At 73.3% G+C, this 56,296-nt stretch carries 56 protein-coding genes (1 of these 56 cut by a window edge); 29 read left to right on the top strand and 27 right to left on the bottom strand.

From position 1 onward, the window contains the following. Window positions 1–66: 66 nt before the first annotated feature. Window positions 67–567, top strand: a complete 501-nt coding sequence (locus V2S66_RS27440) for a GNAT family N-acetyltransferase (protein ID WP_330799396.1) — start codon at window positions 67–69, stop codon at window positions 565–567. On the opposite strand, the gene V2S66_RS27445 is transcribed toward V2S66_RS27440, so the two are convergent. Further along, entirely contained in the window at window positions 527–1,975 is a 1,449-nt protein-coding gene (locus V2S66_RS27445) for an MFS transporter (protein WP_330799397.1), read from the bottom strand. The genes V2S66_RS27440 and V2S66_RS27445 overlap by 41 nt on opposite strands. 211 nt (window positions 1,976–2,186) lie before the next feature. On the opposite strand from V2S66_RS27445, the gene V2S66_RS27450 reads away from it, so the two are divergent. Continuing rightward, a complete protein-coding gene (locus tag V2S66_RS27450) occupies window positions 2,187–3,248 on the top strand; it encodes a sigma-70 family RNA polymerase sigma factor (RefSeq protein ID WP_330799398.1) in 1,062 nt (353 codons plus the stop codon). A 6-nt stretch (window positions 3,249–3,254) separates the two neighbouring features. On the opposite strand, the gene V2S66_RS27455 is transcribed toward V2S66_RS27450, so the two are convergent. After that, window positions 3,255–4,160, bottom strand: coding sequence for a hypothetical protein (locus V2S66_RS27455; RefSeq protein ID WP_330799399.1), 906 nt, complete (start codon window positions 4,158–4,160; stop codon window positions 3,255–3,257). A 58-nt stretch (window positions 4,161–4,218) separates the two neighbouring features. Then, on the bottom strand, window positions 4,219–5,211 hold the full coding sequence (locus V2S66_RS27460) for a hydroxyacid dehydrogenase (RefSeq protein WP_330799400.1): 993 nt from the start codon (window positions 5,209–5,211) through the stop codon (window positions 4,219–4,221). Between the two features lie 261 nt (window positions 5,212–5,472). Between V2S66_RS27460 and V2S66_RS27465 the strand changes: the two genes are divergently transcribed. The 4 genes from V2S66_RS27465 (at window position 5,473) to V2S66_RS27480 (ending at window position 10,243) form a co-directional block, all read left to right on the top strand. Then, window positions 5,473–6,462, top strand: coding sequence for an ABC transporter permease (locus tag V2S66_RS27465; RefSeq protein ID WP_413966495.1), 990 nt, complete (start codon window positions 5,473–5,475; stop codon window positions 6,460–6,462). After that, window positions 6,459–7,352, top strand: coding sequence for a carbohydrate ABC transporter permease (locus tag V2S66_RS27470; RefSeq protein ID WP_330799401.1), 894 nt, complete (start codon window positions 6,459–6,461; stop codon window positions 7,350–7,352). Before V2S66_RS27465 ends, V2S66_RS27470 begins: the two co-directional genes overlap by 4 nt. 48 nt (window positions 7,353–7,400) lie before the next feature. Next, window positions 7,401–9,047, top strand: a complete 1,647-nt coding sequence (locus V2S66_RS27475) for an extracellular solute-binding protein (protein ID WP_330799402.1) — start codon at window positions 7,401–7,403, stop codon at window positions 9,045–9,047. An 83-nt stretch (window positions 9,048–9,130) separates the two neighbouring features. Further along, a complete protein-coding gene (locus V2S66_RS27480; protein WP_330799403.1) occupies window positions 9,131–10,243 on the top strand; it encodes a LacI family DNA-binding transcriptional regulator in 1,113 nt (370 codons plus the stop codon). A 62-nt stretch (window positions 10,244–10,305) separates the two neighbouring features. Here the strand turns inward: V2S66_RS27480 and V2S66_RS27485 are convergent, their stop codons facing one another. The 6 genes from V2S66_RS27485 to V2S66_RS27510 all read right to left on the bottom strand — a co-directional run bounded on the left by V2S66_RS27485 (window position 10,306) and on the right by V2S66_RS27510 (window position 17,768). Next, complete coding sequence (locus V2S66_RS27485) at window positions 10,306–12,027, bottom strand: type VI secretion protein (protein WP_330799404.1); 1,722 nt, start codon at window positions 12,025–12,027, stop codon at window positions 10,306–10,308. A gap of 4 nt (window positions 12,028–12,031) precedes the next feature. Further along, window positions 12,032–13,447, bottom strand: coding sequence for an ATP-binding protein (locus tag V2S66_RS27490; protein WP_330799459.1), 1,416 nt, complete (start codon window positions 13,445–13,447; stop codon window positions 12,032–12,034). Window positions 13,448–13,513: 66 nt separating this feature from the next. Then, window positions 13,514–15,058: an SCO6880 family protein gene (locus V2S66_RS27495; protein ID WP_330799405.1), complete on the bottom strand. Its 1,545-nt coding sequence runs from the start codon at window positions 15,056–15,058 to the stop codon at window positions 13,514–13,516. Beyond that, complete coding sequence (locus V2S66_RS27500) at window positions 15,055–16,410, bottom strand: hypothetical protein (protein WP_330799406.1); 1,356 nt, start codon at window positions 16,408–16,410, stop codon at window positions 15,055–15,057. The genes V2S66_RS27495 and V2S66_RS27500 overlap by 4 nt, the downstream gene beginning before the upstream one ends. Beyond that, on the bottom strand, window positions 16,400–17,239 hold the full coding sequence (locus tag V2S66_RS27505) for a hypothetical protein (RefSeq protein WP_330799407.1): 840 nt from the start codon (window positions 17,237–17,239) through the stop codon (window positions 16,400–16,402). Before V2S66_RS27505 ends, V2S66_RS27500 begins: the two co-directional genes overlap by 11 nt. A gap of 220 nt (window positions 17,240–17,459) precedes the next feature. Next, window positions 17,460–17,768, bottom strand: coding sequence for a hypothetical protein (locus tag V2S66_RS27510; RefSeq protein ID WP_069465016.1), 309 nt, complete (start codon window positions 17,766–17,768; stop codon window positions 17,460–17,462). Between the two features lie 255 nt (window positions 17,769–18,023). Here V2S66_RS27510 and V2S66_RS27515 point away from each other — a divergent pair, with 255 nt between their 5' ends. From V2S66_RS27515 to V2S66_RS27530, 4 genes are all read left to right on the top strand, one after another. Next, window positions 18,024–19,025 (top strand): C40 family peptidase, encoded by a 1,002-nt coding sequence (locus V2S66_RS27515; RefSeq protein ID WP_330799408.1) that lies wholly within the window; start codon window positions 18,024–18,026, stop codon window positions 19,023–19,025. A 327-nt stretch (window positions 19,026–19,352) separates the two neighbouring features. Continuing rightward, window positions 19,353–20,060, top strand: coding sequence for a phosphatase PAP2 family protein (locus tag V2S66_RS27520; RefSeq protein WP_330799409.1), 708 nt, complete (start codon window positions 19,353–19,355; stop codon window positions 20,058–20,060). Between the two features lie 214 nt (window positions 20,061–20,274). Next, complete coding sequence (locus V2S66_RS27525; protein ID WP_330799410.1) at window positions 20,275–20,937, top strand: hypothetical protein; 663 nt, start codon at window positions 20,275–20,277, stop codon at window positions 20,935–20,937. Then, on the top strand, window positions 20,922–21,920 hold the full coding sequence (locus V2S66_RS27530; protein ID WP_330799411.1) for a hypothetical protein: 999 nt from the start codon (window positions 20,922–20,924) through the stop codon (window positions 21,918–21,920). The genes V2S66_RS27525 and V2S66_RS27530 overlap by 16 nt, the downstream gene beginning before the upstream one ends. A gap of 81 nt (window positions 21,921–22,001) precedes the next feature. Here V2S66_RS27530 and V2S66_RS27535 read toward each other — a convergent pair whose 3' ends face one another. Both V2S66_RS27535 and V2S66_RS27540 read right to left on the bottom strand, forming a co-directional pair. After that, window positions 22,002–23,573, bottom strand: coding sequence for an FAD-binding oxidoreductase (locus V2S66_RS27535; RefSeq protein WP_413966499.1), 1,572 nt, complete (start codon window positions 23,571–23,573; stop codon window positions 22,002–22,004). 209 nt (window positions 23,574–23,782) lie between these two features. After that, complete coding sequence (locus V2S66_RS27540) at window positions 23,783–23,989, bottom strand: hypothetical protein (protein WP_413966496.1); 207 nt, start codon at window positions 23,987–23,989, stop codon at window positions 23,783–23,785. A gap of 252 nt (window positions 23,990–24,241) precedes the next feature. Here V2S66_RS27540 and V2S66_RS27545 point away from each other — a divergent pair, with 252 nt between their 5' ends. After that, a complete protein-coding gene (locus V2S66_RS27545) occupies window positions 24,242–25,147 on the top strand; it encodes an SCO4651 family lipoprotein (protein WP_330799412.1) in 906 nt (301 codons plus the stop codon). 121 nt (window positions 25,148–25,268) lie between these two features. Further along, window positions 25,269–25,442, top strand: coding sequence for a hypothetical protein (locus tag V2S66_RS27550; protein WP_330799413.1), 174 nt, complete (start codon window positions 25,269–25,271; stop codon window positions 25,440–25,442). Between the two features lie 53 nt (window positions 25,443–25,495). On the opposite strand, the gene V2S66_RS27555 is transcribed toward V2S66_RS27550, so the two are convergent. Further along, a complete protein-coding gene (locus tag V2S66_RS27555; RefSeq protein ID WP_330799414.1) occupies window positions 25,496–25,822 on the bottom strand; it encodes a metal-sensitive transcriptional regulator in 327 nt (108 codons plus the stop codon). A 189-nt stretch (window positions 25,823–26,011) separates the two neighbouring features. On the opposite strand from V2S66_RS27555, the gene V2S66_RS27560 reads away from it, so the two are divergent. Continuing rightward, complete coding sequence (locus V2S66_RS27560; RefSeq protein ID WP_330799415.1) at window positions 26,012–26,632, top strand: DUF47 domain-containing protein; 621 nt, start codon at window positions 26,012–26,014, stop codon at window positions 26,630–26,632. Window positions 26,633–26,637: 5 nt separating this feature from the next. Then, window positions 26,638–27,633, top strand: a complete 996-nt coding sequence (locus tag V2S66_RS27565; RefSeq protein ID WP_330799416.1) for an inorganic phosphate transporter — start codon at window positions 26,638–26,640, stop codon at window positions 27,631–27,633. A gap of 113 nt (window positions 27,634–27,746) precedes the next feature. On the opposite strand, the gene pstB is transcribed toward V2S66_RS27565, so the two are convergent. From pstB to V2S66_RS27635, 14 genes are all read right to left on the bottom strand, one after another. Further along, on the bottom strand, window positions 27,747–28,523 hold the full coding sequence (gene pstB, locus V2S66_RS27570; protein WP_330799417.1) for a phosphate ABC transporter ATP-binding protein PstB: 777 nt from the start codon (window positions 28,521–28,523) through the stop codon (window positions 27,747–27,749). 47 nt (window positions 28,524–28,570) lie between these two features. After that, window positions 28,571–29,644, bottom strand: coding sequence for a phosphate ABC transporter permease PstA (gene pstA, locus V2S66_RS27575; protein ID WP_330799418.1), 1,074 nt, complete (start codon window positions 29,642–29,644; stop codon window positions 28,571–28,573). Then, window positions 29,641–30,627, bottom strand: a complete 987-nt coding sequence (gene pstC, locus V2S66_RS27580; RefSeq protein ID WP_330799419.1) for a phosphate ABC transporter permease subunit PstC — start codon at window positions 30,625–30,627, stop codon at window positions 29,641–29,643. The genes pstA and pstC overlap by 4 nt, the downstream gene beginning before the upstream one ends. Before the next feature lie 106 nt (window positions 30,628–30,733). Next, window positions 30,734–31,885, bottom strand: coding sequence for a phosphate ABC transporter substrate-binding protein PstS (pstS, locus tag V2S66_RS27585; protein WP_330799420.1), 1,152 nt, complete (start codon window positions 31,883–31,885; stop codon window positions 30,734–30,736). 218 nt (window positions 31,886–32,103) lie between these two features. Next, window positions 32,104–32,595, bottom strand: coding sequence for an NUDIX hydrolase (locus V2S66_RS27590; protein WP_330799421.1), 492 nt, complete (start codon window positions 32,593–32,595; stop codon window positions 32,104–32,106). Beyond that, the gene (locus V2S66_RS27595; protein ID WP_413966497.1) at window positions 32,592–33,833 is read right to left on the bottom strand and encodes a CHAD domain-containing protein; all 1,242 of its coding nucleotides are present in this window, start codon (window positions 33,831–33,833) and stop codon (window positions 32,592–32,594) included. The genes V2S66_RS27590 and V2S66_RS27595 overlap by 4 nt, the downstream gene beginning before the upstream one ends. Beyond that, a complete protein-coding gene (locus V2S66_RS27600) occupies window positions 33,811–36,045 on the bottom strand; it encodes an RNA degradosome polyphosphate kinase (protein ID WP_330799422.1) in 2,235 nt (744 codons plus the stop codon). The genes V2S66_RS27595 and V2S66_RS27600 overlap by 23 nt, the downstream gene beginning before the upstream one ends. Before the next feature lie 1,051 nt (window positions 36,046–37,096). After that, entirely contained in the window at window positions 37,097–38,005 is a 909-nt protein-coding gene (gene mshD / locus V2S66_RS27605; protein ID WP_330799423.1) for a mycothiol synthase, read from the bottom strand. Continuing rightward, the gene (locus tag V2S66_RS27610; RefSeq protein WP_330799463.1) at window positions 38,002–39,186 is read right to left on the bottom strand and encodes an MFS transporter; all 1,185 of its coding nucleotides are present in this window, start codon (window positions 39,184–39,186) and stop codon (window positions 38,002–38,004) included. Before V2S66_RS27610 ends, mshD begins: the two co-directional genes overlap by 4 nt. Before the next feature lie 147 nt (window positions 39,187–39,333). Further along, a complete protein-coding gene (locus V2S66_RS27615; protein WP_330799424.1) occupies window positions 39,334–40,743 on the bottom strand; it encodes a sensor histidine kinase in 1,410 nt (469 codons plus the stop codon). Beyond that, complete coding sequence (locus V2S66_RS27620) at window positions 40,740–41,483, bottom strand: response regulator transcription factor (protein ID WP_330799464.1); 744 nt, start codon at window positions 41,481–41,483, stop codon at window positions 40,740–40,742. Before V2S66_RS27620 ends, V2S66_RS27615 begins: the two co-directional genes overlap by 4 nt. Window positions 41,484–41,654: 171 nt before the next feature. Next, window positions 41,655–42,851 carry a S1C family serine protease gene (locus V2S66_RS27625; protein ID WP_330799425.1) on the bottom strand — a complete coding sequence of 399 codons (1,197 nt, stop codon included), beginning with the start codon at window positions 42,849–42,851 and terminating at the stop codon, window positions 41,655–41,657. 212 nt (window positions 42,852–43,063) lie between these two features. After that, window positions 43,064–44,086, bottom strand: coding sequence for a LacI family DNA-binding transcriptional regulator (locus V2S66_RS27630; RefSeq protein WP_330799426.1), 1,023 nt, complete (start codon window positions 44,084–44,086; stop codon window positions 43,064–43,066). Window positions 44,087–44,129: 43 nt separating this feature from the next. After that, a complete protein-coding gene (locus tag V2S66_RS27635) occupies window positions 44,130–44,912 on the bottom strand; it encodes a response regulator transcription factor (RefSeq protein WP_330799427.1) in 783 nt (260 codons plus the stop codon). A 187-nt stretch (window positions 44,913–45,099) separates the two neighbouring features. Between V2S66_RS27635 and V2S66_RS27640 the strand changes: the two genes are divergently transcribed. The 8 genes from V2S66_RS27640 (at window position 45,100) to V2S66_RS27670 (ending at window position 51,313) form a co-directional block, all read left to right on the top strand. Continuing rightward, entirely contained in the window at window positions 45,100–45,960 is an 861-nt protein-coding gene (locus tag V2S66_RS27640) for an alpha/beta hydrolase (protein WP_413966498.1), read from the top strand. A gap of 35 nt (window positions 45,961–45,995) precedes the next feature. After that, a complete protein-coding gene (locus V2S66_RS27645) occupies window positions 45,996–46,277 on the top strand; it encodes a MoaD/ThiS family protein (protein ID WP_330799428.1) in 282 nt (93 codons plus the stop codon). After that, window positions 46,274–48,379, top strand: a complete 2,106-nt coding sequence (locus V2S66_RS27650) for a hypothetical protein (protein WP_330799429.1) — start codon at window positions 46,274–46,276, stop codon at window positions 48,377–48,379. Before V2S66_RS27645 ends, V2S66_RS27650 begins: the two co-directional genes overlap by 4 nt. 141 nt (window positions 48,380–48,520) lie before the next feature. After that, window positions 48,521–49,222 carry an LmeA family phospholipid-binding protein gene (locus V2S66_RS27655; RefSeq protein WP_330799430.1) on the top strand — a complete coding sequence of 234 codons (702 nt, stop codon included), beginning with the start codon at window positions 48,521–48,523 and terminating at the stop codon, window positions 49,220–49,222. 214 nt (window positions 49,223–49,436) lie between these two features. Beyond that, complete coding sequence (locus tag V2S66_RS34640; RefSeq protein ID WP_355342331.1) at window positions 49,437–49,517, top strand: putative leader peptide; 81 nt, start codon at window positions 49,437–49,439, stop codon at window positions 49,515–49,517. 167 nt (window positions 49,518–49,684) lie between these two features. After that, window positions 49,685–50,521: a sulfurtransferase gene (locus tag V2S66_RS27660; protein ID WP_330799431.1), complete on the top strand. Its 837-nt coding sequence runs from the start codon at window positions 49,685–49,687 to the stop codon at window positions 50,519–50,521. Window positions 50,522–50,553: 32 nt separating this feature from the next. Beyond that, the gene (locus tag V2S66_RS27665) at window positions 50,554–50,844 is read left to right on the top strand and encodes a DUF1416 domain-containing protein (protein WP_330799432.1); all 291 of its coding nucleotides are present in this window, start codon (window positions 50,554–50,556) and stop codon (window positions 50,842–50,844) included. Between the two features lie 184 nt (window positions 50,845–51,028). Continuing rightward, the gene (locus V2S66_RS27670) at window positions 51,029–51,313 is read left to right on the top strand and encodes a DUF3099 domain-containing protein (protein ID WP_413966500.1); all 285 of its coding nucleotides are present in this window, start codon (window positions 51,029–51,031) and stop codon (window positions 51,311–51,313) included. Window positions 51,314–51,336: 23 nt separating this feature from the next. Here V2S66_RS27670 and V2S66_RS27675 read toward each other — a convergent pair whose 3' ends face one another. Next, complete coding sequence (locus V2S66_RS27675; RefSeq protein ID WP_330799434.1) at window positions 51,337–51,699, bottom strand: DsrE family protein; 363 nt, start codon at window positions 51,697–51,699, stop codon at window positions 51,337–51,339. An 85-nt stretch (window positions 51,700–51,784) separates the two neighbouring features. Here V2S66_RS27675 and V2S66_RS27680 point away from each other — a divergent pair, with 85 nt between their 5' ends. From V2S66_RS27680 to ygfZ, 7 genes are all read left to right on the top strand, one after another. Continuing rightward, on the top strand, window positions 51,785–51,988 hold the full coding sequence (locus V2S66_RS27680) for a hypothetical protein (protein ID WP_330799435.1): 204 nt from the start codon (window positions 51,785–51,787) through the stop codon (window positions 51,986–51,988). Between the two features lie 46 nt (window positions 51,989–52,034). Continuing rightward, window positions 52,035–52,880, top strand: coding sequence for a hypothetical protein (locus V2S66_RS27685; protein ID WP_330799436.1), 846 nt, complete (start codon window positions 52,035–52,037; stop codon window positions 52,878–52,880). Then, window positions 52,877–53,686 carry a hypothetical protein gene (locus V2S66_RS27690; RefSeq protein ID WP_330799437.1) on the top strand — a complete coding sequence of 270 codons (810 nt, stop codon included), beginning with the start codon at window positions 52,877–52,879 and terminating at the stop codon, window positions 53,684–53,686. The genes V2S66_RS27685 and V2S66_RS27690 overlap by 4 nt, the downstream gene beginning before the upstream one ends. Then, window positions 53,686–54,585 carry a hypothetical protein gene (locus V2S66_RS27695; protein WP_330799438.1) on the top strand — a complete coding sequence of 300 codons (900 nt, stop codon included), beginning with the start codon at window positions 53,686–53,688 and terminating at the stop codon, window positions 54,583–54,585. The genes V2S66_RS27690 and V2S66_RS27695 overlap by 1 nt, the downstream gene beginning before the upstream one ends. A 215-nt stretch (window positions 54,586–54,800) precedes the next feature. Continuing rightward, window positions 54,801–55,364 (top strand): heme-binding beta-barrel domain-containing protein, encoded by a 564-nt coding sequence (locus V2S66_RS27700; RefSeq protein WP_330799439.1) that lies wholly within the window; start codon window positions 54,801–54,803, stop codon window positions 55,362–55,364. Between the two features lie 19 nt (window positions 55,365–55,383). After that, complete coding sequence (locus V2S66_RS27705) at window positions 55,384–55,824, top strand: Fur family transcriptional regulator (RefSeq protein WP_330799440.1); 441 nt, start codon at window positions 55,384–55,386, stop codon at window positions 55,822–55,824. A gap of 122 nt (window positions 55,825–55,946) precedes the next feature. Beyond that, a protein-coding gene (gene ygfZ / locus V2S66_RS27710; protein ID WP_330799441.1) for a CAF17-like 4Fe-4S cluster assembly/insertion protein YgfZ crosses the window boundary here: on the top strand, window positions 55,947–56,296 show its beginning. Its footprint extends 619 nt past the window's final position; only the first 350 of its 969 coding nucleotides appear in the window; the start codon lies at window positions 55,947–55,949; its stop codon lies beyond the right edge, outside the window.

Raw genomic sequence — 56,296 nt, forward strand, 5'->3', positions numbered from 1 at the left:
TTTAGAGGCCCGGGTCCCCCGATTAATTCGGGGGACCCGGGCCTTTCTGCGTTGTACGGTCGGGTCATGCGGTACGAGATACGGCCGGTGGCGCCGGCGGAGTGGGAGAGGAGCCGGGAGCTGCGGCTCAGCGCGCTCCAGGACCCGGTGGCGCCGGTGGCGTTCGCCCGGACCTACGCCGAGGAGTCGGCGATGAGCGACGACCAGTGGCGGCAGCGCTCCTCGGGGGTGGGCGCCCAGCAGTTCGTGGCGGTCGCCACCGACGTCCAGGAGTGGGTCGGCATGGTCGTGGTGGTGGTCGAGCGGCCTGACTACTACAGCGTCAACGCGGTGTATCTGCGGCCCCAGGTCCGCGGTTCCGGCGTTGCCGAGAAGCTGTTCGCGGCTGCCATCGCGTGGACCTGGGACCGTGCGGATCACCTGCATCTGTGGGTTCACGAGAAGAACCCGCGAGCGCAGTCCTTCTATCGCCGGCTGGGGTTCCTGCCGACCGGGAAGAGCATGGCGTCTCCGCTGGATGCGGGTCTCACCGAGTTCGAGTGGGCTCTGGCGCGCCGGCAGGGGTGACGGTGGGCGCGGGGGCGGGGCGGCGGCCCGGGAGGGCCCAGGCGGTCGCCGCACCGGCGAGGGCCATACCGCCGGCCACCGCGAAGGCGACGCGGACGCCCTTGCTGAAGTCGTCCGGGGAGAGGTACGAGCCCCGGGCGCTGAACGACGCGGACAGCACCGCGACGCCGAAGGCCCCGCCGAGCTGGCGCATGGTGCTGTAGGCGCCGGACGCCTTGCCGATGTCCTCGCGGGCGCCCGAGCTGATGACGGCCTTGGTGACCGCGGGGATGGCGAAGGTGAAGCCCACGCCGCCCAGCGCCATGGGCACCAGGAACTGCCAGTACGGGGCGTCGCCGGTGGCGATGATGGCGATCCAGCCCATGCCGACGGCCTGCAGCAGCATGCCGCCGAGGACCAGGGGCTTCTCGCCGAGCTTGTCGGCCAGCGCGCCGGAGCGCGTGGCCAGGAGCAGCGGAGGCAGGCCCCAGGGCAGCAGCCGCAGTCCGGCGGCGAGCGGGCCGTGGCCCAGGGCGACCTGCTGGTACTGGGTCATGAAGAAGATGGCGCCGGTCATGGTCGCGTTGAGCAGGAAGATGATCGTGTTGCCGGCGGAGAAGGCGCGGGAGCGGAACAGCCGCAGCGGGAGCATCGGGGCGCGGGCCACGGCCTCGCGCCGTAGGAACGCGGCGGTGAGGACGACGCCCGCACCGAGGGCGCCGAGCACCTCGGCGCTGCCCCAGCCGGCCGCGTCGGAGCGGACCAGCGCCCAGACCAGGCCGACGGCCGCGGGGGTGAAGAGCAGCAGACCGGGGATGTCGAGGGACGCGGCGGGGCCGCGGCTCTCCGGGATGTGCTTGAACACCAGGGGAATGGCGACGATACCCACCGGCACGTTGAGCCAGAAGATCCACTGCCAGGCCAGGCCCTGGGTGAGGGAGCCGCCGATGATCGGGCCGAGCGCGGCGGCGAGGCCGGTGACGCTGCCGAAGATGCCGAGGGCCCAGCCGCGGCGCTCCGGCGGGAAGGCGGCGTTGAGCAGGCCGAGAGCGAGCGGCATGACGGCGGCGGCGCCGATGCCCTGGACGGCGCGGGCGGCGACGAGCGCCCCGACGTTCGGAGCCAGGGCGCATGCCACGGAGGCGAGGGAGAAGAGGGCGAGCCCGATGGTGAACATCTGCCGGCGGCCGTAGCGGTCGCCGAGCCCGGCGGCCGTCATCAGCAGGACGGCGAAGCTGAGTGTGTAAGCGTTGACCGTCCATTCGAGGTCGGCCATGGAAGCGTGCAGATCGCGCTGGATCGCGGTGAGGGCCGTGGCCACGACGAGCATGTCGAGGATCACCATGAACGATCCGACGGCCGTCAGTGCCAGGACCCATCGCTGGGCGGTGGTCGCCTGCCCCGTGGGGGCCGGCTCGGTACTGGTCACGCTGGTTCCTCCTGAGCTCTGTTCGTGCTGACGGTGGTACGGACACCGCGAGTGGGGGAAACTGGGCGGAGGAAAAGACCGGCCGAGCGCCCAGTTCCTGGCTCGGCCGGTGTCTGTACAGACGCGGGAGCCGACGCTCCCACGGGACGGCGGGTCCCCGCGGGAAGCGCACGCCGCGGCCCCGGGGACGGACCGAACAACGGGGGCCGGTATGGAAGCGACACGGACCGAGGCACAGGACCCGGCGCGCACGGAGGAGACGCTGGTACGCGCCCGCGCGGGTGACGGTGAGGCATTCCGGCGGCTCACCGACCCGTACCGCACCGAGCTGCAAGTGCACTGCTACCGCATGGTGGGGTCCGTGCAGGACGCCGAGGACCTGTTGCAGGAGACGCTGCTCGCGGCGTGGCGGGGGCTGGGCGGGTACGAGGGGCGGGCCTCGGTGCGGACGTGGCTGTACCGGATCGCGACGAACCGCTGCCTGAACGCGCTGCGCGACGGTGCGCGGCGGCCGGCGGCCGTTCCGGGCCGCAACGGCAAGCCGCCGCTGCCGGAGGCGACGCGGGAGCGGGCCGAGCCGCTGTGGCTGGAGCCGTACCCGGACGCGCTGCTGGACGGGGTGCCGGACGGCGCGCCGGGGCCCGAGGCGCGGTACGAGATGCGGGAGTCGGTGTCGCTGGCGTTCATGGTGGCTCTGCAGCAGCTGCCGGCGACGCAGCGGGCGGTCCTGGTGCTGCGGGAGGTGCTGGGGTTCCGGGCGGCCGAGGTCGCGGAGATGCTGGCGACCAGCGAGAGCGCGGTGACCAGCGCGTTGAAGCGGGCGCGGGCCGCGGTGGCGGGGGAGCTGCCCGGGGCGGACCTGGAGGAGGCGCCGCTGCCGGGGTCCTCGCGGGAGCGGCGGATCGTGGACGGTTTCGCGCGCGCTTTCGAGCGCGGCGACGTCGACGCGGTGGTGGCGCTGCTCACCGACGACGCGTGGCTGACGATGCCGCCGGTGCCGCTGGAGTACCAGGGGATCGCGGCGGCCAGGAACTTCCTGTCGGCGGTGGCGATGCAGGAGGGACGCACCTTCGTGCTGCTGCCGACGCGGGCCAACGGCCAGCCGGCGTTCGCCACGTACGTCTGCGACCCGGAGGGGGCGCCGTACGCGCACGGGCTGCTGGTGCTGACGTTGCGCGGGGACCAGGTGTCGGCGGTGACGCGGTTCCCCGACACGAGGCTGCTGCCGGTGTTCGGCATGCCCCAGTCGCTGCACGGCGGGCGGGAGAGCTGAGCGGGTTCAGCCGGAGGCCAGGTCGGCCATGACGGTGCGGGCGGCGGCGATCAGCCGGGGCCCGTACTGGTCGAGGTTCGGCTGGGCGCCCATGCCGACGAGCGATCCGCCGGTGTCGCCCAGGCCGGGTGTGGCGGTGACGGTGCCCGACACGGCGAGGCCGATCTCGATGACGGCGCCGCCGTGCACCACTTTCAGCTGGAGTCTGGCCGGTTCCACCAGCAGCAGGTAGGCGTCGTCGCCGAGGCCGGGGACGTGGGTGACCTTGTCGGCGTGCAGGTGCGTGCCCAGGCCGATCGCGCGCTGGTCCTCGAACTCGGGGCGGGGGTCGGTCCTCTTGTGGAGTTCGACGTCGACCGTGACGAGCGAGGTGGCGGAGGCGCCCTGGGTGTCGGTGGCGTCGAGGGTGCCCGCGGTGCACTCGGCCCGGTCGAGCGCCGGGCCGTGGGAGAAGGTGGCCGGTTCGGTGTAGGTGCTGGACGGGGAGGCGCCGATGAGCGGGGCGAGCGCGCCGCGCGCGCACGGGCTGTAGGACAGCGTGTAGCCGTGCAGGTCGGGGGTGTCGCGGTGGGTGGGGTTCCAGACGGCGAGGGCGGCGGCCCACAGGGCGCAGCTGGCGGCGGTGGCGGTGAGCGCCCAGACCCAGTGCCGTGGCAGGTGGCGCGCCGGCGGCCCGTCGGCGCCGATCACCTCGCGGCCGGGGTCCTCCGCGCCGGGGTCGGCTGCGCCGTGCTTGTCCTCGCCGCGCTCGTCCGGGGCGGAACCGTCCGGGGCGGGGCCTCGCGCGCCGGTTCCCGCGGCGCGTCCGCCGCGTCGTCCGCCGCGGCTGCCGGCTCCGGGCGCGGTGCGCTGCGCCGGGATCGGCGCCGGCTCGATCTGCGATCCGCCGGTCATCTCGGGTTCGGATATCACGGCTGCGTCCCCCCGCCCCGCGCGGCATGGGGCCGCGTCCTCCGCTCAGTATGCGGATTCAGGCGATGCGCGCCAGATCGTCGGCGTGGACGGCGCCGCGCAGCGGCTCGCCCTGGATCCAGCGTGCGACCTCGTCGACGGCGTACGCGCCCAGGCGGCGTACTTCCGTGCCCTGGCAGCCGGCGATGTGCGGGGTGAGCAGGACGTTGCGCAGCCCGTAGAGGGGGTGGCCGGCGGGCAGCGGTTCGGGCTCGGTGACGTCGAGGTAGGCGTCGACGCGGCCGGCGGCGCACTCCAGGGTGAGGGCGTCGGTGTCGACGAGGCGGCCGCGGGCGGTGTTGATCACGGCGGCGCCGTCGGGCAGCAGCGCGAGCCGGCGGGCGTCGAGCAGGTGGTGGGTCTCGGGCAGGTCGGGGGCGTGCACGGTGACGATGTCGCTGCGGCGGCACAGGTCGTCGAGGTCGGTGGCCTCGACGCCGAGGGCGGCGGCCTCGTCCGCGCCGACGTAGGGGTCGGCGAGCAGCACCCGGAAGCCGGCGGGTGCGGCGAGCAGCCGGGCGATGACACCGCGGCCGATCCGGGAGGCGCCGATGACGCCGACGACCGCGCCGTCGGCGCCGCGCCGGTCGCCGTAGGTGGGCAGCACGCCGCGGCGGTAGGCGGCGCTGACGCCGAGGGTGCGGCGTGCGGCGAGCCAGACGGTGGCGAGGGTGAACTCGATGACGGGGGCCGCGTTGGCGTCCGCGGCGGAGGAGACGGCGATGCCGCGCTGCCAGACCTCGGGTCCGACGTGTCCCTTGACGGTGCCGGCGGCGTGGACGACGGCGGCGAGCCGGGGCGCGCGGTCGAGGGCGGCGGCGTCCAGTGGCGGGCAGCCCCAGCCGGTGAGCAGCAGGTCGGCGGTGGCGAGCCGGTCGCAGCCGTCCCAGTCGGTGACGGGCTCGGGGTGGACGTCCACGAGGGCGTCGAGCCGGGCGCGCAGCGGGGCGGGCAGGACGAGGTCCAGGATGTCCGGGCGCATCGCCAGCACCAGCTTCTGCCGCTCCGCCATGTCTGCCCCTCACTGCCGTCACCGCCGGCTGCCCTCGGTGGCTGTCACCAGGGGCTGCCGCCGGTGGCTGTAATCGGTTACTTCTCTCTGCACGGAGATTAGGTGGGCGTCTGCCCGGCGTCAACGCTCCCGCGCCCGTGTCCTGCGGCTCGCCGGGGGATTCGGGGGCTGAACGGATGGGGCTGTCGCCGCGCGAGGGGTTGACCTGTCGTAGTAACCGGTTTAGGTTCCGAGCCACCTTGGAGCGTCGAGGAGGACGCGATGGCGATTGCCCAACGGGACGCCACCCGCCGGACAGGTGCGGCGGGCGCGTCCGGAGATCCGACCGGGAAGGGCCGCGGCGGCCCCGGTTCGCGCAGCAAACGGTTTCGCCGGGACGCCGCTCTGCTGGCGATGATGCTGCCCGGCGTGGCGTACTTCCTGCTCTTCCACTACGGCGCGCTGGCCGGCAACGTCATCGCGTTCAAGGACTACGTGCCCTTCGACGGGCTGTGGGCCAGCCAGTGGGTGGGGCCGGCGAACTTCCAGGCGGTCCTGCGGGACTCCGCGTTCTGGCACGCGGTCGTCAACACCCTGTGGATAGCCCTGCTCCAGCTGGTCTTCTACTTCCCGGTGCCGATCGCGCTGGCGATGCTGCTGCACAGCCTGACCAGGGACTCGGTGCGGCGGTTCGTGCAGTCGGTGGCGTACCTGCCGCACTTCCTGTCCTGGGTGATCGTGGTCGCGGTCTTCCAGCAGGTGCTGGGCGAGACCGGACTGCTCAACCACGCGCTGGGCGACGCGCACCTGCACACCCTGGACGTCATCGGCAACCCGGCGGCGTTCAAGCCGCTGGTGGTCGCGCAGGTGATCTGGAAGGACTGCGGCTGGGGCACGATCATCTTCCTCGCCGCGCTCGCCCAGGTCGACGAGCAGAGCTACGAGGCCGCGGCGATCGACGGCGCGGGCCCCTGGCGGCGCTTCTGGCACGTGACGCTGCCCGCCATCCGCCCGATCGTCGTGCTGCTGCTGATCATGCGGCTCGGCGACATCCTCTCGGTCGGCTTCGAGCAGATGCTGCTGCAGCGCGACTCGGTGGGACCCGAGGCGGCGGAGATCATCGACACCCTGGTGTGGCAGCGCGGCCTGGTCCAGGGCGACTACGGGTACGCGGCGGCCGCCGGGCTGTTCAAGGGCGTGGTGGGCGCGCTGCTGGTGTTCGCCGCGAACAAGGTCGCGCACCGGCTCGGCGAGCAGGGGGTGTACCGGTGAGCGCGGCGGCCGGGCGCCCGGCCTGGCGGGAGAAGCCGCGGCCGGCCACGCAGGCGGCGAAGGCGGTCGCGCTGACCGTGGTGGTGCTGCTGGTGCTGGTGCCGTTCCTGATCATCGTCTCCACGTCGTTCGCGTCCAACCGCGAGGTGGTGGCGGGCGGCGGCTGGGTGCTGTGGCCGCAGCACCCGACGCTGCGCGCCTACCAGGAGATCCTCGACGGCGGAATCGTCGGGCACGCGCTGTGGGTGAGCGCGGGCGTGACGGTGGTCGGCACCGCGGCGAGCCTGGCCTGCACGATCGGGCTGGCGTACGCGCTCAGCCGGCGGGACCTGTTCGGCGGCAGGCCGATGCTGCTGCTGATCCTGTTCACCTTCCTCTTCCCGCCCGGCATGATCCCGAGCTTCCTGCTCGTCAAGAGCATGCACCTGCTGAACAGCTACTCCTCGCTGGTCGCGCCGTTCCTGGTCAACGTCTTCAACCTGGTGGTGCTGCGCGGCTTCTTCCAGTCGGTGCCGGAGGAGCTGCACGAGGCGGCCCGGCTGGACGGCGCGAGCGAGTGGCTGATCCTGCGCCGCATCGTGCTGCCGCTGTCCAAGGCGGCGCTGGCGGTGGTCGGCCTGTTCTACGCCGTCTCGTACTGGAACGCCTGGTTCTACGCGTCGATCTACCTCGACTCCGGCCACTGGCCGCTCCAGCAGGTGCTCCGCACGTACGTCATCAACGGCGCGCAGCTGGCGGACACCAGCACCGGGGACGCGAGCGCGGTGGCCGCTCCGCAGACGATCCAGATGGCGGTGCTGGTGGTGGCCACCGTGCCGATCCTGCTCGTCTACCCCTTCCTGCAGAAGTACTTCACCAAGGGCGTGCTCACCGGCGCCATCAAGAGCTGAGCCGGACCACCCGCCCAGCCGAACCACCCGACCCCGGAAAGGACCCCCGTGAGCACCTCGTCGTTCTCGCGGCGTACCCTCCTGCGCTCGATCGCCGCAGGTGGCGCCGCCGTCGCCGCACCGTCGCTGCTGACCGCCTGCTCCTCCGCGCCCCAGCACGACGTCAGCAACATCGGCAAGTCGCTGGCGCCGTGGCCCGCGTACGTGCCGTTCTCCGGTCCCGCGGCCGACCTGCCGGGCACCGCGGACGGCATCCAGCCGGGCTATCTGACGTACCCGGAGAAGCTGGTCGGCGCGGTCGCCGGCAAGCCCGGCAACGGCGAGACGATCAGGGTGATGACGATCACCTACGGCACGCCGCCCAAGCCCGCGTCGTCCAACCGGTTCTGGGCCGCGGTCAACGAGGCGCTGGGCGTGGACATCGAGTTCACGGTGGTCCCGGACTCCGACTACATGACCAAGATGGCCACCATGATGGCCGGCGACGACCTGCCGGACGTCATCAACCTCGGCGGCGGCCACACGCTGCCCCGCGAGGCCGAGTTCGTCGCGGCCAAGTGCACCGACCTGTCGGAGCACCTCGCGGGCGACGCGATCAAGCAGTACCCGAACCTGGCGAACCTGCCGCCGTACGTGTGGAAGGACATGGGCCACATCGGCGGCCGCTTCTACGGGGTCCCCGTGCAGCGTTCCGCGCCGGGCAACTGCCTGTGGATCAACAGCGACGTGTTCACCGCCGCCGGCATGGAGGACGGCTGGACCGCCGACGACTTCACCGCCGTCGCCAAGGCCGCCACCCACGGCAGGAAGTACGGCCTGGGCTCCTCCAACGCGCTGCTGTTCGGCGTGGACGTCCACACCCTGGCCTTCGGCGCGCCGCAGGAGTGGAAGCTCGACGGCGGCTCCTTCGTGCACGCCTGCACCACCGACGAGTACAAGGCGGCCCTGGAGTTCATGGCCAGGCTCCGGCAGGCGAACCTCTACCAGCCGAACGTGCTGGGCACCTCGACCGTCGACTGCAAGACCTCCTTCTACAACGGCACGGTCGCCTCGATGCCGGACGGCTTCGGCGCGCTGTCCACCAGCATCCCCAACATCAAGGGCGCGTTCACCCTGGACGCCGCCGTCCCCTACACCCCGTCCGGCGGCGCCAGGCCGGGCATGCAGCGGGCCAAGGGCGCCTGGGGCTACACCGTGCTGAAGAAGACCACGCCCGAGCGGGTCAAGCTGATCCTGCGGGTGCTGGACTACCTGGCCTCGCCGTTCGGCACCAAGGAGTACGAGCTCACCCACTTCGGCGTGGAGGGCGCCCACTTCACCCGCAACGGCACCGGCGACCCGATCCCCACCGCCCTCGGCCAGGTCGAGAACAACGTCAACCTGCCGTTCAAGTACGTGTGCGACGCGCCCCAGGTGCTCTACCTGCCCGGCCGGCCGGACGCCGTCACACGCAACCACGCCTGGCAGCTGAAGATCGCGCCCATGCTGGTCCGCAACCCGCGCTTCGGCCTCACCTCGGAGACCGACACCCGGGTCGGCGCCGACATCAACCAGCTGCGGGTCGACACCGTCGGCGCGATCGTCGCCGGCCGCAAGCCGCTCAGCGCCTGGGACGGCGTGGTGCGGCAGATGCGCGACCGCGGCCTGGACCGGATCGCCGAGGAGTACGGCAAGGCCTACGCGGCGGCCCACTGACCGCTGCCCGACACGCCGCCGCCCCGCACGGCAGCCACTACGCTGGGCGGCGGCGCGGTCGCGACGGACATGAGATGGCGGGAATGGCGGAGACTTCACCAGGGCCGGGCACCGGTCCTGCCACGGCCGGCGGCCGGCGGGTCACCATCCGCGACGTCGCCGACCGCGCGGGCGTCTCGGTGGCGACCGTCTCGCGGGTGCTGGCCGGCAACTACCCGACCTCCGCGGCCGCCCGCGCCAAGGTGCTGCGGGCCGTCAAGGACCTCGACTACGTCATCGACGGCCGCGCCCGCGCACTGGCCGGCACCGGGCCCAGGACCATCGCGGTCATCGTGCGCCGCGTCGACAGCCCCTTCTACGCCAACGTCGCCCAGGGCGTGGAGCAGGAGGCCGCCGCCCGCGGCCGGCTGTGCCTGGTGTGCAGCCACGGCGGCGACGAGGCCCGCGAGCTGGCGCTGGTGCAGATGATGCGCGAGCAGCGCGCGGAGTTCGTGGTGCTGGTCGGCGGCGCCGTCGAGGACGGGCCCTACCGGGCCCGGCTCACCGAGTACGCCCACGGCCTGGCCGCGGCCGGCTCCCGGCTGGTGCTCTGCGGCCGTCCCGTGCCCAGCCCCGACATGCCCGTCCTGGTCGTCGAGTACGACAACGAGGCGGGCGCCTACGCCGCGGTCAGCCACCTGCTGGCGGCCGGGCACCGCGACATCCTCTACCTGGGCACGATGCCCGGCTACTCGACCGTCGAGCCGCGGATCGCCGGCTACCGGCGGGCGCTGGCCGACCACGGCCTGCCGGCGTCCGCCGCCCGCGTCGAGGGGTTCGGCCTGGGCCGCGAGCACGGCTACGACGCGATGCGCCGGATCCTCGACGCGTGCGCGGGCCGGCCGCCGTTCACCGCGGTCTTCGCCGGCGACGACCAGGCGGCGGCCGGCGCCATGGCCGCGCTGCGCGAACGCGGCCTGCGCACCCCGCAGGACGTGTCCCTCGTCGGCTACAACAACGACTCCCTCGCCCAGGACCTCAACCCGCCGCTGACCACGGTCAACATCCCGGCGTACGAACTCGGCCGGGAGGCGGTGCGGTTCGCGCTCTCCGAAGCGGCCGCGTCGTCGGGCCCCGTGACGCAGAAACGCCGGATGCTGGGCACGCACACCGTGCTGCGCGAGTCGGTGGCGCGGCCGCCGGACCGCACGCGCTGACGGACCGGCACCGGCACCGGCTCCGGCACCCGCCGCGACCCCGGGAGCGACCCCGTGAGCGGTCAGTGCAGGCGGACCGCGTCCGGCACGGCCGGCGGTTCCTCGCCGAGCGCGAGGCGCAAGTCGGCGTGCTGCCAGACCGGCGCACCCCAGCGGGCCAGCGCCTGTTCGGGGGAGCGCAGCACCGCCAGCGTGGGCAGGCCCGCCGGATGGCCCTCGGCCAGCAGCTCGGGGAGGGCCGGCAGCGGGGCGAGCGCCGCCACGTCGTCCAGCACGAAGGTCATTGGTGGGTCGAGCCGACCGGAGGATGACCCTGCGGCGATGCCCCGGCCGTGCTCGACCACGCTGGAGAGGAGTGCGGTGAGCAGCGGCATCGCACCCGGACGGGTCCGCGGGTCCTCGACCCGCTCGCCCACCACGTAAAGCGTTCCCCGTTCCGAGGTGAATGACTCCCAGTCGAGGCCACCGGTCCTGCCGGGGCTGCACGCGTCACGGATGTGCACGGAGTTCAGCGGCTCGGTGATCCGCCGGATCAACCCCAGCGCGGCGTCACGCCGTTCGGGGTGCGCGTGCAGCACCGACTCCAGCTCGCCGCTCCAGCCGGAGACCGCCGCGGTGTCGGTGCGCAGGATCCGCACCGCCTCGCCCGCGGCCGTGCCGCCCGCCGCCCAGCGCTGGATCTGCCGGAACGGCAGCCCGCCCACCGCGGCCGCGTGCAGCCAGCAGCGCAGCAGCGTCGCCGCGGTGTCGTGCACGATCGCCTCGTCCGCGCGGTCGGTGCGCAGCGGGGCGAGCAGCGCGGCCGACCGGGCCCGCGCCGCCTGCGGCTCCGCGCAGCCCGAGTGCGGCGCCCAGCGCAGCCGCCCCGGCACGTCCAGCACGTGCGCGGGGTCGTAGACGTGCACCGGGCCGAGCTTGGCGCGGTTGCCGACCGTCTGGTGGTAGGTCTCGGGATCGGCGAGGGTGACCACCACGGGCCCGGCCGCGGCCAGCACCGCGGGCTGCACGATCCGCTTGCCCTTGTCGCCGCGGGGGTCGGCGAACAGGGCGTAGGTGCGGGTGACCTCGCCGTCGGCGAGCGCGGCGAGGAGCGGGTCGCCGCGGCCGACCGCCGCCGCCCGCACCTCGCCGGACCCGGTCGGCGGCGCGCCGGCGAACGCGGGCGGCAGCTGCGTGGTCGGCGGGTCCGCGGTGGTGAACGGCGTGGCCCGCGGCACCGTGCGGAACCAGGCGTCCAGGCTCCCGTCGTCCTCCCTCGCGGCGCCCGCCTCCCGCGGGTCCTCGCCGCCCGGCGCGTCCTGGTCGCCTCGCGGCTCCGACGCGCCGTACGGGTCCCGCCGGGGCCTCGGCGCCCTGGCGGGCGCGCCGCGCCGGCGGGGACGCGGCACCGACGAGACCGGCAGCTCCTCGAGCACCGGCGGCGCCGGCTTGCGCAGGCCCCGCGAGCGCAGCCGCGCCACCGCGTTCAGCGCCCACACCGCGACCACGGCCAGCACCATGAACTGGCCGACGAACACCCCCCAGAACATGCCGGAGCCCGGCAGCTCGCCGCGCGGCGCGCCCGGCCAGGCGGCGGCCACGTCGTGCGGCCGCTGCACCAGCGCGCGCATCGCCCGCGGCGTGCGGGTGAAGTGCACCGCGGACGGCCAGCCGCCGTGCGAGAGCAGCCCGGCGACGCCGGTCGCCGTCCACACCATCAGGGTCACGCCCAGCAGCAGCGCGATCAGCCCGACGACCAGGCCGTCCGGCAGACCGCCCGGCTGCTCCTTCCTGCGCCCGGCCACCCCGTCACGCCACCGCGTCGTCGGCCATTTGCTTGGCGAGCGCGACCTGGGCGGCGGCGTGCGCCTCGGCGCGGGCCTCCGCCTCCGCCTCGGCCTCCACTTCGGCCGCGTGGTCGAGCGAGGACTCCGTCATCGCGCGGTCGGTGAAGACCAGCGGCCGTTCCGCCTCGGTGATCAGGTGCTTGACGACCTGCACGTTGCCGTTGACGTCCCACACCGCGATGCCGGGGGTGAGCGTCGGGATGATCTCCACCGCCCAGCGCGGCAGCCCGAGCACCCGGCCGGTGGCTCTCGCCTCGTCGGCCTTCTGCGCGTAGATGGTGCGGGTCGAGGCCATCTTCAGGATCGCCGCGGCCTCCTTGGCCGCCGCCCCGTCGACCACGTCCGACAGGTGGTGCACCACCGCGACGAACGACAGGCCGAGCCGCCGGCCGAACTTCAGCAGCCGCTGGAACAGCTGCGCCACGAAAGGCGAGTTGATGATGTGCCAGGCCTCCTCGACCAGGAAGATCCGCTTGACGCGGTCCGGCCTGATCCAGGTGTGCTCCAGCCAGACCCCGACGATCGCCATCAGGATCGGCATCGCGATCGAGTTCCGGTCGATGTGCGACAGGTCGAAGACGATCAGCGGCGAGTCCAGGTCGATGCCGACGGTCGTCGGGCCGTCGAACATCCCGCGCAGGTCGCCGTCGACCAGCCGGTCGAGCACCAGCGCCACGTCGAGACCCCAGGCGCGGACGTCGTCCACCTCGACGTTCATGCCCTCGGTGGACTCCGCCAGCGGGTGCCGCAGCCGCTCCACGATGTCGGTCAGGATCGGCTGGCGTTCCGTCACCGTCTCCGCCACGTAGGCGTGCGCGATCTTGAGCGCGAAGCCGGACCGCTCGTCCAGGCCGCGGCCCATCGCCACCTCGATGATGGTCCGCAGCAGCGCCAGCTGCCCGGTCACGGTGATCGCCGGGTCCAGCGGGTTGAGCTTGATGCCGCCGTCCAGCGCCGCCGTCGGGTCCAGCCGGATCGGGGTCAGGCCCATCGCCTTGGCGATGAGGTTCCACTCGCCCGCGCCGTCCTCGCCCTGCGCGTCCAGCACCACGACCTGCCGGTCGCGGAACCGCAGCTGCCGCAGCACGTACGTCTTCTCCAGCGCCGACTTGCCGTTGCCCGACTCGCCGAGCACCAGCCAGTGCGGGGCCGGCAGCTGCTGGCCGTAGAGCTGGAAGGGGTCGTAGATGTAGCCCTTGCCCGAGTACACCTCGCGGCCGATGATCACCCCGGAGTCGCCCAGGCCGGGGGCGGCGGTCGGCAGGTAGACCGCCTGCGCCTGCCCGGTCGAGGTGCGCACCGGCAGCCGGGTGGTCTCCACACGCCCGAACAGGAAGCTGGTGAAGGCGTCCGTCATCGCGGCGAGAGGGTCCAGCATCGGCATGGCAGCGGCCTCCTTGGTCGAGCGGCGTGCGGCGTACGGCGTGGAGCCGGCGGCTGGCGGCTAGCGGCGGATGCCGGTCGCGAACGGCAACGTGTTCACAAATGCCCTGTGGTGTTCACGATCGCACCACTCGAGCTTCAAATACGACTTACCAGCGGAAGCACGGATGGTGCGCTTGTCGCGCGCCAGCGCTTCGGGGGAGCGCGAGGAGACCGTGATGTACCCGACGAGGTTCACCCCCGCCGCGCCGCTGGCCAGGTCCTCGCCGCGCTGGTCGATCCGCCCGTGGTGGGCGATGTCGCGCGGGTCCACCACCCGGTTCATCTTCGCGGCCCGGCTGGCCTCGGCGTCGTCGTTGGTCTTCTCGGTCAGCATCCGCTCGATCGCCACGTCGGTCGGCTCCAGGTCCATCGTCACCGCGACGGTGCGGATCACGTCCGGGGTGTGCACCAGCAGCGGCGCGAGGAAGTTCACCCCCACCGGCGTCATCGGCCACTCCTTGACCCAGGCCGTCGCGTGGTGCCACGGGGCGCGCGTCGTCGACTCGCGCGTCTTGGCCTGCAGGAACGTCGCCTCGGTGGCGTCCAGTTCGGCCGGCCAGGCGTTGCGCCTGGTCATCGCCTGGATGTGGTCGATCGGGTGGTCGGGGTCGTACATCGAGTGCACCAGCGAGGCCAGCCTGGCCTGGCCGAGCGGCTGCCGCACCCGGATGTCGGCCTCGGCGAGCCGCGCGCAGATGTCGTTCAGCTCGCGGGCCATCACCGCGGCCAGCCCGGCGTCCTTGTCGACCTTGGTGCCGCGGGCGACCGTCGCCCGGGCCATCGCGACGCCCTCGGCGGCCAGTTCACGGGTGAAGTGCATGCACGCCACCAGGTACGCGCGGTGCTGCTCCGAGGACGTCGACACCATCGACTGCAACTGCTCGTAGGACTCCTTGAGCCAGCCCTCCGCGGCCGGGTCGCCGCGCTGCGCGACGTCCTTGGCGTGCGCGTCGGGGTCGGCGGGCAGGGTGCGGGCCAGCATCTGCAGCCGCGTCACGAAGCCGTCGCCGTTGGCGACGTGCTTGAGCAGCGTGCCGAACCGTTCCACCAGGGCTTCCTGGTCCTCGCTGTCCCGCAGGCCGACGCCCGGCCCCTCGATCTCGATCGCCGCGGTCACCGTGCGCCGGTCCACGTGCAGCAGCACCGCGATCTCGTCCGGCCCGAACGGAGCCGCCAGCCAGCTGATCCGGCCGATCCCGGGCGGCGGCCCGACCTCCACCTCGCGCCCGTCCAGCCGGGTGCCGGCCTCCTGCACCGACGAGCGGTACGTCGGCGCGACCCGCAGCGTACGGCGGAAGGTGCGGTTGATCTCGAACCAGCGGTAGAACGTGCGCCGCCGGTAGGGCATGTACACCGCGGCCAGGGCGAGCGTCGGCCAGCCGACCAGGCCGACGATGCGCAGCAGCAGCACCGGGACCAGCAGGCCCGACATCATGCCGAGGCCCGCGCCGAGGACGATCAGCGCGATCTCCCCGGTCTCCCGGTTCTTGCCGACGATCGCGTTGGGCCGCGCCTTGCCGATCAGATACGTACGGCGCGGTTGGGCGAACGGCTGGGTCGTCACCTGCGCTCACCTCCCTGTCCCGGCGCTGAGCCGTTGTTCGAACCTGATCCCGACCCGCCCCCGCCGCGGCCCGGTCCCGACCGGAACGGCGAGCCGCTGAGCGGGCCGCTCCCGGCGCCCCCGCCGGAGCCCCCCGAGCTGCCGGTGCGGCCACTGTGCGCGGCCATGCCGCCGGCCATCGGGTTGGACGGCTGCCCGCCGCCCTGCGCCTGCTCCTGCGGGCCGCCGCGGGCGCTGTGCGTCTTGATGCCCTGCTTGACCAGTGCGGCCGGCGAGGAGATCACCGCGGCCGCCTGGGCGGGGCTGCCGCCGCCGGCGGCCTTGCGGTTGTTGCGCAGCGTGACCACGTCGTCTCCGAAGCCGGGCACGAAGCGGTAGATCATGAAGCTCGCGAAGATCGCCAGCAGGATGATGGCCAGGCCCGACACCACCGCGGAGAACGAGTTGGGGCCGTCGTTCGAGGAGGACAGCGCGCCGGCCAGTCCCAGCACGATCACGATCACCGGCTTGACCATGATCACCGCGATCATGATGCCGGCCCAGCGCCTGACGTGGTGCCACATGTTCTTGTCCACCAGGCCCGCGTACACCGCGGTGCCCAGCAGCGCGCCGACGTACAGCAGCGCGGCCCGGATCACCAGCTCCAGCCAGAGCACGCCGGCGGCGACCACCGACACCATGGAGACCACGATCAGCATGATCGGGCCGCCCCCTATGGCGTCGCCCTTCTTCAGCGCCCCGGAGAACGACCCGAAGAACACGTCGGTGTCCGACTGGGTGCCCGAGGACACCACCGTCGTCACCGCGTCCGTCGCGGACACCACCGTGTACAGGATGAGCGGCGTGAACGCCGACGCCAGCACGGTCAGCCACAGGAACCCGACCGCCTCCGTCAGCGCCTCCGTCAGCGGCACCCCCCGCACCGCCCGCTTCGCCACCGCCAGCAGCCACAGGATCAGCGTCAGGATCGTCGACGCCGCGAACACCACGGCGTACTGCCGCAGGAACGCGGTGTTCGTGAAGTCCACCTGCGTGGTCTTCGTGACCGCCGCGGCCAGCTTGTCGATCGTCCACGACGCGGCGGTGGCGCAGCCCTTGCCGAGGGAGGTGAGGGGGTCGAGGGAGTCGGTGGGGTTGGTGCTCTTGGCGGGCGTCGAGGAGTCGCCCTTGGTGCAGTAGTCCTTGGCGGCTCCGATGAGGCCGTCGCAGGGGTTGCTGGTGGGCGTCGGGGCGGCCCCGGGGGTGCCCGCGCTCGGCGTCGGGGTCGCCGCGAGCGCGGCCCGCGCCGACACGGTCAGGACCACTCCCGTGACCACGGCGACGGCGGTGGCGCGGCGGCTGTTACCTGGCATAGGTGAACCCTCCGTACTGCTGTACAGCACCCGCGATCTGGTCCGCCGTGGCTGCCTGGTCGTCGCCGCTGATCGGCGCAGGCCCTTCCTTCTGGCTGGAGGACTGGATCCGCCAGTCGCCTCCGGTCCACACGAGTCGCTCGGTGACGGTGAACCAGGACGAGGACACCGGCTTGGTCGAGCCCTGGCCGGCCAGCCCGGCCAGGGCCGTGCACCAGACCTCCACGCTCGTCGCGTCCGCACCCGGGGCGGTGACGTTCGTGCCCACCGGCACCGTCCGCGAGACGAACGTCAGACCGCTCGGCGCCGCGCCGTCCGCGGTGAGGCCGAGTGCCTTCACCGCGTCAGCGGAGTACGCCTGGTCGAGTTTCGTCTGCAGTGCGGGCGTCACCGACGGGGCGTAGACGGTCGCCACGATCGCATGCCGCCGACCGGCGTTGAACATGTCCACCCCCCCCAGCGCCACCGCGTAGTTCGCCGCCGCCGACTGCGCCCCCTGCTCGGTGTGGGCGAAGCCGGACGGGATGCCGCCGGTCTTGCCGGCCACGGGCCGGGTGCCGGTCGGCGCGGTCGCCGAGGTGGCCGCGGCGCCCTTGCCCGCGGAGCCGCCGGCCCCCGCCGACCCGCCGGCCGCGTCGGCGCCGGCGGCGTCCCCGCTCTTGCCGCCGCGGTTGGCGAACGCCAGCGCCGCGACGAGCAGCACCACGATGCCGACGACCGTCACCAGCGCGCGTCGCGGCTGGGCCTGCGACCTGCGTCCGGTGCCGCCGGCGCCGTGCCCCTCGGGCATCCGCGTCCTGGTCGGGGGTCCGTCCTGGCCGAGGCTCATCGTGCGGTCGCCCCCTGGCGCGTCGTCAGCGCGGCGCCGGGCATGCCGGAGACCGCGGCCGCGGCCGTGTGGCGGCAGCGCGGGTCGCGGTCGGCGCCGCTGCATTGTCGAGTGGGCATCAGCACGCAGCCTCGGTCGGTGCGGTGGAGCCTGGGACGGGCTCCTGGACGTGGGCGGACGCGCCGTGCGGCGGCCGGGGGCGCCGTACGGGCTCCAGGGGTCAGACGGCCATCCCGTACACGATGGTGAACAGCGTGCCGAGTGATCCGATGATGAACACGCCGGTCAGGCCGGCGATGATCAGGCCCTTCCCCTGCTCCGCGCTGAAGGTGTCGCGCAGTGCGGTGGCGCCGATGCGCTGTTTCGCGGCGCCCCAGATCGCGATGGCGAGGCACAGCAGGATCGCCGTCGCCATCACCACCTCGATCATCACACGTGCTTCGTTGCCCAGGGAACCGAAGGGTCCCCAGTCGGGGGCGATGCCACCGATGATGGTGTTGATGTCGCCCTTTGCGGCTGCCAGGAACATGTAACTCACCACCCCGCTCGATCAGTTGGCTCCCTCGCCGGGGCGCAAGGGGCCAGGATCTAGTCTGACGGAGGATTCCGCTGTTGCATGTCGACTGGGCGACTTTCTCGGCGGATCGTCCGTGTGATCAGGCCCGCACGCCGCAGACTGGTGTGTGGACCGGTGTTCGAAGGACAGAGACGACTACTCTGTGTATCACGAGCATCACCGTAGGGCAACGATGAGAACGTATGACCGGGAGCGGGAGGGGTCGCCGTGGCGCGCAAGGTCTGGCTCTCCGTCACCATCGGCGCGGGCCTGGGCTTCTCCTTCCTCGCGCTGCTCGTGGTCGGCACCTACTCGGCCGCGGCCGGGCTGGCCCGGAGCGGCGCCGGCGCGGTGACGCTCGCCAAGGGTACGGTGCCCGCCATATACCAGCCCATCGTGCTCAAGTGGGGCAATCTGTGCCCGTCGCTCAATCCGGCGCTGCTGGCCGCCCAGCTCTACCAGGAGAGCGGCTGGGACGCGCGCGCCCAGAGCCCGGCGCAGGCGCAGGGGATAGCGCAGTTCATCCCCGGCACCTGGGCGACGCACGGCGTGGACGGCAACGGCGACGGCAGGACCGACGTCTGGGACCCCGAGGACGCGATCCCGTCGGCGGCCTCCTACGACTGCGAGCTGGCCAGGTACGTCAAGAACGTGCCGGGCGACACCACCGACAACATGCTCGCCTCCTACAACGCGGGCGCGTACGCGGTGATAAAGGCCGGCGGGGTGCCGCCGTACGCCGAGACGCAGCACTACGTGAAGATCATCCGCACCCTGGAGAAGAGCTTCGCCGCGCCGGCCGGCGCGGTGGCGCCCTCGCAGCAGGCCGCCGCGGCGATCTACTACGCGCAGCAGCAGCTCGGCAAGAAGTACCTGTGGGGCGGCGAGGGCACCGCGGCGCAGGGCGGCCGGTTCGACTGCTCGGGGCTGACGCAGGCGTCGTACCGCTCGGTCGGCATCACGCTGCCGCGCGTGGCGAACGACCAGTGGAACGCCGGTCCGCACCCGACCCGCGCCGAACTCCTCCCCGGGGACCTGGTCTTCTTCGCCTACGACCTGAACGACCCGCGCTCCATCCACCACGTCGGGATCTACGTGGGCGGCGGGTACATGATCGACGCGCCGCACACCGGGGCGGTGATCCGCTTCGACCCGATCGACTCGCCGGACTACATCGGCGCGACGCGCGTCACCCAGGCGGGCGCGCAGGCGCTGCCGACCGCGGCGTGACCGCTGCCGTGTGGATGCCGCCGCGTGGCCATCGCCGCCTGACCTCGGCGGTGAGGCGGGTGTGACGGGTGCGCTGGGTGAGGTCATGGCCCAAGGGTTGACCTTCCGGGTGGATTTGTCCGTTCGGCCTGGTCACCCTTGCATAACAGCATGGTGATCTTCTGGCGAAGACAGGAACGCTCCATACCGTGCCGGCCGTTCCCCGGGGGAGAATGACGCGGGACGCAAGCGACGGAGGTTGCAGACGAGCCGAAGGCGGCTCCGCCCGGACGGACCGTCAGCTGCCGGTACCGCGTGTACGGCATGTACGTGAGGGGCATCACCGCTATGGCAGAGGTCGCTAACGACAGCGTGAACCCCGACATCAGCCTGCTCCGCGACATCAACGGCCTGGCCCGGCACGCCCCGCGCGGCCTGGACCGCGCGGTCCAGGCCGCCGGCGAGTACGGGATCGTCGCCGTGTCCGTCCTGCTCGCCGCCTGGTGCTGGTGGCGGGTGGCCCGCCGCAGGTCCGAGGCCGACGCGCCGGGGGCCGTCGCCGGAGTGCTCTGGGCCTTCGCCGCCGCCGGCATCGCCCTGCTCGTCAACATCCCGGTCCGCGCGCTGGTCCAGCGGCCCCGGCCGTACGCCGAGCACGACGGGCTCGACGTGCTCGTGCACTCGGGCCACCACTACTCCTTCGTCAGCGACCACACCGCCTTCACCGCGGCGCTCGCGGTGGGCGTCTTCATGGTCAGCCGCGGCTGGGGCACCGTGGCGATACTGCTCGCCCTCGCCGAGGGCTTCACCCGCGTCTACCTCGGCGTCCACTACCCCACCGACGTCGTCGGCGGCTTCGCCCTGGGCGCCGCCACCGCGCTGCTCCTGGCCCCCCTCGGCCTGGCCCTGCTCACCGCGTGCACCCGCCGCCTCGCCGCCACCCGCGCCCGCCGCCTCGTCCACGCCCCCGCCGCCGCCCCCCACCTCCCGACCGCCCCCGGCGACCACCCGGCAACCCCCCGCCACAGCGCGGCGGACAAGGGACTGGCCGCGTAGGAGGCCGTGGGGAAGGCGGCGGGGCGCGCCGACGCCCGCCGCCCTGCGGGCCGGGCGTGGAGAGCGTGTGAAGTGTGCTGCAAAGCGGTACCGATCACGAGACGCCCCTACAGTGCCGCGCGCGGCGCCGGTAGTGTCGAGCACCAGGCGTACTCGACTTGACACCGGAACAGACACCGGGACTCGCACCGGAACTCACACGGGGGATCGCAACGTGACCCGCTCTTCCCTGCCCATCGCTGCCGCCCTCGCCGCGTCAGCGGGCCTGCTGCTGACCGCTTGCGGTGGGGGCGGGTCGGACAGCTCGGACAAGATCTCGACCTCGGCGCCGGCCGCCACGACGGCGGCGCCGACGACCAGCGCGTCGCCCACCCAGGTGGAGGGCCCGAACGCCCCGAAGTTCGACCTGCCGTCGGGCATCACCACCGACTTCCGCGGGTTCACCAGCGGCGACGCGAAGAAGCAGGCGATCCTCACGGACGCCCGGTACGCGGCCACCGCCATCCTGGAGTTCGAGGCGAAGGTCTATCCGAAGGAGACGCCGAACTTCAAGCGCTTCTGGACCGGCGAGCACGGGGCGGAGTTCGCCGACTCGATCATCTCGCAGGGCAAGGGCGGCAGCGTGATCACGGGCGTCTACCCGTACTACAACCCGGTCGTGAAGACGTTCTCCACCGGGAACGTGTCGGTCCAGTACTGCGAGGACCAGCGCAAGGCGTACGCCAAGGACTCGAAGACGGGCAAGGTCACGGTCACGACTCCGTCGCTCTCGGACTTCCGTTCGTGGACGCTGCTCATGACCAAGAGCCCGTCGGGGGAGTGGACGGTTTACAACCACAGTTGGATTCAGGGGGCGAAGCAGTGCCAGATCGCCTGAACATACGGGGACTGAGCCGGGTGGCGGCGGTCACCCTGATGTGTGCCGGAGCCCTGCTGGCGGCCCCGCACCTGGCCGTGGCCGGCAACGGGAAGACCGGCGGCGGCAGCTCCGGTGCCAACCAGGACGGCGAGAGCTACGTGGCCCACGTGAGCTACAGCTACCACGGCGTCACGAAGGACGGCGCGCCGATGACGTCCTCGGACGCCGACTACTCGCCGCCCGTGTGCTGGTACACCGCGATGACGCCCGACCAGATGCGGGCCGAGATCAACCGCCGCTACGACGAGGCCGGTGCCGACAACGCCGGGACGGTCTACGAGTTCTACAACAACGAGAACAACCGGATGGAGACGGACGGCCACTACAACCAGGGGAAGGACGGCAGTTGGTGGGTCCTCACCTGGGACGAGGAGCGGCTCAACGCCGGGGACTACAACTGCCCCTACGACCAGGGGTACTTCTGGCGCGACCCCGGCAATCCGCCGGCCGGGGTCATCACCCCGGAGATCCTCGCCGGCTCCGCCTACAAGCGGCTGAGACTGCCGCCCAAGGCGGTCGCCCTGAGTCCGAACCCCGGCAACCAGAAGGTCAACCTGCCGACGTGGGTCTCCTTCAAGGGCACCGGCGACCTGGTGTCGATCACCGCGCAGCTGACGGAGCCGAACGGGCAGGTCGTCTCGGCGACGGTGGCGGCCAGTCCCAGCAGCCTGAAGGTGGACGCCGGCACCACCTGGGCCAGCCCGCGGAGCTGCACGTACAAGATGGCCGACGGCGCGCTCAACAGCTCCGGCGCGGCGTGCAACATCACGTACCGGAAGTCGAGCAACGGCGGCACGTACCCGTTCACGTCGGACCTGACGTGGGACGTGTGGTGGACGCCCACGGCCGCCGCGCAGCGCGGTGGCACGCCCCTGCCCCAGGGCTACTCCGAGTACCCCGAAGCCGTCGCCGTCCAGGAGATCCAGGCCGTCAACCGCTGACCCGCTGACGTCCTGACGTCGAAGTGGCCGGTCGTCCCTGTCGGGGCGGCCGGCCACTTGGGCGTGGGGGGTGGGGGCGGGTCAGATCGCCTGGGGGTAGTCGAAGAGGCGGTCGGGGTCGAGCTGGGACTTGAGGGTGGCCAGGCGGGGGGCGTTGGGGCCGTAGTAGGCGGTGCGCCAGGTGGTGAGGGCGGGGTCGGTGTAGTTGGCGTAGGCCCCGCCGGAGGCGTAGCGGCGCATCGCGGCGTGGGTGGTGTCGAGCCAGGAGGTCGTGGACAGGCCGTCGGAGGCGAGGTACTGCGCCAGGAAGCGGGACCGGCGGTGCGGGAAGGCCGTGTCGGTGGGCGAGGGGCGGTTGACCGCGCCGCCGAGTGCGGTCAGCGCGATGGAGCCGGTGCCGCCGCCGGAGCGGGTGGAGAGCCGGGAGGTCTGCGCGAGGAGGGTGTCGATGCCCGCAGACGGCAGGTTGGTGTCGTAGAAGTCGGAGCGCGCGGTGTACGTCTCGCGGCCCAGGTCGCCGGCCGGCGCGAGGTGGCAGGCGGCGACGGAGCGGGACTCGCAGCCCGCGTAGGAGAACATCGCCTCGACGAAGTCGTGGTCGTGCAGCGAGACCGAGGACGCGGGCGCGCCGGCCGCGGAGGCCAGCGCGTCGGCGGCCGCCGCCAGGCCGCTGTGCGAGCCGGTGGACAGCATCGGCACGGAGACGCTCGGCGAGCCGCCGGGCGCGCAGTCCAGGTGCAGCGCGGACCAGAGGTGGTCGGCCTGGTCGGGGCCCCAGCTCTGCCAGCCCCTGACCACGTCCGCCGCCCGCGACCAGGGCCAGGTCAGGTAGCCGGTGACGACCCCGGCCGGGGCGGGGTGGGTGGTGAAGCGCAGTGCGGTGACGACGCCGAAGTTGCCGTTGCCGGCGCCGCGCAGCGCCCAGAAGAGTTCGGGTTCGGCGTCGGCGGACACCTCGCGGGTGCGGCCGTCGGCGGTGACGATGGTCGCGCCGATGAGGTTGTCGCAGGTCAGTCCCATCGAGCGGCTGAGCACGCCGTGGCCGCCGCCGAGGGTGAGGCCGGAGATCGCGACGGAGGGGCAGGAGCCGCCGGGTACCGTACGGCCCTGCCGGCCCAGCGTGCTGTAGACGTCGATCAGCCGCGCGCCCGCGCCGATGGTGGCGATGGTGCCGTCCAGGCGTATGGAGTCGAGCTTCGAGACGTCGACGATCAGCCGCTTGTCGCCGCTGGACCAGCCCGCGTACGAGTGGCCGCCGCTGCGGACGGCCAGCGGCGTCGCGGTGCGCCGGGCGAAGTCGAGGCAGGTGCGGATGTCGGCGGCGCCGGTGACGTACGCGACGGCGGCCGGGCGCAGCTGGTCGAAGCGGGTGTTGTAGAGGCGGTGGTCGACCGCGTACGCGCTGTCCTGCGGGCGCACCAGCCGGCCGTCGAGCGAGGACTCCAGCGCGGGCCAGTCCGCGGCGACCGGCGCGGGCCTGGTGGTGGGGGCGCTGCCGGGGGTGGTGCTCGCCGACGTGCCCGTGCCGGCGCCCGGGGAGGCGGGCGCGCCCGCGGCCTCGCCGCCTCCGTGGCCGGTGCAGCCGGTCAGCCACGCCCCGGCGAGCACGGCGCCGCCGGCCCGCAGCGCGCTGCGCCGGTCGGCGCGCAGCAGGCCCGCGCCCGCGGCCGTCGGCGCGCCCGCGCCCCTGCTCCCCGCGGGGTCCTGGCCGCTGCTCTGGTCCTCGCCCGCCCGCCGGTTCGTCCCGGATTCCACTTGCACCACCGCCGTATCAGGTAACACCCGCATCGTCGGTAACCCAAGACGCCGAAGCAAGGGTTCCGGTTGCCATGAATTCCGCGGTGGGGGAGGCGGGGGCGGCGTCAGCCGCCGGTGTGCTCGCCGGCGTCGCGTCTCGCGCGGTCGCGGGCCCGGCGCGCGGGGCCCTTCCAGCCGCAGCTGCAGAGCGCCACGGCGAAGGCGCCGCGCTCGACGACGGAGGTGTGGTGGTCGCCGGGGTGCGGGCCACCGCCACCCGGCTCCGGAGCGGAGGAGTCGGCGGCAGCGGTGTCGGCACCCACTTTGCGCACGACACCACGGTAACGGGCGTGACGGCGCGCTCAAGACCGTCGTTAGCCGTGTGGGGCCCGGGCCGGTGCGGGCCGTACAGGGACGGATGTGTGATGGCGGCGGAGTGGGCGAGGGTGCGCCGGGAGCGGACGGCGCTGCGGGCTGGGGCGGTACGGCGGCGGGACCCGCGCGCGGCGCCGCCGCTTCCACGGCAGCCGGGGCAGGACGCGGTCCATGGCCGGGGCCGGGGCGCCGCGCCCGCGCGGCCCGCCGTGACCAAGGTCACCGCGGCGGCCGACCCCGGCGCCGGCCCCGCGGCCCGCGCCGCCTTCTGCGCGCTCGCCGCCCTCGCCGCGGCGACGGCCCTGGCCGGCTGCACGGGCGCCTCCGCCGACAGCCACGCCGCCGCAGCGGCCGGCGCCGGCGGGGGCGACGCCAAGGCGGCCCCGGCCCGCGCGGTCACCGCCGCCGCGGACGCGCTGGTCCGCGCCCGCAGCTCCCTGGTCAGCACCTCGATGCGGATGGCCAGCGGCGGCACCTGGCTGACCATCACCGGCACCGGCGGCTTCGACTACGCGGGCCACCGCGGCGAGCTGCGGCTGGTGCTGCCGAAGGACGCCGCCGGCTCGGCGGAGCACAAGCCGATCACCGAGCTGCTCACGCCGGGCGCCCTCTATATGAAGGACCGCGGCGAGGGCGTGCCGGAGGGCAAGTGGGTACGGGTGGACACCACCCGGCTGCCGGACGGCAATCTGGTCACCGGCGGCGCCACCGATCCGCTGACCGCGGCCGAACTCCTGCGCGGCGCGCAGGACGTGGCGTACTCCGGCGAGCAGACCGTGCGGGGCGTGCGGGTGCGGCACTACCGCGGGACGACGGACATCGCGCGGGCGGCGGCCGAGGCGGCGCCGGACGAGCGCGGGCCGCTGGCCGCCGCGGCGAAGGGGTTCACGGTCACCGGGGTGCCGTTCGACGCGTGGCTGGACGCCCAGGGGCGGCTGCGGCAGCTGACCCAGCGCTTCACCTTCAGCGCGGCCGGCACGAGGCAGGGCGCGGGCCGCGAGGTGACAGTGGTCTCCACCACTCGCTACGACGGGTTCGGCGCCGCGGTGCCGGTGACCATGCCCCGGCCTGCGGACATCTGGACCGGCAAGATCGTTTCTCCTCAGGCGCCCTAGGGCGTGTGCGCGGGCGCCGCCTGATCGGGCCTCGTCGAAATGGTCCTTCCGTGCCATGCGCCGGAGCACGCGTGGTCCCTACGCTTGAGGCGGCCGTCACGGACGAGGAGGTGGTGCACGCATGGTGCCGTCGCCCCTGGCTTCGGTGCAGGACGATCCGGTCGCGCTGGCCGAGATCGAGTGGTGCGGTGAGCTGATGATCGCCGCGTCGGCGGCCGACGAGGAGCGGCTCAGCTTCGCCCGGATCGACGAGGTGCTGGAGGTCGCCCGTATCGGCGCCCCCGCCGCGGGCTGACCCGGCCGCCGGGCCCGCTCCGCGCGTCCCCGTACCGCCGGCGCACCCGCTGCTCAGGTCCGCAGCAGTCGTGCTATCGCGGCGGTCGCCTCGGCGACCTTCTCGTCGATCTCCGGGCCGCCGCCGACCGCCGCGGCCGCCACGCAGTGCCGCAGGTGCTCCTCCAGCAGCTGGAGGGCGAAGGACTGCAGGCCCTTGGTGCTCGCCGAGACCTGGGTGAGGATGTCGATGCAGTAGACGTCCTCCTCGACCATCCGCTGGAGTCCGCGGATCTGCCCCTCGATCCGGCGCAGCCGTTTCAGATGGGACTCTTTGTCGTGGCTGTAGCCATGCGGCCCGTGCGCCTTCACAATCTCTCCGGCGACGCTTTCCGTGGTCATCGGCCTGCCCACCCTTCTGTCCCGTTATACCCCCAGCGGGTATATCGTACCGAATCGATATCTTGTGCGAGGCATCCCCGCTGGGGGGGACTTCGCCCGATGGGCGACACTGGTGACGCCGGTTAGCTGTGGCCGGATGATGCGCCTAGCATCATCGAGACCGAATCCCATGCACCCCGAGGACCAAACGTGCGCTTTCGTCTGACCCCCAGGGAGACGAGCTTCTACGACATGTTCGCGGCTTCGGCCGACAACATCGTCACCGGTTCGAAGCTCCTCATGGAACTGCTCGGGGCCGATTCGGCCACCAGGACGGAGATCGCCGAGCGGATGAGGGCGGCGGAGCACGCGGGCGACGACGCGACCCACGCCATCTTCCACCAGCTCAACTCGTCCTTCATCACCCCTTTCGACCGCGAGGACATCTACACCCTGGCCGGTTCCCTCGACGACATCATGGACTACATGGAGGAGGCCGTTGACCTGGTCGTCCTCTACAACGTCGAGGAACTGCCCAAGGGCGTCGAGCAGCAGATCGAGGTGCTCGCCCGCGCCGCGGAGCTGACCGCGGAGGCGATGCCGAACCTGCGCACGATGGCGAACCTCACCGAGTACTGGATCGAGGTCAACCGGCTGGAGAACCAGGCCGACCAGATCCACCGCAAGCTGCTCGCGCACCTGTTCAACGGCAAGTACGACGCCATCGAGGTGCTCAAGCTGAAGCAGATCGTGGACGTCCTCGAAGAGGCGGCCGACGCATTCGAGCACGTGGCGAACACGGTGGAGACCATCGCGGTCAAGGAGTCCTGACGCACGTGGACACCTTTGCCCTGGTCATGACCATCGCGGTCGCCCTCTTCTTCACCTACACCAACGGTTTCCACGACTCCGCGAACGCCATCGCCACCTCGGTGTCCACCCGGGCGCTGACGCCCAAGGCGGCGCTGGCCATGGCCGCCGTGATGAACCTGCTCGGCGCCTTCCTCGGCAGCGGCGTCGCCAAGACCGTCAGCAAGGGCCTGATCGCCACCCCCACCGGCAACCAGGGGATGGGCGTCCTCTTCGCCGGGCTGGCCGGCGCGGTCGTCTGGAACCTGGTCACCTGGTACTTCGGCCTGCCGTCCAGCTCCACCCACGCGCTGTTCGGCGGCCTGGTCGGCGCGGCGCTGGCCGGCGGCACGACCGTGTACTGGAACGGCGTGGTGGACAAGGTCATCGTCCCGATGTTCCTGTCGCCGGTGGTCGGCCTCGTGGTCGGCTACCTGATCATGCTGGCGATCCTGTGGTTCTTCCGCCGCTCCAACCCGCACAAGGCCAAGCGCGGCTTCCGTATCGCGCAGACCATCTCGGCGGCCGCGATGGCGCTCGGGCACGGCCTGCAGGACGCGCAGAAGACGATGGGCGTGGTGGTGCTCGCGCTGGTCATCAACGACCCGGCGCGCGGCTACGGCATCCCGGTCTGGGTCAAGATCGTCTGCGCGCTGATGATGTCGCTCGGCACCTACGCGGGCGGCTGGCGGATCATGCGGACGCTCGGCCGCCGGATCATCGAGCTGGACCCGCCGCAGGGCTTCGCCGCCGAGACCACCTCGGCGGGCATCCTGTACGCGACCTCGTACCTGTTCAAGGTGCCGGTCTCCACCACGCACGTGATCACCTCGGCGATCATGGGCGTCGGCGCGACCCGGCGGGTCAAGGCGGTCCGCTGGGGCGTCGCCAAGAACATCGTCGGCGGCTGGTTCATCACGATGCCCGCGGCCGGCGCGGTCGGCGCGGTCTGCTACTACGTCGTCCGGCTCGCCTTCGGCTGACCGGTCCCGCCCCCGCGGACGTTTCCGGACATGTTTCAGGCCCCGCCCCCCTGAGGGGACGGGGCCTGCGCCCTGCGGTGGCACCGCCATGCAGCACCGCACGGCGGTCCTGGTCACCCGAAGCGGCCCGAGATGTAGTCCTCGGTGGCCTGCACGGACGGGTTGGCGAAGATGCGCTCGGTGTCGTCTATCTCGATCAGCTTGCCGGGCTGGCCGACGCCCGCGAGGTTGAAGAACGCGGTGCGGTCCGAGACGCGCGCGGCCTGCTGCATGTTGTGCGTGACGATCACGATGGTGAACCGGGTCTTCAGCTCGCCGATCAGGTCCTCGATGGCGAGGGTGGAGATCGGGTCGAGCGCCGAGCAGGGCTCGTCCATCAGCAGCACCTGCGGCTCCACCGCGATGGCGCGGGCGATGCACAGCCGCTGCTGCTGGCCGCCGGACAGCCCCGAGCCGGGCTTGTTCAGCCGGTCCTTGACCTCGTTCCAGAGGTTGGCGCCCTTGAGGGACTTCTCCACGACGGTGTCCAGCTCGCCCTTCCTGCGGACGCCGTTGAGCTTCAGTCCGGCCGCCACGTTGTCGTAGATCGACATGGTGGGGAACGGGTTGGGCCGCTGGAAGACCATGCCGACGGTGCGGCGCACCGTGACCGGGTCGACGCCGGCGCCGTAGAGGTTCTCGTCGTCGAGCAGCACCTTGCCCTCGACGCGGCCGCCGGGGGTGACCTCGTGCATGCGGTTCAGGGTGCGCAGGAAGGTCGACTTGCCGCAGCCGGAGGGGCCGATGAAGGCGGTCACCGAGCGGGGCTCGACGGTCATCGAGATGTCGTCGATGGCCCGGTGGGCGCCGTAGAAGGCGGAGAGGCCGCTGACGTCGATTCGCTTGGCCATGGGGATCACTTCTCTTCTGCCAGGTCTGCTGACTGCTGATGGCCGCGTCAGCGACCGGTCTTGGGCGCCTTCCAGCGGGCGATGCCGCGGGCGACGAGGTTCAGGATCATCACGAAGGCGATGAGGACCAGCGCGGCGCCCCAGGCACGGGCGTACGACGGGTCGTTGCCGTTGCCGTACTGCTGGTAGATGAAGTAGGGCAGCGAGGACTGCGGACCCGAGAACGGGTTGGTGTTGATCAGGTTGCTGCCGAACACCAGCAGGGCGATCGGGGCGCTCTCGCCGGCGATGCGCGCGATGGCCAGCATCACGCCGGTGGAGATGCCGCCGATGGCGGTGGGGACGACGACCTTGGTGATGGTCCGCCACTTCGGGACGCCCAGCGCGAGGGACGCCTCGCGCAGCTCGTTGGGCACCAGCTTGAGCATCTCCTCGGTGGAGCGGACCACGACCGGCATCATCAGGATCGCCAGCGCGAGGGAGCCCGCGAAGCCCGAGGCGGGAGCCTTGCCCATCACCACGAACCACACCGAGAGGATGAACAGGCCGGCCACGATCGAGGGCACGCCGGTCATCACGTCGACGAAGAAGGTGACCCACTTCGCGAGGTTGCCGCGGCCGTACTCCACCAGGTAGATCGCGGTGAAGATGCCGATCGGGGCGGCGATCACGGTGGCGATGCCGACCTGCTCGAGGGTGCCGATGATGGCGTGGTAGACGCCGCCGCCCGCGTCGAGGGTCAGCACGTTGTTCATCGAGTGCGTCAGGAAGGTGCCGTCGAGGACGCCGGCGCCCTTGCTGACGGTGGTCTCGACCAGCGAGTACAGCGGCACCACGGCGAGGATGAAGCAGGCCCACACCAGGCTGGTGGCGACCCGGTCCTTGGCCTGGCGGCGGCCCTCGACGCGCGCGGTGATCGCGTACGACCCGGCGACGAAGAGGATCAGCGCGATCAGGCCCCACTGGATGTGGCTGCTCAGCCCGGCGCCGGCGCCTATGCCGCAGCCGACCGCGACGGCGCCGGCAGCGATGGCCAGCGGCGTCCAGCGGGGCAGCCGGCGCGAGGCCAGCCGCGGGGAGGCGGCGGGGGCGGGCGCGGTGTCGATCACGGTGTCGGTCATGCGTTGGCCCCCGAGTACTCCTTGCGGCGGGCGATGATCAGCCGGGCGGCGCCGTTGACCAGCAGGGTGATCAGGAAGAGCACCAGGCCGGAGGCGATCAGCGCGTCGCGGCCGAACTCGTCGGCCTCGCCGAACTTGGCGACGATGTTCTGCGAGAAGGTGCCGCCGACCGGGTCCAGGATGTGCGCGGACAGCGTCGGCGAGGCGGACAGCACGGTGGCCACCGCCATCGTCTCGCCCAGCGCGCGGCCCAGGCCCAGCATGGAGGCGCTGATGATGCCGGAGCGGGCGAAGGGCAGCACCGACAGCCGGATGACCTCCCAGCGGGTGGCGCCGAGCGCCAGCGCCGCCTCCTGGTGCATCTTCGGCACCTGGTTGATCACTTCGCGGCTGACGTTGGTGATGATCGGCAGGATCATGATCGCCAGCAGGATGCCCACGGTGAACAGCGAGCGGGCCGCGGAGTTGGGGTCGGCCTTGTGGAAGACGATGGTCCAGCCCAGGTACTTGGTGAGCCAGAGGTTCAGGCCCCGCATGTGCGGCACCAGGAAGAGCGCGCCCCACAGGCCGTAGATGATGCTGGGGACCGCGGCGAGCAGGTCGATCACGTAGGCGATCGTCCCGCCCAGCTTGCGCGGTGCGTAGTGGGTGATGAAGAGCGCGATGCCGATGGCGATCGGCACCGCGATGAGCATGGCGATGACGGCGCTGACCACGGTGCCGTAGGCGAGGACCGCGATGCCGAACACCGGTGGGTTCAGGCTCGGGGTCCACTCGAAGGTGGTCAGGAAGTTGCCGTGGTCCTTGGCGATCGCGTGGGTGGCGCGGACCGTCAGGAAGACGGCGATGGCCGCCATCACGACGAGCAGCAGGATGCCGGAGCCGCGCGACAGGCCGGAGAAGATCCGGTCGCCGGGGCGGGTGACGGTCGCTGCCCTGCGGGCGTGTGCGGGTTCGGACGGTGGGGGTGCGGTGGTCGTCATGGGGTGATCTCCGGTCTGGATGGGGGAGGACGGCTCCCCCGGCGGCGGTGCACCGGATGTACGGCGGGCCCCGCGGCCGTGTCGGCTGCGGGGCCCGCCGCGGTGGTCAGGCGAGGGCGGCGACGGCGGCCTGCACCTTGGTGGCGATCTCGGTCGGCAGCGGCGCGTAGCCGGACGACGCGAGCTTGGCCTGGCCGGCCGAGCTGCTGACGTAGGTCAGGAAGGACTTGGTCAGCGCCAGGGTGTCGGCCTTGTTGCCCTTGTCGCAGGCGATCTCGTAGGTCACCAGGACGATCGGGTAGGCGTTGTCCGCCTTGGTGGTGTAGGCGGCGCTCAGGTCGAGCGACAGGTCGGAGCCGGTGCCGACGACCTTGGCCTGCGCGATGCCCGCGGAGGCGTTGTCGGTGGTGGCCTCGACCGGCTGGGTGGCGCCGGTGTTGATCTTGACCGTGGGGATGCTCTCCGAGGACGCGTAGGACAGCTCGAAGTAGCCGATGGAGCCCTCGGTCTGCTTGACCAGCGCGGCCACGCCGGAGGACTTGGCGGCCGCCTGGCCGCCCTTGCCCGCCCACGCCTTGGCGTGCGGGTACGGCCAGTCGGCCTTGGCCGCGCCGCCCAGGTACTTGGTCAGGTTGTCGGTGGTGCCGGAGTCGTCCTGGCGGTGCACCGACTGGATCTTCGTGCTGGGCAGCGTCACGCCCGGGTTCAGCGCCTTGATCGCGGCGTCGTTCCAGGTGGTGATCTTGCTGTTGAAGATCTTCGCCAGGGTCGGCGCGTCGAGCACCAGGTTGTTCACGCCGGGCAGGTTGTAGCCGATCGCGATCGGCCCGCCGACCATGGGCAGGTCGACGCCCTGGCCGGTGGCGCAGACCTTCTTCGAGGAGGCGACCTCTTCGGGCTTCAGCGGGGAGTCGGAGCCGGCGAAGGCGTCCGTGCCCTGGTTGAAGTCGATGATGCCCTCACCGGAGGAGGACGGCTTGTAGTTGATCGTCGCGCCGGGGCACGCCTGCTGGTAGTCCTTCACCCACGACTCGATCGCGTTCTGCTGCGCCGTCGAGCCGGAGGAGAGGATCTGGCCCTTCGCGCAGGAGATGCCCGAAGCGTTCGAGCTGCTGCTGGCGCTGCCGCTCGGGGTGCTGGTGCTGCCGCCGCTGGAGTCGTTGTTGTCCGAACCACAGGCGGACAGGACCAGCGCGCCGGTAATCGCGACCGCGCCGACGGTCAGGGCCCGCAGCCCGCTCTTACGCTGAAGCTTCACCTTCGTGTGTTCCTTCCGAAAGCCCGCCGGTGGACGGCGAAGCAGAGATATGTCGGTTCTGCATCCACCCGGCGGCATGCTGCTCACCGGTAAGGCCGAAATTAGGCAGATCAGATGAAGCGCCCGACGGGAGAGGGTGAACGTGAGGTGAACCTCGTCCGTCGGCACGGTGCCCGGCCCTTTTGCGACGCCATCACAGTCAACGCGCGTCGCTTCGGTCAGGCCAGCACCAGCAGGAGCGCGTCGATGAGCGGCCGGTCGCGGTCGTGGGTGAGGCGGTGCCGCGCCGCGGACGGCGCCAGCCAGGTCATCCGGTCGACCTCGTCGGAGGGCTCGAACACGCCGCCGACGGCCTCCGCGGCCCAGTAGCGGACCTCCTTGGGGCGGCCCTCCACCAGATAGCGCGAGGTGGGCAGCGCGGCGCCGAGCACGCAGTGCGCGCCGGTCTCCTCGAGGGTCTCGCGCCGCGCCGCGGCGTCGAACTCCTCGCCGCGCTTGAGCTTGCCCTTGGGCAGGCTCCAGTCGTCGTAGCGCGGCCGGTGCACCAGCGCGACCTCCAGGCCGCCGTCGTGCCGCGAGCGCCGCCAGAGCACCGTGCCGGCCGCGAGCACCGCGTCCGTACGGTGCGGTCGCGCGTTCCGGCGCGCGTCCTCGCGTGCGTCCTGGTGCGGGGCGCCGGGGGTGTGCGGGGCGGGGTCGCGGGGGGTCATTCGGTGCGCGCCCCCGGGACCGCGGGCTGCGGCTCCGCCCGGCCGGCGCCCGCCGGCTCCGGCTGCCACAGCCGGGAGAACGCGAACCGCGCCGCCTCCACCTCGTGCCGCTGGTCGGCGTGCAGCACGCCCAGGGCGTACGCGGTGGCCGGCGCGATCCGCGGGGTGCGCGCGGCGGCGGCCACCGCCGAGGCGGACTCGGCCGCCTCGTGGTGCCGCCGCAGCAGCGCGCCGGCCTCGGCGAGCCGCGGCCCGCCGCCGTCGCCTGCGCCCGGCACCTCCGCGGCGTAGCGGCTCAGCCGCAGCAGCACCCGCACCTGGTGCCAGGGCGCGTCCTGGAGGTCCGAGGTCAGCTCCGCGCCGAGCGCGGCCTGGACGGCCTCGGCGTTGTACGGGTGCGCCGCCCGGTGCAGCGGCAGCGCGGCCGCGGCGTCGGTGAGCCGGGTGTACGCGGTGGCGGCCAGCGGCGGCAGCACCGCCCCGGCGGGCCGCGCGGCGGCCGGCGTCAGCGGCACCTCGGAGGCCAGCACCGCGATGGCGTCGGCCAGCGCGTGGAAGCGGGCCGAGCCGAGCGCCTGGAGGGTGGCGGAGTGCGCGCGCGTCCTGGCCAGGGTGAGCTGCCGCTCCAGCAGCGCCGCGGCCCGCGCCGCGCCCAGCGCGGGCGACGGCGCGGCGCCCGCCGGGGACGCCGCGCCGGTGGACAGCCGCCGCAGCGCCTCCAGCAGCCGGTCGAGCCTGCCGGTGTACTCGCGCTCGCGGCCCAGCGTGGCGGCCAGCCAGGCCAGCTCGCCGCGCAGCGGCTCCGACCAGCTCTCGTCGGTGAGCGTGCCGTAGGTGTGCAGCACGCCGGCGATCCTGCGGGCCGCCGCGCACAGCGGCGCGTCCCCGGCGGCCTCGCTCTCCGCGCGCAGGCTCAGCCCGCGCAGGAAGGAGGTGGCCTGCGCCTGCAGGTACCGGCCGAGCAGGTCGCCGGCGGTCGCGGCGGTCCCCGCCCGCCCCGGCCCGGCGCCGGGCGCCGCGCCCCGCCCCGGCGGCGGCGCCGTGCTGACGGCGTCCTGGGGCGCACCGCCCGTGCTCGCGTTGCCGTTCACCACAGTGCTGCTCCCCGTGTCCCCGTCGGTCGCGCGGCGAACGGTGCCGCGGGTGATGGTCGTGCTGGCGGTGCTGATCCGGCCCGGCCGGCCCGGCGGCGGCAGCGCGGCCGTGCCGGAGACGTCATGTCGCTGCTGCGGGACCACGCCGGCGCCTCCGGGCGTCGATGAGCGTCTCCTGGACGTTGCGCAGCGGCCGGCCGTCGGAGTCGGTGCTGTGCCGGGTCCAGTCGCCGTCCGCCGCGAGGTGCCAGGAGGCCGTGTCGTCCGCCATCCCGGTCTCCAGCAGGCGGGTGAGGGTGGCGCGGTGCGCCGGGTCGGCGACCCGCACCAGCGCCTCGATCCTGCGGTCGAGGTTGCGGTGCATCATGTCCGCGCTGCCGAACCACACCTCGGGCTCGCCGCCGTTGCCGAAGGCGAACACCCGGGAGTGCTCCAGGAACCTGCCGAGCACGCTGCGCACCCTGATGTGCTCGGACAGGCCCGGGACGCCGGGCCGTACCGCGCAGATGCCGCGCACCCAGATGTCCACCGGCACGCCGGCCTGCGAGGCGCGGTACAGCGCGTCGATGACCACCTCGTCGACGATGGAGTTGACCTTGATCCGCACGTACGCGGGCCGGCCCGCCCGGTGGTGGTCGATCTCGGCGACGATCCGCGAGATGAGGCCGTCGCGCAGGCTGCGCGGAGCGACCAGCAGGCGGTTGTACGCCTCCCGCCGGGAGTAGCCGGACAGCCGGTTGAACAGGTGCGAGAGGTCGGCGCCGACCTGCGGGTTCGCGGTCAGCAGGCCCAGGTCCTCGTACAGCCTGGCGGTCTTCGGGTGGTAGTTGCCGGTGCCCACGTGGCTGTAGCGGACCAGCGTGTCGCCCTCCTGGCGGACCACCAGGGACAGCTTGCAGTGCGTCTTCAGACCGACCAGGCCGTACACCACGTGGCAGCCGGCCTCCTCCAGCTTGCGGGCCCACTTGATGTTGGCCTGCTCGTCGAAGCGCGCCTTGATCTCGACCAGCACCAGCACCTGCTTGCCCGCCTCGGCCGCGTCGATCAGCGCGTCCACGATCGGCGAGTCGCCGGAGGTGCGGTAGAGCGTCTGCTTGATCGCCAGCACGTCGGGGTCGGCGGCGGCCTGGTCGAGGAAGGCCTGCACGGAGGTGGAGAAGGAGTCGTACGGGTGGTGCAGCAGGATGTCCCGCTCGCGCATCGCGGCGAAGATGTCCGGCGGCGTCGCGGACTCGACCTCGGCGAGGTCGCGGTGGGTGCCGGCGATGAACGCCTGGAACTTCAGCTCCGGCCGGTCCAGCCGGGCGATCGCGAACAGGCCGGTCAGGTCGAGCGGGCCGGGCAGCGGGTAGACCTCGCTGGGCTTCATCTTCAGCTCGCGCGTCAGCAGGTCCAGCACGCGCGGCGCGATGGACTCCTCGACCTCCAGCCGGACCGGCGGCCCGAAGCGCCGCCGCATCAGCTCCTTCTCCAGCGCCTGGAGCAGGTTCTCCGCGTCGTCCTCCTCGACCTCCAGGTCCTCGTTCCGCGTCACGCGGAACATGTGGTGGTCGAGCACCTCCATGCCGGGGAACAGCTCGTCCAGGTGCGCCGCGATCACGTCCTCCAGCGGCACGTACCGCTGCGGTCCCGCCTCCAGGAAGCGCGACAGGATCGGCGGCACCTTGACCCGGGCGAAGTGCTCGTGCCCGGAGACGGGGTTGCGCACCACGACGGCCAGGTTCAGGGACAGGCCGGAGATGTACGGGAAAGGATGCGCGGGGTCGACCGCCAGAGGAGTGAGAACCGGGAAGATCTGCTGGCGGAACAGCGTCGCCAGGCGGGCCTGCTCCTTGCCGGTCAGCTCGCCCCAGCGGATGACGTGGATGCCCTCGTCGGCCAGCTGCGGGGCGACCTCGCCCTGGAAGCAGGCGGCGTGCCGGGCCATGAGCTCGCGCGAGCGGGTCAGGATGCCGTCCAGCACGTCGCGCGGCTGCAGGCCGGACGCGGACCTGGTGGCCACACCGGTGGCCATGCGGCGCTTGAGGCCGGCCACCCGCACCATGAAGAACTCGTCGAGGTTGCTGGCGAATATCGCGAGGAAGTTCGCGCGTTCCAGCAGCGGTGTGGCCGGGTCCTCGGCCAGCTCCAGCACCCGCTCGTTGAAGGCCAGCCAGCTGCGCTCGCGGTCCAGGAAGCGGCCGCTCGGCAGCTCCTCGCCGAACTCCTCGCTCGCCGCGTCGAGACCGGGCGGTTCGGGGTCCAGATCGGGTACGACGCGGGGCCGGAAGGCGCCCTCGGACAGGATCTCGCCGTCGCCCAGCGCAGCGGGCTGCGCGGGCTGGGCGGGGACACTGGGGTGGTTCGTCTGGGCCATGGTCTGCGAGCCCTCCTCCGGTTCCGGCACGTCGTGCGTCCGGCCGGCGGCCACAGGGCGGCGCCCAGCCGTGGCTCCATTGTCCCGTGTCCCGGCGGGTTTCGGCAGGTCGGGCGGGGGTGTGGGGGTGGGGGCAGCGGGCTGCATCCTGCGATGCTCGCAAGCAAGGTTGAATCGGCGGTAACGGGCGGGTGGCCGCCAGGCGTCCACCTCGGCGGCTGAAGCCGCCACTTTCCGCGACGGCGCGCGGCCCGCCGGGCGCCCGGCCGGCCCCCACCGCGGGCCCGTGACCGAGCCGCCCCCCGGCCGCGACGGGTCGCGCTCCGCGCCGGTCGGGCCCGGGTCGCGCTCCGCGCGATGCGAGTCGCACCCCCGCGCAGGTCGCGACCGGGCGCCCGGCGGGCGTGGCCGGGTCGGGCCCGGGACTGGCCGGGACCGGGCGGGCAGGCGAGCCCGGCACGGGTTGCGCTCCGCGCGGGTCGTGACCCGCTCCGGTCGGGACGAGGCGCGGCTCAGGTGCCCGTGCGGGTCGGGACCGGACGCCCGGCAGGCGCGGCGCAGGTCGGGACCGGGCACGGATCGGGACCCGGCGCGGTCAGCCCCCGCAGGAGGCCAGCCGGGCGCGGGTCAATACGCCGGCAGGAGCCGTAATCCCGCGCGGATCGGCACCCGGCACCGGTCGGGCTCCGGGCCGGTCGGGGCGCGGCCCGGTCCCGAGCCGCGCGGGTCTGGCCTCCGCCAGGCGAGCCCGGCGTGAGCCGGGACCGGGCACTGGCCGCGCTCCGCGCGTGTCGGGGCCCGGCACCAGTAGGCTCCGGGCCGGCCGGGGCCGGCCCGGAGCTGGCCCCCGCCAGGCGAGCCCGGCACCGGGTGGGCTCGCCGCCGGTCGGGGCGCCGCTCCGGTCGGGGCGCGGCGCGGGTCAGGGCCCGCGCTGGTCGGGACCTGGCACACGTCAGGGCGCTGCTCAGGTCTGACCGGGCGCGGTCACGCCCCCCCGCCAGGGGAGCCCGGCGCGAGGCGAACCCGGCACAGGCCAGCGCAGCGCTTCGGTCAGGATTCGGTGCGGTACATGAGGTCGACCTCGTGGGTGGTGAAGCCGAGCCGCTCGTAGACGGTGACGGCCGGCAGGTTGTCGGCGTCGACGTAGAGCATCGCGGTGCCGAGCGCGCGGTCGCGGGCCAGGTGGCGCAGGCCGACCGCGGTCAGCGCGCGGCCGAGTCCGGCGGCCTGCTCGCTCGGCGAGACCCCCACCACGTACACCTCGCCGAGCCCCTCGGCGGCGTGCACCTTGGTCCAGTGGAAGCCGGCCAGCGCGGACCCGCGGAAGGCCAGGAAGAACCCGGCGGGGTCGAACCACGGCTCGGCCTCGCGGTCCGCGAGGTCCCGCAGGGTCATGTCGCCCTGCTCGGGGTGGTGGGCGAAGGCCGCCGCGTTGACGGCGAGCCACGCCTCCTCGTCCTGGCCGGGCACGAAGGTCCGCAGCGTCACGCCGTCCGGCAGCCGCGGCTCCGGGATGCCGTCGAGCGCCGGGTCCAGCGGCCGCCGCAGCTGCCGCAGCTCGCGGAACTGCTTCAGGCCGAGCTCCACGGCCAGGTGCCGGGCCGCCGGATGGCCGCCGTGCGCCCACACCCGCAGCCGCTTGCCGGTGGCGGTCAGCAGGGCCGCGCCCAGCGCCCGCCCGTGGCCGTGCAGCCGGTGGTCGGGGTGCACCACGAACTCGGCGGCGGGCGCCTCCACCGGATCGGACCCGTCGATCTGCGCGTAGCCGGCCAGGTCGCCGCCGCTGTACAGCAGCAGGTGCCGGACACCTGTGTGCTCGCCGCGCCGCAGCCGCAGCCTGCCCTGCTCGGAGACCGCGGGCTGGCCGTCCTGCGCGGCCGCCGCCTCGATCAGGGCCAGGACGGCGTCGGCGGCCTGCGCGGGCGGATCGGTCAGTTCCTCGATGCGCCGTTCTGTCATGCGGAGATCGTACGGCGCGCCCCGGCCGTGGCCGCGGCGCCGGCCGCCCGTGGTCCCACCGGGATGATCGCCGCGGAGACGCACGCGGTCACCGCGGCCAGCGCGAAGCCCGGCCAGTAGGCGGTCGCCGAGATCAGCGCGGCCATCAGCGGCGGCACCACGGCCGCGGTGAGGTTCTGGCCGGTGTTGTGGACGCCGAGCGCCCGCCCGGACCACGCCGGCCCCGCGTGCTCCGCGGTGGAGGTGAAGGACAGCCCGTTGGTGCTGGAGGTCAGCGCGATCGAGGCGACCAGGAAGACCGCGGTCAGCGGCGAGGGGAACGCCGTGGTCAGCGCGGTCGCGGCGACCAGCGCCGCGGTGGCCGCGGCCAGCCGCCGCATCGGCCGCAGCCGGTGCCCGACCCGGTCCGACCAGCGGCCGACCAGGATCCTGGACAGCGCGCCGAGCCCCTGCGCGACGGCGATCAGCTGCCCGGCGTGCACCGGCGACCAGTGCCGTACGTCCACCAGCAGCACCAGCGCGAACGCGCCCGCGGTGAACTGCGGGATCACCAGCAGCGCGGCGGACCCGTGGATCCGCCACAGCAGGTTCGAGCCGCGGTACGGGTTCGGGGCCGGCTCGGCGGCGCGGGCCGCGGGCCGCGCGGGGTCGGCGGCGAAGGCGGCGATGAGCACCGCGATCACCGCGCAGATCGCGGCGAGGAAGCCGATCGCGCCGCCGATGCCGTGCGATGCGGCCAGCGGCGGCATGGCCAGCGCGGCGACGCCCATGCCGAGCGGCGTGGAGGTCTGCCGGATGCCCATCGCCAGGCCGCGCTCACGGGCGGAGAACCACCCCATGACCAGCCGCCCGCTCGCCGAGTACACCGACGCGCCGGCGGCCCCGGCCAGCACCAGCAGCAGCCCGAAGGCGAGCATGCCGTGCGCCCACCACGCGGCCGCGCCCAGCGCGCAGGCCGCGCCGCCCAGGCCGAGCGCGATCACCACCCGCTCGCCCCACCGGTCGGCCGCGGCCCCCCACAGGTACAGCGCGAGCACCAGCCCGGCCGTGGGGCACGCCACCAGCACCCCGACCTGGGTGAGCGAGAGCCCTTCACGGCCCCTCAACTCGTCGGCGAGATACGGCACTCCGTACACGAACGCACAGGCCGCGGTCTGCGCGGCCGTTCCCAACGCCAGCATCATCCAACGCCGCACAACCCCGGCACCTCCTCGGTAGGTGGTACCGGCAAGTATCCGCGCGTGCCGCTATGCGAGACAAGATATTTCGTATCGTGAGACGCGAAGCTGGGGTCGGCGGGGCCGCGGGGGGAGCGCGAGGCCGCGAGGCTACGGGAAGGACGCGGGCGGTTCGGTCGGGGCGCCCGGCAGCCGCAGGGTGGCCAGGGTGCCGCCACCGTGGGCCGGCGTCAGCGAGATGTCGCCGCCGGACTGCTGGACGGTGCGGGCGACGATGGACAGCCCCAGGCCGCTGCCCGGCAGGCTGCGCGCGGACGGCGACCGCCAGAACCGCTCGAAGACGTGCGGCAGGTCCTCCGCCGGAATCCCCGGCCCGTGGTCCCGTACGGTCAGCTGCCCGCCGGCCAGCCGCACCTCGACCACCCCGCCGGCCGGGCTGAACTTCACCGCGTTGTCCATCAGGTTGACGATCGCGCGCTCCAGCGCCGCGCTCTCGCCGCGTACGAACCACGGCTCCACGTCGGCCATGATCTTCAGGTCCGGGCCGCGCAGCCGGGCCCGCCGCAGCGCGGTCTCGGTCACCTCGTGCAGCGCCACCACCTGGAGCGCGGGAGCCGCCGCGTCGACGCGCGAGAGCTCCTGCAAGTCGCCGATCAGCACCGCCAGTTCGGTCATCTGCGCCTTCACCGAGGCGAGCAGCGCCCGCCGGTCGTCCGGCGGCAGCGCCCGGCCGCTCGCCTCGCTGCGCTCCAGCAGCTCGATGTTGGTGCGCAACGACGTGAGCGGCGTGCGCAGTTCGTGTCCGGCGTCGGCGATCAGCTGCTGCTGCCGCTCCCGCGAGGACGCCAGCGCGGCGGTCATCGCGTTGAACGACTCGCTGAGCCGGGCGATCTCGTCGCCGCCCTCCACCGGAATCCGCACGCTCAGGTCCTCGGTCCTGGCGATGTGCTCCACCGTGCCGGTCAGCTGGTCCACCGGCCGCAGCCCGGCGCGCGCGATGACCGTGCCGGCCGCGCCGGCGCCGACGACGCCGATCCCGGCGACGGCGAGCAGGACCCACGCGAGGGTGGTGAGCGGGCTGGTCACGTCGCTGAGCGGGCGGGCGACGGACACGGCGAGCGTCTGGCCTGCCAGGCTGCCCGGCACCGGCTTGGTGAAGACGCGAAGCTTGTGGCCGCCGGAGGTCACGGTGTGCAGCACGCCGGGGGTCTGTTCGGCGGCCACCTGCTGGTCCGCCTCCGTCACCGGAATGGAGTCGTGCCCCTGCACCCAGCAGGCCGTCCCGCCCGCGAGAACCACCTGCGCCGAGGTGGTGGTGGAGATGAAGCGCCCGACGGCGTCGCCGTCCGTCGGCGGGTTCGGGTGGCAGCCGTCCTGGTGGAGCGTGCCGTTGATCACCGAGATCGGCACCAGGTCCGGCTGCCGCAGCGACTTGTCCAGCTGCGAGTACAACTGGTCCCGGGTGATCAGCCAGCACGCGAGCGCCGCCGCGGCCACCGCGACCGCGACCGCGGCGGCGGTGAGGAGGGCCAGACGGGAGCGCAGGGGGAGCCGGTTCACGCGTGGCCGCCGTCGGGGGCGCGCAGGACGTAGCCCACCCCCCGCACGGTGTGCACGACCCGGGGCAGGCCGCCCGCTTCCGTCTTGCGCCGCAGGTACATCACGTACACGTCGAGGGAGTTGGAGGAGGGCTCGAAGTCGAAGCCCCACACGGACTTGAGGATCTGCTCGCGGGTGAGGACCTGGCGGGGATGGGTGAGGAAGAGTTCGAGCAGGGTGTACTCGGTGCGGGTCAGCTCGACCGGGGTGTCCGCCCGGGTGACCTCGCGGGTGCTGGTGTCCATCCGCAGGTCCGCGAAGGACAGCAGGTGGCTGTCGTCCGCGCCGCCCTGGCCGCCGCCCGTGGCGTAGGAGCTGCGCCGCAGCAGGGCGCGCAGCCTGGCCAGCAGCTCGTCCAGCTCGAAAGGCTTGACGAGGTAGTCGTCGGCGCCGGCGTCGAGGCCGGTGACGCGGTCGCCGACGGTGTCGCGGGCGGTCAGCATCAGGATCGGGGTGGTGACGCCGGTGGACCGCAGCCGCCGGGCGGTGGTGAGGCCGTCCATCCGCGGCATCAGGACGTCGAGCACGATGGCGTCGGGCCGGTAGGCGTCGGCCTGTTCGAGGGCGGCCATGCCGTCGGCGGCGAGTGCGGTGTCGTAGCCCTCGAAGGCCAGGCTGCGGCGCAGCGCCTCGCGTACGGCGGGCTCGTCGTCCACGATCAGGATGCGGGCGGGGGCCTCGCCGCTCTCGCCGGGGCTCATGGTGGGGGCTACCTCACTGATGGACATACGGGTTCCGGTCGGTCTCTCTCAGCGTCGCACGGCGGTGGCCAGGACGCGGCGCAGTCGGTTGAGGCCGACCGTGATCGTGGTGCGGCTCATGGGTCCTCTCCCGGCCCCGGGCGGATGCCGGTCGCCGTGTCGGTCGCGGTGTCAGTCGGAGGTGCCGCCGCCCTGCAGCGTGGCGAGGTCGGCCTTGACGGTGTTGATCGGGATGGCGAAGCCGAGGCCGACGCTGCCGGCGCTGGAGGAGTCGCTGCTGCTGTCGGAGGAGGCGGAGTACATCGCGGCGTTGATGCCGACGATCTGGCCGCTCATGTTGATCAGCGCGCCGCCGGAGTTGCCGGGGTTGAGCGAGGCGTCGGTCTGGATCGCCTTGTACGTGGTGGTGGAGGTGCCGGTGCTGCCGTTGTACTGGTTGCCGCCGAAGGAGAAGGGCCAGCGGCCGTCGTTGCCGCCGTTGCCCGACCCGTCGCTGCTGCCGCCGCCGCTCTGGTCCTGGCTCTGGCCCTGGCTGTCCTCGACGGGCACGGTCACGTCGCGGTTCAGCGCGGAGACGATGCCGCTGGTGACGGTGTTGCTGAGGCCCTCGGGCGAGCCGATGGCCACCACCTGGTCGCCGACCGCGACGGTGCCGGAGTCGCCGAGGGTGGCGGCGGGCAGGCCGCTGGCGCCCTGCACCTTGATCAGCGCGAGGTCCTTCTTCGGGTCCGCGCCGACCAGGCTGGCGGTGGCGGTCCTGCCGTTGGTGTAGGTCACGGAGATCGAGTCCGCGCCGGCGATCACGTGGTTGTTCGTCACGATCTGGCCGTTGGCGGTGATGATGATGCCGGAGCCGGTGGCCTTGCCCTGGGAGGAGGTCGCGTTGATCTCGACGACGCTCGGGTCGACGGCCTTGACCACGCTCGCCACGGTCCCGTCGACCGCGGCCGCGTTGACGGCCCTGCTGCTGGTGCTGGTGGCCGCGACGGTGCCGCCGCCGTCGGTGGCGTTGCTGATCAGCGCGCCGGCGCCGCCGCCGATGACGCCCGCCGCCACGGCGGCCGCCGCGACGAGGGCGAGCGGCCTGCGGACCCTGCGCCGCCCGTGCTGGGCCGGGCCGGGCTCGGGGGCCGCCGGGTGCGCGGCGGCCGGGTGCGCGGGGCCGAACGGAGGCGGCGGGAAGCCGGGCGCGGTCTGCGGCACCTGCCACGGGGACGATCCGTAGGCGGTGGAGCCGTGCGGGTCGGAGTGGGGAGCGGAGTGCGGGGCGGCAGGCGGCGGGGTCGGCGCGCCGAAGGAGGCAGGAGGCTGCTGCGGGTCCTGCGGGTACGGGGATTCGCCGCCGTTGCGGCTGCTGCTCTCGGTCATGTCTATGACTCTGAGCCTGTTCCATGAGAGCTTCCTGAGCGCACGCTGAGAAGCCCGACAGAAGTAGGTATGCCCGATATAAGGAAGATCCCTGGTCAGCCCGGCAGTTCCTCACACGGGCTCGACGCGGAGCCGCGAGGGAGCCGTTCGGGTGAACCCGGGGCCGCCGGGCCGCCGAGCGCCCGGCCCCCGGGCTGCTGGGCCCCGGCCGCTCAGCCGCAGCCGCAGGACGCCCGGACGACCAGCCGGGAGGGGAACGTCCGCAGCCGCTCGCGGCGCGCGCCCGGCACCCGCAGCGAGTCGTCGAGGACCGCGTCGACGGCCGCCCTGGCCATCGCCTGCCGGTCCGAGGCGACCGTGGTCAGCGGCGGGTCGGCGAGCGCCGCCTCCTTGACGTCGTCGAAGCCGGCCACCGCCAGCCCCTCGGGGACGTCGATGCGCAGCTCGCGGGCGGCCCGCAGCACGCCGAGCGCCTGGTCGTCGGTCGCGCAGAAGATGGCCGGCGGCCGGTCGGGACCGGCCAGCAGGTCGAGCGCGACCTCGTAGGCGTCGTAGCGGTTGTAGGGGGCCTGGAAGAGGCGGCCCTCGGTGGACCGCCCGGCCTCCTGCATGGCCCGCCGCCAGCCCACCACGTGGTCGGTCACCGGGTCGCCGACGACCGGGGTCTTCTCGATGCCGCCGAGGCAGGCCACGTACGGGTGGCCGTGCTCCAGCAGGTGCCGGGTGGCGAGCTGCGCGCCGCCGATGTCGTCGGTGACCACCGCGACGTCGTCGATCGCCTCGGGCCGCTCGTGCAGCAGCACCACCCGGGCGTCCCAGGCGTCGATCTCGGTGGCCGCGTTCTCGCTCGGCCCCTGGCTGATCAGGATCAGCCCGGACACCCGCATGCCGAGGAAGGCCCGCAGATAGTGCACCTCGCGCTCGTCGAGGTAGTCGGAGTTGCCGACCAGCACCATCTTTCCGCGCTCGGACGCCGCCTGTTCGACGGCGTGGGCCATCTCGGCGAAGAACGGCTGGCGGGCGTCCGGCACGATCAGCCCGATCAGGTCCGTCCTGCGGCTGGCCATCGCCTGGGCCACCCGGTCAGGCCGGTAGCCGAGCTGCTTGATGGCCGCGAGCACGCGCTCGCGGGTGGCCGGGGCAACCGGCCGGGGTCCGTTGTTGATGACGTAGCTGACGACCGCGGTCGAGGTCCCCGCCAGCCTGGCCACATCGTCACGCGTCACCTTGGGCACGTCGCGCAGTCTACGCGTGTCTATCCGTGCGCCACATGGATCGTCATACGGTCTGTCCGGCGGACTGCTGCGCCGGCGCCGCCTGCTCGGCGGGCGCCGCGCCGCGACCCTGGGCCGCCTCGCTCCTGGCGGCCTCCTCCGCGGCCCGCTCGACCTTCTCCGGGGTCACGAACCGGTAGCCGACGTTGCGCACGGTGCCGATCAGCGACTCGTGCTCGACGCCGAGCTTGGCCCGCAGCCGCCGCACGTGCACGTCGACCGTGCGGGTGCCGCCGAAGTAGTCGTAGCCCCAGACCTCCTGGAGCAGCTGGGCGCGGGTGAAGACCCGGCCGGGGTGCTGCGCCAGGTACTTGAGCAGCTCGAACTCCTTGAAGGTCAGGTCGAGGACCCGGCCCTTGAGCTTGGCGCTGTAGGTGGCCTCGTCGACCGACAGGTCGCCGTTGCGGATCTCCATCGGACTGTCGTCGGTGGTGATCTGCTGGCGGCCCATGGCCAGCCGCAGCCGCGCCTCGACCTCGGCGGGACCCGCCGTGTCGAGCAGCACGTCGTCGATGCCCCAGTCCGCGGTGACGGCGGCAAGGCCGCCCTCGGTGACCACCAGGACCAGCGGGCAGCCGGGTCCGGTGGAGCGCAGCAGCTGGCACAGGCTGCGGACCTGCGGCAGATCGCGGCGGCCGTCGATCAGTATGACGTCGGCTCCCGGGGTGTCCACCAGGGCCGGTCCCTCGGCGGGGGCCACCCGCACGTTGTGCAGCAGCAGGCCCAGCGCGGGCAGCACCTCGGTGGACGGCTGCAGCGCGTTGGTCAGAAGGAGGAGAGAACTCACCGGGCGCTCCCGTCGGTCGTCCGGCCAGGACAGCGGCTCGTCGTGGTCGGCTTGGTCGGCGTGGTCTCGAACTGGCTCAAAGTGAACCCCTCCTCGGTCCCGCGAGGTGACGCGTCGGGTGCCGCAAAGCACGAAAGGACCCGGGGGCGACATTGCCCAGGTCCTCTTCCCGGGAAGAATAGCCCACATGAAGAGCCCTGCCGAGACCGAAGACGAACGTTTGCGTGTTTCACCCCTCACTTCGAGTGGCGGGCGGACCGTCCTGTTGACGGTCGACGGGATCGCGGTCGACGCGGAGCACCTGCCGCAGGCGAGCGGTTCCAGCCGCCTCGCGGTCGTCGTCGCCCACGGCTTCAGCGGCGCGCTGGAACGGCCCGCGGTGCGCCGCGCCGCCCGCGAACTCAGCGCGTACGGCGGCGTGGTGACCTTCTCCTTCCGCGGCCACGGCCGCTCCGGCGGCCGCTCGACCGTCGGCGACCTGGAAGTCCTCGACCTGGACGCGGCGGTGCGCTGGGCCCGCGAGCTGGGCTACGAGCGGGTGGCCACCGTCGGCTTCTCCATGGGCGGTTCGGTCGTGCTGCGGCACGCCGGCGGCGCCCGCACCCGGCACGGCGTCCCCGCCGAGCCGGCCGCGGTCGACGGCGTGGTCGCGGTCAGCTCACCGGCCCGCTGGTACTACCGCGGCACCGCGCCGATGCGGCGGCTGCACTGGGCGGTGACCCGGCCGTCCGGCCGGCTGGTCACCCGGTTCGGCCTGCGCACCCGCATCCACCCCGAGGACTGGGACCCGGTGCCGGCCTCGCCGGTCGAGTCGGTGGCGGCGATCGCGCCCACCCCGCTGCTGATCGTGCACGGCGACCGGGACGCGTACTTCCCGCTCGACCACCCGCACTCGCTCGCCGAGGCGGCCGGCGAGGGCGCCGCCGAGTTGTGGATCGAGCGCGGTTTCGGGCATGCGGAGAACGCGGCGGACGCGGCCCTGCTGGGCCGCATCGGGGACTGGCTGACCGCGCGCGTTTGCCATGATGGACGCCGGCACGACGGATGACGCCGGCACGACGGATGACGAGGGACGGAGCCGCGATGGCTGCACCAGACACGGCCGCGGGCACGATCCGCTACTGGGCCGCCGCCAAGGCCGCGGCCGGCACGGCCGAGGAGCCGTACCGGGCCGCGACGCTCGCCGAGGCGCTGGCAGCCGCCCGCGAACGCCACACCGCGCAGCCGGAGTTCACCCGTGTGCTGCTGCGCTGCTCCTTCCTCGTCGACGGCGACCCCGTCGGCGCCCGCGACCACGCGGCGGTCGCGCTGCGCGACGGCGGCACCGTCGAGGTCCTCCCCCCGTTCGCCGGAGGCGCACGATGACCGGCCAGGACGGCGACGCCCGCCACCCCCAGCACGCCCGCCCGCCCCACGAGCAGGGCGAGCCGCCGTACCCGCCCCAGCCGTCGTACGAGGCCGGCCGCCCCTACGACCCGCAGCAGCCGTACGGCGCCGGGCCCTCGTACGAGAGCGTCCAGCCCTTCGACCCCCAGCACGCCCACCCGGCATCGGAGCCGCCGCAGGGCGGCGGCCACCCGCAGGACTGGACGTACGTGCCCGAGCCGATGGGCGGCCAGTTGCCGCCCCAGGCGGAGTCCGGCGCGGCCTTCGGCGTGCCCTCGCCCGGCGACGCGTGGCCGGCCGCCCCCGGCGCCCACCAGTGGGCTGAGCCCACCCCCCCGCCCTGGCCGACCGCCCCCTCGCCGGACGACGGCTACGCCCAGGGTGGGACGCCCGGCTGGCAGCACGGCGCCGGCGCGGCCGGCGCGCAGCGTCCTGCTGACGGCTACGCCCAGCCCGGCGCATCCGCCGATGGCGGCTACGCGCAGCCCGGCCCGTCCGCCGGTGGCGGCTACGCGCAGGGTGGGCAGCGTCCTGCTGACGGCTACGGCCAGCGCGGCCCCTCGGCGGGCAACGCGGCGGCGTCCTGGCAGGACGGCCAGGCCGCCCCGGGCGCGCCCACCGGACCGCCGCCCCCCGGCGGATACGCGCAGCCCAGCCCGTCCGCCGATGGCGGCTACGCGCACGGTGGGCAGCGTCCTGCTGACGGCTACGGCCAGGGCGCCCCCTCGGCCGATGGCGGCTACGGGCAGGGCGGCCCCTCGGCGGGCAACGCGGCGGCGTCCTGGCAGGACGGCCAGCACGCTCCGGGTGCGCCCGCCGGACAGGCGCCCGGTGGCGGCTACGCCCAGCCTGGCCCGTCCGCCGGTGGCGGCTACGGCCAGGGCGGCCCCTCGGCGAGCAACGGCTACGCCCAAGGCGGCCGGCTTCCGGCTGACGGCCAGAGCCAGCACGGCCCCTCCGCCGGAGGCGGCTACGGCCAGGGCGACCCCTCGGCCAGTGACCTCTACGGCCAGCACGGCCCCTCGGCCGGTTACGCCTACGGCCAGCCTGGCCCCTCGGCCGGCAACGGCAACGGCAACGGCACCGGCACCGGCAACGGCTACGCGCAGGCGGACCCCTCCGCCGGGGAGGGGTACGGCGGGCACGGTGGTGCGGGCGGTGGGGATGCGCCCGGCGCGCAGCCGTATCCGTACGGGCAGGACGCGGGCGTCGAGCACACCGCGGTGATGCCGGTGTTCGCGGAGGCGGCGGAGGGGGGCGGCGCGCAGGACGCGCCCCGGCTGCCGCGGCAGCAGGCGCAGAGCCGGCCCGGTGCGGAGCCGCCGGTCAGGACCGGCTCGCCGATCATCGCCCCGGGCGTCCAGCCCGCGGCGATCACGGTCGCGCTGGCGCTGCTGACCGCGGGCGGCGCCGCGCTCGGCAAGCCCGCGCTGGCGTTCGTGCTGCTGGCGCTTGAGGGCCTGACCGCGGCCGGATGGTTCCGGCTGAACGGGATGTGGCCCGCCCGCCAGGGCATCGCGCTGGCCTTCCTCGGCGGCGTGACCGCCGACATCGCGCTGCTCGCCGCCGACGGCGGCCACGCCACCGAGGTGCTGCTCGGCACCCTGGGCGTGTGGCTGCTGCTGGTCCTGGTGCTGCAGATGCGGCACCACGGCTCGCCGGACGAGCGGCTGGCCTCGCTGACCGCGACCTCGGTGTCGACGCTGCTCACCGTGGCCGCCGCGAGCTATCTGGCCACCGCGGTCTCCGGCAGCGGCAGCGACCCGGTGGTGGTGGGCGTGTGCGCGGTGGCCGCGGCGACGCTGGTGCGCGCGGTGCGGCTGCCGGGCGGCGAACCCGTCTCGCTGGTGCTGGCGCTGCTGGCCGCGGCCGCGACCGCGGCGGCCACCGCGCCGATGACCGGCTTCGGCTCGGGGCACGGCGTGCTGCTCGCGCTCGCCTGCGGCGCGGCCGCGCTGATCGGCCTGCGGGTGGCGAGCTACGACTTCCCGTCGCGGTTCGTCCACTTCACCGCGGGCGTCGCGCTGCCGCTGACCGCGGCGGCGCCGGTCGTCTACGCGCTGGGCGCCGCGCTGAGCTGAGCCGACCACGTTTTCACAGGTAACGGATCGGTGCGCCCGGGAACCGTGGGAGCGCCGCGTCCGTCAGGCGTAATCGGAAAGCCGAGCGATCAGCGTCGGGCGGCGGCCAGTCAGCGGGCAGTGAGCGGGGAGCGGGTACGGATGCGAGTGGCGCGGACAGTTCTGATCGTCGTGGTGATCCTCGGGGGCCTGTTCGTCGCGGCCGACCGCGTCGCGGTGCACCTGGCCGAGACGAAGGCGGCGAAGCAGGCGCAGCTGACCGAGGGGCTGACGGCCCGCCCGAAGGTGTCCATCGAGGGCTTCCCTTTCCTCACCCAGGCCGCCACGGGCAAGCTCGACGACGTCAAGGTCACCGCCGACGACATCAACGCGGGCGACGGCGGCCAGTCGCTGCGGATCGAGAGCTTCCACGCCGACCTGCACGGCGTGAAGCTCTCCCACGGCTACAGCCGCGCGGTCGCGGACAGCGCCGACGGCCTGGCGTTCATCACCTTCGCCGACCTGACGAAGGCGGCCCCCGACGGGATCACCGTCTCGTATGCGGGTGTGTCGAAGGACGGCAAGGCGCTGGTGAAGCTGAGCGGTTCGATTCCGGGCATCGGCAGCAGGATCAGCGTGCTGAGCGAGATCAGCGTGCACGGTGGGAACGCGATCGGCCTGCACGCCCGGCCGCTGCCCACCGCGTTCACCGCGCTGGGCCTGGACGACGACATACGGCAGCAGATCGACTTCATCCGCCAGCTCACCCACCTGCCCGCGGGCATTGCCCTGACCTCGGTCACCGCCACGCCCGACGGCATATCCGTGGCGGCGGCCGGGCAGCATGTGGTTCTCGCCAGCTGAGACGGAGCCGTCCGTAAACGCCCGCCCCCTGCGGCCGGCGCCGCTTCGCGCACACGGCCGAGCCCCGGCACGGGCGTTCGGCCGGGCCGTCGGGTGGGCGGGCGGCCCGGCGGGCGGGGCCGATCCGTACCTGATCCCATGATACGGACAATCTTGTCTCGACATGTGACACGCCGGTGACACTCGGCGGTTCATTTCCCTACGATCGGGACTCATGAAGCGACAGGCGGATCTCACGAAGCGGCGGGCAGTCGACCTGTGCCGCGTCGCCGCCATGCTCTGTCGCATGCCCTAGGGGCGGCAGTTCCCCCGTGCCGGTGAGGGCCCACGGCCCCCGGCGCGGCCTGGCCGCCCCGGCCCCCGAGTGCCCCCACCGGCACTTTCCGCGTGCCGTCGCGCACCGCAGCACCGCACGCAGCAGCCCGCGCACCGCACATCCGTACTGCCCCGGAGGAGAACAGCATGAGCCGCAGTGACGTCCTGGTGGACGCCGAATGGGTCGAGGCCCACATCGACGACCCCAAGGTGGTCATCGTGGAGGTGGACGAGGACACCTCGGCCTACGACAAGAACCACATCAGGAACGCCGTCCGGATCGACTGGAAGCAGGACCTGCAGGACCCGGTCCGCCGCGACTTCGTCGACCAGGCCGGCTTCGAGGCCCTGCTGTCCGCCAAGGGCATCGGCAACGACGACACGGTCGTGCTCTACGGCGGCAACAACAACTGGTTCGCCTCCTACGCCTACTGGTACTTCAAGCTCTACGGCCACGAGGACGTCAAGCTCCTCGACGGCGGCCGCAAGAAGTGGGAGCTGGACTCCCGCGACCTGGTCGCCGCGGTGCCCGAGCGCGCCGCCACCGGCTACCAGGCCAAGGCGCAGAACCCCGACATCCGCGCCTTCCGCGACGACGTCGTCAACGCGATCGGCTCGCTGAACCTGGTCGACGTGCGCTCGCCCGACGAGTTCTCCGGCAAGCTGCTCGCCCCCGCGCACCTGCCGCAGGAGCAGTCCCAGCGCCCCGGCCACGTGCCGACCGCCCGCAACATCCCCTGGTCCAAGTCGGCGAACGACGACGGCACCTTCAAGTCCGACGACGAGCTCAAGGAGCTCTACGAGGGCGAGGGCGTGGACCTGTCCAAGGACACCATCGCGTACTGCAGGATCGGTGAGCGCTCCGCGCACACCTGGTTCGTGCTGCACGAGCTGCTCGGCCAGCCCAACGTCAAGAACTACGACGGCTCCTGGACCGAGTACGGCTCGCTCGTCGGCGTCCCGATCGAGCTCGGCGCCAACTGACCGACCCGACCGACCGAGACGAGGACTGGACCATGTGTGGAGCGAAGGCCGGCGGGCCCGATCTGGCAGGAGTCGATGTGGCGAGCGAGACGATCATCCAGGGGTCGGTGACCCGCGACGGCGAGCCGGTCAGCGGCTACGTGCGGCTGCTGGACGGCGGCGGCGAGTTCACCGCCGAGGTGCCCACCTCGGCGACGGGCCAGTTCCGCTTCTTCGCGGCGCCCGGCACCTGGACGCTGCGTGCGCTCGTCCCCGGCGCCACGGTGGACCGTACGGTCGTCGCCCAGCAGGGCGCCGCGGCCGAGGTGGCCATCGCGGTCTGACCGCCGCCGTGTGACGCGAAGCGCCCGAGGGCCGCACCCCGCGCAAGGGGGTGCGGCCCTCGGGCGTGGGCGTCGCGGTGTACGGCGCACGGCGTACGGAGGCGCCGTCCGACTTGTTCCGGTACGCGGCGCGCGGACGTACCGTGGAAGGGTGTACGCGCGCCGCAGGCACTGGTACTTCGTCATGATGGGCACCTGCGTGGTGCTCTTCGTCGTGGCGTGGTCGGTCGTGCGCCTGTGGTCCGTGCCGGCGGCCATCGCGATGTGCCTGGTGGCCATGGTGATCCCGCCGACCGCGGCCATCGTGGCGAACCGGCGCGGCCCCGAGGACCGCTGGTGGGACGACCCGTCCGGCGACCCCGAGTCCGACGCGTGGTGGGACGAGCTGGACGGCAAGGGCCCCGGCAAGGACCGGCACGACCCCCGCGATCCGCACGACCACCACCGGCAGCCGCCGCCGGGTCAGTAGCCGCCCGGTCGTCAGCCGGCAGGTCAGTAGACGAGCGCCTTGACGCCGTCGGGCATGACCTCGCTGACGAAGACCTGCGCGCCCGCGATCCGCACGCCCGCGACCACGTCCTGTTCGGTGATGTCCCGGCGCGCCGCGCACTGCGAGCAGAGCGTGACCTGCCCGGCCGCGAGCACCGCGGCCAGCAGGTCCGGCAGCGGTGCGGCGTGCGGCAGTTCGAACTCCGCGGCGCGGCCCGGCAGCGCGAACCACGCGGCCTCGCCGGTCAGCCACAGCGACACCTCGACGCCGCTCGCCACCGCGACCGCGGCCACCGTGAACGCCTGCGAGCAGCGCTCGGGCGCGTCCGCCCCGGCCGTCACCTTGATCACCAGCTTATTCGCCATGGCCACAGCGTAGGCGGTGATATAAAGCAGGTCCGCGCGTGGTCGCACGCGTGTACGTCACGCGCGCCACGCCCGGGGGGGCACTGTGCACCACGACGACGGCGGCTGCCGTCCTTCTCGACTTTCCGCGCTCCGTGCGCCGTCCCGGTTCTCCGCGCTCGCCGCGCCCGCGGGGCTCGCCGCGCTCTCCGCCCGCACCCCCGGCCTCGACGTCATGTCCGGGGCCGCGGCGGGGCCTGCCCGCGGCGCCGCGCGCGCCGTGCCGGGCGTCCCCCGCAGCGGCCGCTGACGCCTGCTGCGCTCTTCTCGACCCTTCTCCGTATCTGGAGTACCCCTTGTCCGACGACAGCCCTGTTCCCGGACCCGTTCCGGAGCCAGATCCGGCGGCGGCCCCGGAGCCGGCCCCGGAGCCGGAGTCCGAGGCGGCGCCTGAGCCTGCGGCGACGCCCTGGCCGGCGCCCCCGCCGCCCTCGTACGAGCCGCGCCGCCGCGGCCGCACCACGCTGCTGATCGCGGCCGCCGCGGTGCTCGGCGTGCTCGCGGGCGGCGGGCTCGGCTACCGCATCCAGGACCAGCGCGCGCCGACGCCGCTGCCGCCGCTCGCCGGCGCCCCGCCGGCCCAGCCGAAGGGCGCGGGCACCGCTGCCGCCGCCCTGCCCGCCGCCCAGGACCGCGACGCGGTCTTCCAGGGCGACCTGCTGACGCTGCTGATGCCCACACCCAAGGGCGGCAAGCAGAAGGACCGCGGCTGGGTCTCGCTCATCGACTTCGCCGAGCAGTACGAGCGGCCCGCCGCGGCCTTCACCGACTTCGCGCGGAACGACTTCCGCCGGGCCGCCGACGTCGCGTGGCTGGCCGGAGCGCACACGCGGTACCACGTCACGCTGGCGCAGTTCCGCGACGAGGCCGCTCCCCACACCCCCGAGGAACTGCTCGACCAGGGGACCTACGCGGACGAGAACAGCAAGCTGGGCGACAGCGTCCAGATCCCCGCCACGATGGACGGCAAGGTCTGGCCGTCCGCCGCGCCGTACCGGGACCCGGGCTACGAACCGGACTACTTCTCCCTGGGGGTGGCCCGGGTCGGCGACATCTACGTCGAGGTCACGGTGGACTCCACCAGGCCGGTCACGTCCTCCGTGGTGATGGCCGTGATCAAGACCCAACTGGAGCGGCTGTGAGCGACGAGACCACCACGCCTGCCGAGCCGGCGGAGCCCGCGCAGCCCGCACCCGCGGCGGAGCCCGTGCGGTCGCGGCGCGGGGCCGCCCTGCGGGCGTCCGCCGTGCTCGTCGCCGCCGCGCTGCTCGGCTCGTACTGCTACACCGTGGTGCGCGGCAAGCACCACGACCGCGACGCCGCGCGGCCCGCCGCCACCTGGACCGCGCCCACGCCGAGCGCGACGCGGGCGTTCGGCGCGAAGTCCGGCGGCGCCCACTACGGCGACCTCTCGCTGCTGCTCCTGCCGATCCCGGACGACTACGATCCCGGGCCGGACATCAAGGCGTACGGCAACGATGCCGTGCTGACCGCACACCAGGCCGCCGATCTGATCAAGACCGACAGCTCCGGCCCGACCGCGAAGGGGCGCAAGGAGCTGGACGCGTCCGTCGACGCCCTGCACGTCGAGGGCGCGGGCCTGCGCACGTACACGCACCACGACAACGACCTGGTCGTGCAGCTGTCCCTGATCCAGATGAGGAACCAGCGGGCGGCGCAGGCCGAGCCCCGGTTCTTCGCCGAGTACGCCAGGACGCTCGGCGGCTTCCGCAGGGGACCGAAGGTGCCGGGCCACGCCCAGGCGGTCTGCCTGCTGCCGAAGCTCGACGCGGACGACGAGCTGGGCATGATGTTGTGCCAGGCCACCGAGGGGGACCTGCTGGTGAAGATGAACGCCACGGGCACCGCGCCCCTGGACCAGGCCGCGGCGGTGGACCTGCTGCGCAGGCAGCTGGACCGCATCCAGGACCCGGGGGAGTCGGTCTGATGACGCACCCCGCCCCTCCCACCCCCGAGGCCGCCCCGGCCCCGGACACCGCCCCGGCTCTCGACACCGCCGCTGACGCCCCGGAGTCCGCCGCAACGCCTCCGCTTCCTGAGCTGCCGCCCGTGCCGCCCGCGCCGCGCGGGCCCCGGCGGGGGCTGCGGGCCGCCGGGCGGTGGACCGCGGCCGTGCTGGTGTTCGCCGTGCTCGGCGGCGCGACCGCCTATGCCGTCACGCGGCCGGAGCGGACCCGGCTCCCCGGCCTGGCCACACCGGGCGACGGCCGCTGGACGTACCCCCCGCTCGCGCTGCCCAAGCTGCCCGCGGGCCGGCCACGGCCGCTCGACGCCACGAAGAACCCCGGCGGCCACCACTACGTCGACGTGCGGTCGCTGCTGCTGACACCACCGGAGACGGCCAGGACCGACCCCGCGGTGCCGGGCCCGGCCGGCTGGCTGCCGACGGCCGACTTCCTCCGGCTCTACGACGACATGGACGCGTACCTGACCGGGGCGCAGACCGACGAGCTGCGCGAGCAGGGGCTGCGGCACATCGCCGCCCGGTCATGGACCATGCCGGACGGCACCCGCACCGACGTCTACCTGCTGCAGTTCACCACCGCCGGTTTCGCCGGCCTGTACGCGCCCGGGACGCAGGCCGCACGGATCAAGGCCGCGGCCGAGGCCGACGACGACAAGGCGTTCGCCGCGGGCACCTCGGTGCCGCCGGCGATCAGCGTCTCTGGGCACGCCGAGCGTCCGCCGTTCGGGGCGACCGCGGCCCGCTACGCCTGGATCTACGCGGGCGACACGATCGCGCTGGTGGTGCAGGCGCGCAAGGGCTCGGTGGCCGAGGCGCCCTTCGTCCAGACGGTCCGGCTGCAGGCCCAGATGCTCGGCTGAGCCGCACCTCACCCGGCCTGGCCGCGCCCCGGCCGGGGTCGCGCACTAGACTCGTGCGCGGCCCCGGCCAACCGGTCAGAACCACCCGCCGTCCGAGGAGCGCCCCTCCGTGGAAATCCAGTACTACTACGACGCCCTGCTGATCCTCGTCTGCGTGGGCGTCGCCGCGTTCGCCTTCTACGCGGTGAAGAAGCTCTACCAGGGCCAGCGCTGACATGATCGAGATCCCCTCCGACCTGCACCCCGAACTCGTCCCGCTGGCGTTCCTGCTCGGCCGCTGGACCGGCGCGGGCGTCCACGACTTCCCCGGCTCGGAGAAGTGCAACTTCGGGCAGGAGGTCGCCTTCAGCCACGACGGCCGGCCGTTCCTGGAGTACACCTCGCACACCTGGGTGCTCGACGCCGAGGGCAAGAAGACCAGGCCGCTGGAGAGCGAGAGCGGCTACTGGCGGATCGACGCCGGCCGCAAGGTCGACGTGACGACCACCCGCGACGAGGGCGTCGTCGAGATCTGGACCGGCGAACTCGCCGAGGGCAAGCCGCAGATCGACCTGGTCACGGACGCCGTCGCCCGGCTGCCCGCGGCCCCCGACTACAGCGGCGGCAAGCGGCTGTACGGCTACGTCAACGGCGACCTGATGTGGGTCGGCGAGAAGGCCACCCCCGCGGTGCCGCTGCGCGCGTACATGTCGGCGCACCTGAAGAGGGTCGTCGACCCCCGCGAGTGGGTCGCCGACCTCAAGGACCTCCCGGACGACGGGATCGCCTTCTTCAAGTAGGCGTACCTACACTGGCCGAGTGGCGAGCATCGACTGGAAGAGCGACCTGCGGCAGCGCGGCTACCGGCTGACCCCGCAGCGCGAGCTTGTCCTGGAGGCCGTCGGCCGGCTGGAGCACGCCACGCCCGACGGCATCCTCTGCGAGGTCCGCAAGACCGCGTCGGGCGTGAACATCTCCACCGTCTACCGCACGCTGGAGCTGCTGGAGGAGCTGGGCCTGGTCAGCCACGCCCACCTCGGGCACGGCGCCCCCACGTACCACCTGGCCGAGCGGCACCACCACATGCACCTGGTGTGCCGCGACTGCGAGTCGGTGACCGAGGCGGACGTGGAGCTGGCGGAGCCGCTGCGGGACGGGCTCAGAGCGGAGTTCGGCTTCGAGACCGACATGAAGCACTTCGCGATCTTCGGGCGCTGCCGCGACTGCGCCCGCGCGGCCCGCCAGGCGGGGAAGGACTGAGGCCGCGACGCGCTCCGGCCGGCTCGCGCCGAGGGCGTGACGCGCTCCGGTGCCGGCGCGGACGCGGGCGCCGAGGGGCGCCCGGCCCGGGATCGCGCGGAACCGGTCGTACGCTGGACGGCATGACGAAGAGCCCTTTGCTGTCGCTGCCCGGCGCCGTCCCCGCAGAAGGCCCGGACGAGGGGGTCGCCGCGCACTACGGCGATCTGTTCCGCGAGCAGCGCGCGCTCGCGAACGGCACCGGTTTCGTGGACCTGTCCCACCGCGGAATCGTGACGGTCAGCGGCCAGGACCGCCTGGCCTGGCTGCACCTGCTGCTCACCCAGCACGTCGAGCAGCTGCCCCCGCACCAGGCCACAGAAGCGCTGATCCTGTCCGCCCACGGCCACATCGAACACGCCCTGTACCTGGTGGACGACGGCGCGACGACCTGGATCCACGTCGAGCCCGGCACCCAGACCGCGCTGCTCGG

The organism is Actinacidiphila polyblastidii (assembly GCF_036353415.1).
GTDB classification, from domain to species: domain Bacteria; phylum Actinomycetota; class Actinomycetes; order Streptomycetales; family Streptomycetaceae; genus Actinacidiphila; species Actinacidiphila polyblastidii.

Bases quoted from the DNA above. Each gene is read 5' to 3' on its own strand.
- V2S66_RS27625 (WP_330799425.1), bottom strand. From the start codon at position 42,851: ATGACCGAGAGCAGCAGCCGCAACGGCGGCGAATCCCCGTACCCGCAG.
- pstC (WP_330799419.1), bottom strand. From the start codon at position 30,627: ATGACGACCACCGCACCCCCACCGTCCGAACCCGCACACGCCCGCAGG.
- V2S66_RS27700 (WP_330799439.1), top strand. From the start codon at position 54,801: ATGATCGAGATCCCCTCCGACCTGCACCCCGAACTCGTCCCGCTGGCG.
- V2S66_RS27650 (WP_330799429.1), top strand. From the start codon at position 46,274: ATGACCGGCCAGGACGGCGACGCCCGCCACCCCCAGCACGCCCGCCCG.
- V2S66_RS27640 (WP_413966498.1), top strand. From the start codon at position 45,100: ATGAAGAGCCCTGCCGAGACCGAAGACGAACGTTTGCGTGTTTCACCC.
- V2S66_RS27665 (WP_330799432.1), top strand. From the start codon at position 50,554: ATGTGTGGAGCGAAGGCCGGCGGGCCCGATCTGGCAGGAGTCGATGTG.
- V2S66_RS27500 (WP_330799406.1), bottom strand. From the start codon at position 16,410: ATGCCAGGTAACAGCCGCCGCGCCACCGCCGTCGCCGTGGTCACGGGA.
- V2S66_RS27440 (WP_330799396.1), top strand. From the start codon at position 67: ATGCGGTACGAGATACGGCCGGTGGCGCCGGCGGAGTGGGAGAGGAGC.
- pstB (WP_330799417.1), bottom strand. From the start codon at position 28,523: ATGGCCAAGCGAATCGACGTCAGCGGCCTCTCCGCCTTCTACGGCGCC.
- V2S66_RS27695 (WP_330799438.1), top strand. From the start codon at position 53,686: ATGACGCACCCCGCCCCTCCCACCCCCGAGGCCGCCCCGGCCCCGGAC.
- V2S66_RS27550 (WP_330799413.1), top strand. From the start codon at position 25,269: ATGGTGCCGTCGCCCCTGGCTTCGGTGCAGGACGATCCGGTCGCGCTG.
- V2S66_RS27460 (WP_330799400.1), bottom strand. From the start codon at position 5,211: ATGGCGGAGCGGCAGAAGCTGGTGCTGGCGATGCGCCCGGACATCCTG.
- mshD (WP_330799423.1), bottom strand. From the start codon at position 38,005: ATGACAGAACGGCGCATCGAGGAACTGACCGATCCGCCCGCGCAGGCC.
- V2S66_RS27505 (WP_330799407.1), bottom strand. From the start codon at position 17,239: ATGAGCCTCGGCCAGGACGGACCCCCGACCAGGACGCGGATGCCCGAG.
- V2S66_RS27450 (WP_330799398.1), top strand. From the start codon at position 2,187: ATGGAAGCGACACGGACCGAGGCACAGGACCCGGCGCGCACGGAGGAG.
- V2S66_RS27655 (WP_330799430.1), top strand. From the start codon at position 48,521: ATGCGAGTGGCGCGGACAGTTCTGATCGTCGTGGTGATCCTCGGGGGC.
- V2S66_RS27590 (WP_330799421.1), bottom strand. From the start codon at position 32,595: ATGACCCCCCGCGACCCCGCCCCGCACACCCCCGGCGCCCCGCACCAG.
- pstA (WP_330799418.1), bottom strand. From the start codon at position 29,644: ATGACCGACACCGTGATCGACACCGCGCCCGCCCCCGCCGCCTCCCCG.
- V2S66_RS27675 (WP_330799434.1), bottom strand. From the start codon at position 51,699: ATGGCGAATAAGCTGGTGATCAAGGTGACGGCCGGGGCGGACGCGCCC.
- V2S66_RS27600 (WP_330799422.1), bottom strand. From the start codon at position 36,045: ATGGCCCAGACGAACCACCCCAGTGTCCCCGCCCAGCCCGCGCAGCCC.
- V2S66_RS27510 (WP_069465016.1), bottom strand. From the start codon at position 17,768: ATGTTCCTGGCAGCCGCAAAGGGCGACATCAACACCATCATCGGTGGC.
- V2S66_RS27620 (WP_330799464.1), bottom strand. From the start codon at position 41,483: ATGAGCCCCGGCGAGAGCGGCGAGGCCCCCGCCCGCATCCTGATCGTG.
- V2S66_RS34640 (WP_355342331.1), top strand. From the start codon at position 49,437: ATGAAGCGACAGGCGGATCTCACGAAGCGGCGGGCAGTCGACCTGTGC.
- V2S66_RS27555 (WP_330799414.1), bottom strand. From the start codon at position 25,822: ATGACCACGGAAAGCGTCGCCGGAGAGATTGTGAAGGCGCACGGGCCG.
- V2S66_RS27645 (WP_330799428.1), top strand. From the start codon at position 45,996: ATGGCTGCACCAGACACGGCCGCGGGCACGATCCGCTACTGGGCCGCC.
- V2S66_RS27480 (WP_330799403.1), top strand. From the start codon at position 9,131: ATGGCGGAGACTTCACCAGGGCCGGGCACCGGTCCTGCCACGGCCGGC.
- V2S66_RS27490 (WP_330799459.1), bottom strand. From the start codon at position 13,447: ATGCTGGACCCTCTCGCCGCGATGACGGACGCCTTCACCAGCTTCCTG.
- V2S66_RS27465 (WP_413966495.1), top strand. From the start codon at position 5,473: ATGGCGATTGCCCAACGGGACGCCACCCGCCGGACAGGTGCGGCGGGC.
- V2S66_RS27660 (WP_330799431.1), top strand. From the start codon at position 49,685: ATGAGCCGCAGTGACGTCCTGGTGGACGCCGAATGGGTCGAGGCCCAC.
- V2S66_RS27520 (WP_330799409.1), top strand. From the start codon at position 19,353: ATGGCAGAGGTCGCTAACGACAGCGTGAACCCCGACATCAGCCTGCTC.
- V2S66_RS27670 (WP_413966500.1), top strand. From the start codon at position 51,029: ATGATGGGCACCTGCGTGGTGCTCTTCGTCGTGGCGTGGTCGGTCGTG.
- V2S66_RS27610 (WP_330799463.1), bottom strand. From the start codon at position 39,186: ATGCTGGCGTTGGGAACGGCCGCGCAGACCGCGGCCTGTGCGTTCGTG.